Genomic DNA, 43028 nt, shown 5'->3' on the forward strand with positions numbered 1-43028 from the left:
GGGCGGTGCGCTGTCCGGGGTCGGCGCGGTCCGTTCGCGCTCGTCCCGGCGTCCGGCATAATCCCCGGTAGTCGGTACGATTCGGGCGATTTCCGAGGTGCGCGACCGCCGTGTCCGGAGGCGCGCCAGCGACTCGGCGCGACACGCTCAGCGGCGGGGGAGAATTCTCGCGCAGCCTTCCTGGTTGTGAGCGTGTGTTCCGCTATCGTTCATCGCACTGTTCGATGCTGCTACTGGCGCGCCAAGGCTGATTCGTCGATTCCGGAGCACTCGACCGGTCCGGCACTGCCCAAAAGCGAGCCCCCGACCGTCTCCGAAAGATCGAGGGAACGTGCCTGTACCCCTTACTCTCGCCGGCCGTCTGGTACGGCTGGAACCCCTTGCGCCACAGCATGCTTCGGGTCTTGCGGAGGCGGCAGCAGGGAACCGCGACGATTACGCCTTCACCCCCGTGCCGCACGGGGTCGACGAGGCGCTCGAATATGTCTCGGCCGCGCTGGCCGGACACGCGGCCGGCACCTCGCTGGCCTTCGCCATCATCGCCGTCGCGAGCGGCAGAGTGCTGGGCTCCACCAGATTCAGTCGCTTCGACTACTGGCAGGGGCCGGTGGTCTGGCCGCTGGTGCACGGACTGCCGCACGGCGACCCGCTGCTGGCCATGCCGGACGCCGCCGAGATCGGCAACACCTTGCTCTCCCGCGAGGCGCGCGGGACGGGCATCAATCTCGAATCCAAGCTGCTGCTGTTGCAGCACGCCTTCGACACCTGGCGGGTCCGGCGCATCGCGCTGCGCGCCGATATGCGGAATCTGCGCTCCCGCATGGCCATCGAGCGCATCGGGGCGACCAGCGACGGCGTCCGCCGCGCGCACTCGCGCGGGCTGGACGGCGAGGTGCGCAGCACCGCGTTCTACTCGATCCTGGACGAGGAATGGCCGCACGTGCGAGACACCATCGCCGGGCAGCTCCGCACGATTCCGGCAGCTCACGACAGACTGATCGACGCGTAGTTTCGCGACTATACTTCCGGGTGTTGCACTGGTCGGTCGCCGAGGAGAGATCAGTCCGAGTCGGGTGACTCGGCGGCCGGCGGAACCCTCGGATCACATAGTCAGCAACCGGGCGCGGGGTCGCGCGCCACGACGCTCGTTCTCCGGCGTCACGGGCACGGCGGCCCCCTCTTCCTCGTGAAGGAGACGCGCATGCCCGACCCCATGTCCACCAAGGTCTACCTCGCGGACACCCGCTCCGGCGCCGCGGCGCTCACCCTCTTCCTGGTACCCGAACCGCGCGTGCGCGGCGGCGCCATGCTGCACCTGCTGGAACAGACCCCGCTGCTGGGCGATCGACTGCCCCGCAGCGATCGCACCCTCGTCGACTGGTTGCAGGTGCACTCGACCCCGGCGGTGCACACCCGTTTCCGGGCCTTCGCACCCGGACGGCACGACCCGCCCCGCGCACGCGCGGTGCTGCACGATCACTTCATCGCCGATCCGGCCCCGATGGGCCTGGACCTCGACGACCAGGCCGAGATGGCCAGGCTCGCGCTGCTGCCCGAACACGCCCTGGGCGCGCGGCGCATCGACGACTTCCACGATCACGCGGTGCGCGAGGCCATGCTCGCGGTCTACCTGCACTTCGGGGTGGATCGGTGCATACCGCTCATGTACCACGGCTTCGCCGCACCGGAGGACGGCTGGTTCGAGGTGCCCGCGGCGGACGCCTGAGGGCGGCTAGTCGATCGGCATGACCGAGAGCAGGGCCCACGGTCTGCGCGGGAAGCTGAACTGGAAGGTCTGCACGTGCATGCGGCGGTCCGAGTCGGACTCGGGATTGCGCATCAGCATGGTGCGCTCGCTCGGCTCACCCGCATCGGTGACATTGCGCCACATGCGATCCCATTCCGGGGTGCGCCGGCACAGGGTGATGATCTCCTCGCGCCGCTCGGGGCGGATCAAGCCCGCGGGCAGGTCGCGGAAGGCCGAAACCATCAGCTGCGCTTCGGCTTCCCAATCGCTCAGGCGCAGCCGCGACATGGGTTCGAGCATGATGGCCGTCAGCAGATTCGCGCCCGGTCCGGTGCCGGGGAACAGCTCGCTGAACGCGGGATTCGTCTCCACCACGTCGTAGGCGCCGTCGTGCAGGCAGGCCGGGTGCGGAAGGCTGTGCAGCAGCGCGAGATCGGCGGGCGGCGGGCGGGAGGGGTCGAACACCTTGGCAGTGTGCGGCACAACTCTTCGTTTCTTCTTCGCGCCGGGTTAAGTCCGATCACAAGACTGGGTGTTGCCGCAGAATTTCTGTCATATTGAAGATCCTGTTTGGTTTGTTCTGTAGTGGGTATCGGGGGGTGGTTCGGCGATGACGACCACGCGAATCGGTGTGCTGGGTCCCCTGCACATCAGCATCGACGGCAGGCGGGTGCCGCCGGGGGCGCCCATGCAGTGCGCGGTGCTGGGCAGGCTGGTGGCGGCCGGTGGGCGGGTGGTGCCCACCGATCGGCTGATCGACGATCTGTGGAGCGGTGATCCGCCGACCAAAGCCGTTGCCGCGCTCCAGGTTTACATCCACAATCTGCGCCGCGTGTTTGAGCCCGACCGGCCGCGGCGGGCGCGCTCGCGCGTCATCGTCTCCGAATCACACGGCTACGCGCTCAATCTCGAGCCCGACCAGGTCGACTCGTGGCACTTCGAACAGCTGCTGCACGGGCACGAATCGGCCATGCGCGATCCCGCCGGGCGGCCCGAACCGCTCGAACAGATCCGGGTGCTGGACGCCGCGCTGGCCTGCTGGCACGGGAACGCCTTCGAATCCTTCGCCGGAACCGCTTGGGCGGCACAGGAAATCGCCAGGCTGGCCGCGCTGCGGCTGACCGCGGCCGAACTGCGCGCACAGGCGGCGCTGGAACTGAACAGGCCCGCCGAAGTGGTGCTGGCACTGCGGCCCGTCTTCGAGGAGCACCCCGGGCGCGAGGAATGCGCCCGGCTGCTGGCGCTGGCGCAGTACCGGCTGGGGCAGTCGCTGGACGCGCTGGCCACGGTGCGGCGCAGTCGCGAATTCCTGACCCTGGAATTCGGGGTGGATCCCGGGCCCGGGCTGCGGGATCTGGAGACCGCCATTCTCACGCATTCGGTCGAGGCCGAACCCTCGAGCGCGGCGGTCATGGCGCGCGTGCCCGACGCCGCCGCGGGGCCGGAACCGGTGCCGGACAGCGGATACGGGGAACAGCGGGCCGCGGTGCTGGCCGCGGCGGGCGCGGCGGCCGCGGGAGAGGTCCGCCTGGTGTGGCTGGCCGGTGAGGCGGGGGCGGGCAAGACCACCCTGGCCGCGACCGTGCTCGCGCGCCTGGCCGAACAATCCTGGGCCACCGTCGTCGCCCGCTGCCCCGAGGTCGACGGCGCGCCGCCGGCCTGGGCCTGGTCCGAGGTGCTCACCGGGCTGGACGCCGCGGATCCCGAAACATACACCGCCACCGATGCTTTCACGCTGGCGCGCCGGGTCGTGCGATCCTGCCGGGAACGCACCGCGCACACGCCGGTCGCCATCGTGCTGGAGGACGTGCACGGGGCCGACGCCGCCACCCTGCAGGTGCTGCGCCAGGTGGTCAACTGGCTGCGCGACCGGCCCATACTCATCGTGGCCACCCTGCGCGGTACCGAAGCCGGGCCCGGGGTGCGCGATACCGCCGCCGCCCTCGCGCTTTTCACCGCCGGCCGCGTCGAACTCGACGGACTCGATCTGGCCGGCACCCGCCAGGCGGCGCTGGCCGCCGGGCTCACCGCGGTCGACGACCGCACGGTGGCGCTGCTGCGCCGCCGGACCGGGGGCAATCCGCTGTTCGTGCGCGAACTCGCGAAACTCCTGGTGGGCCAAGGTGATACCGACGCGCTGCCGGGGACCGTGCGCGACCTGCTCGGTCGCCGGATCGCCCAGCTGCCCGACGAGGTCGTGGAATTGCTGCGGCACCTCTCGGTGTGGGGCGAGCACAGCGACGTGCGCACGCTCGCCGCCTCGACCGGTCACTCCGCCGACAGCGTGATCGACCTGATCGCCGGGGCCGAGGCCGCGCGGCTGCTGCGCACCGACCGCAGCGGGCGCGTCACCTTCGACCATGCCCTGGTCCGCGAGACCGTGTACTACGACATTCCGGTGCTGCGCCGCGCCCGCATGCACTGGGCCGCCTTCGACCTGCTGCGGTCGAATCCGGACCTGCCGCGCTGCGGGGAGATCGACGCGCTCGCCCATCACGCGGCCCTGGGCGCGGGTGCGGACACCGCCGAACTGGCCCTGGAGTTCGTACGCGCCGCCGCCCGCCGCTGCGGTGAACGCCGGATGCGCGCCGACGCCGTCCGCCGCTGGCGCTCGGTGCTGGCCCTGCACGAGCTCGCCGGACACAATGCGCCCCAGGGCATCCGCCCGCCCGACCACCCGGCCTCCGCCCCGCACCAGACCCTCGCGGACTGGCCCGCCCTCACGAGCCGCGAGTCAGGCCCCCACCGCGCGACCTTCACCGACCACCTCACCCTCGCCGAACTCGCCGCCGAGGCCAGTGCCGCCGCGAGCATCGAACGCGCCGCAGCTGCCGAAATAACTTGGGCAGCAGGAGATACGCGCGAGACCGATCCGGCGGGGACCGATGCCCCGAGAGTTACGGGACCTGACGCGCCGCCCGTCGAGGGCGCGGCGGACACCACCGTAGACGGCCCGGCCGGGCATTTCGGCCCGAATCCCAGCGTCGGCACATCCGGCGCCGCGACATCCGAATCGCGAGCCGGTGCACCCGAAAAGCTTGTTGCCCAACGGGATTCGGATGGGTTCGAGTCTGCTGCGACTTCAGGAGTTGACGCCGAGCCACGATTCGGGGGTATGCGCCCGGGGGGCGGCGATGGGCAGCGCCCGACCGCTACCGGGCCGGGGAATACGGATGTTGCCGGGCCGGGGATCGTCCGGGAGCGCCCGGTTGTTGGCGACGGCGAGCCGGGTGACAGCATCTTCGTTCTCGCGGATCGGGTCGCACCCGGTGACGAGGTCCGGGCGGAAGATGAAGTGGCGCGGGCGGATCGGGTCGCGCTGTTGCGGGCGCGGTGCGAACTGGTCATCGCGCTGGCCTATGACGGGCAGCACATCGCGGCGCGGGCGGTGCGGGAGCAGGCCCTGGAACTGGCCGAAAACCTCGGGGACACCGCGCTGCTCGCGCACGCGGCCACCTGCTGGCCGACGCCGCTGATCTGGTCGGTGCACGACTGGCACACGCCCGACCCGCGGATTCGCGGACCCCTGCGCACCGCCATGGCCGACACCGCGCTGCCGGTCGCGACCCAGGTGCGGTTGCAGGTCACCACCGTATTCGAGCTGGCGCTGGAGGATTTCGAGGCCAGCGCGCGCGCCGCGGCGGCCGCCACCGCGCTGGCCGAGCCGGCGAGCGACCCGGAACTGCTCTGCACCGCCATCAACGCCCAGGCGTTCGCTGCCTTCGGCGACGGCGGATTCTTGCGTGCGACAGAGCTGAAACGCCATGCGACACGGCTGCTTCAGGTGTCCACCGCGGCGCGGCTCACCGAATTCCGCGCGCTGGCACACTATTTGCTCTTCCGTGCGGAACTCGCCGACGCCAACCTGCTCGCGGCGGCCGAACATGCCCGCAGTGCCGGGGAATACGCCTCCGACGGGCAGCTGCGGCATCTGCTCGACGCCCTCGCCCCGTTCGACATGATGCTGGAACTGCTGCGCGGGGACACCGACGAGGTCCACTACCTGCTGGCCGTGGGCTTCGCACCCGCCGAGCGCATCGTCGCGCTCTCGGAGGAGGGCGCGGCCGAACCGTCCCGCGATCCCAACACCCTGCACATCGGCATCGCCATCTCGCTGGCCTGGCTGGCCGACGACATGTCCGACTACGTCGACGAACTGCGCGACCGCGTCGCGATCAAGCCCGAACTCTTCGTCTCCGGGTACGCGCTGGCGCTGGTGCACGCGGGGCGAGACGCCGAGGCGCGGCGTGTATTGGCCGAAGCGCCCCCGCTGGGCCCGCAATTCTGGTCCACCTTCAGTGCTGTCCGCGCCCGCGCGGCCATCGCCCTCGGCGACCTCGACGCGGCCCGCGTCCACTACGACCAACTGCTGCCCTACGCGGGCACCATCGCGGGCCTGGAGACCGGCGCGGTCGTCCTGAGCCCGATCGACCTGGTGCTGGCCGACCTCGCGACCGTGCTCGGCGACCCCGATACCGCCGCCGCCCACCGCGCCGCCGCCGACGCCCTGGAGAAGCGCCTCCAACTGGACCTGGAGATCCTGGCCGCCCGCGCCTCGGCGGGCCGGGTCCTGGTGCGCCCCAGGGAACTCCGCACCCCCGGCCCCTCCGGGCACGATGCCACGACCCCGCGACCACCCGCCTGATCCGGCCGCTCGTATCGCGGCCCCGGCACCCGGGCTGGCGCGGGTGAAAGTCGTTCACCCGCGCCGGAATCGGGGTGGAGACGTGGGGTTTGTGGGGGAAGCGTGGAGATTCGGCGGGGGTTTCGGGTCACCGCCGAACCGTGTTAGCGATCGGTGGGGCATCCTCGATAACGAGGGAGCGCCGGGGCGTCGCGGCGGCGGAGAGCGGGAGGTAGTCGGTGACGAAGCAGGACGTGCGGGAGCCGCGGAGCAAGGGGCGGACCGGGGTCGCGGTCGTGGCGGGGGTGCTCGCCGTATTGGTCCTGGTCGGGGTGGGCGGGGCCGCGGGATTCAAGTGGTGGCAGGAGCGGACCGGGGGATTCGCCCTCGCGGGGGAGCGGCTGCGGGAGTTCCCGGAGATCGACCGCACGGGGCTGAGCGAGACGCAGGGGCGGATTCTCACCGTGGCCGAGCGCGAATTCGAGGCGCAGAACCCGGGCACCAAATACTCCGAGGGCATCGACGAGGCCTGGTGCGCGGACTTCGTCAGCTGGGTGATGCGCGAATCCGGACGGCCGCTGGCCAATCCGAATTCCGGGTCGTGGCGGATTCCGGGTGTGTACACCCTCGAGGAGTACTACCGGGGGGAGAGCCGATTCGAGGATCTCGGATATCAGCCGCGCATCGGCGACGTCGTCATGTACACCGCCGCCAGCGTGTTCAACCAGCACACCAATATCGTCATCGATGTCGCGGGCGACACGATTACCACGTTGGGCGGCAACGAATTCGACGAAATCACCATCCACCGCTATCGCCCCGCCGACGTTTCGGGACTGGTCGGTTTCGGCAGGTTGTGAACGCGAGGGTTCCACATTCTGGAAATGCCGGGATGCGAGGGTGGGCACCGGCCACCGTTCCGCCTACGATGGTTGCGGCGGTGCCCGGCAGCATCGCCGACCGATCCCTGTCCTGCTGCCCCCTCATCGGCAGGACAGGGGTCCCCGCCCGAGGAAAGTAGCTGGATGACCCCGTCCGAACCGACCTGGATCGATTACGCCGAATTCGGCGAACGTTTCGTAGCGGCGGCGGTAACCGAATCCAGAATCGAAGCGGCCGTATCCGGTATGGCCGGGCGCGGTATGACCATCGGCCCCTTCAGCATCGGCCCCGCCGGACTGGCCCGATTCGTCGCCGAGGGCAGTGTCGGCAAGCCCACCATCATTCGCCGCGGCCCGCACGTGCACTTCGATGTAGCCCTGCCGGTCAAGCTCCGCGTGGACGTCACCCTGGGCGGACAGCGCCTCGGTCTGGAAGCGATCGTCGACATCGACCTGAAGCTGCACGCGCGCACCGCCGAACCGCTGCTGATCGTCATCGACATCCCGCCGGTGACCAATCGCGACGTGAGTTTCGTCATGCGCGCCCAGGCCATCGGCAGCGCGTGGGAGCTGCTGCTGGATCCCATCGCCAAATTGGTGCAGCGCGAGGTCGCCAATCGCATCAACGCCATTCTCGCGGACCCGGATGCCCGGCGCGGGCGCACCTTCGACGTGGAAGCCATTCTGGACGGGAAGAAATCGGGCTATCGCGGGCCGGTGGATCACCGCTGGATCGGCTACGACGAATTCGGGCACCGCTTCTTCGAACGCGTGGTGACCGCCGACCGGGTGCGCGAGGCCGTGGAATCCATGGCGGGCAAGCCCATCGAGGTGGGTCCGCTCAAGACCGGTCCGGGCAAGAAGGCCCAGGTCTCGGTGCAGGGACAGGTGCGACTGCCGCGCGTGGTCGGCGCGGGTGAACAGCCCGAGCGGCCCGAGCCCGAATCCCGACCCCGCATCGCCGAACTGCCCCCGGTGGCCCCGGCCGCGCCCGCCGCCGCGGTGGCGGACGCGCCGCCCGCGGACGCCGGGGACATCGCGCTGGTGGCCTTCGACATGACCATTCCGGTCTCCCTCGACATCACCGTGGACGTGCTCAAATCCAATCGCTACCGGGCGGAGCTGCAGGTCCCGGTGGCCCTGGTCGCGCGCGCGGCCGATCCGCTGCTCATCGTGATCGAGGCCGAGCCGCCGCGAGCCGAGGACATCACCCTGGAATTCGAGGCCGAGGGCCTGCGCGCCGCCACGCTCGGCCGCGTGGCCGGCATCCGCAAGCAGGTCGTCGCCCAGGTGGCGGCGGTCGTGCGCAAGGAAGTCGCCGATCCGTCGCGGCGCACCATCGATGTCGCCGCCCGGCTGAACGGCACGCGCGTCTGACACGGTCGTGTCCGTTCCGACCGTCGTGAAACTATTGGGACTCATGATGCTCGTGTGTCCTGTGCGCCTGGCGATCCCCTTGTGATTATGGTGAAATGAGGGCACGTTCAGGGCTCCCGGCGCGCAGATGACCGCAGGTCATCGGGGAAGGTGCGCCGGGTCCGCCGCCCGCTAGTCAAGCTCCACCGGATCGTGTTCGACCGGCATGTGAAAGACCTGGCGAGTGTGCGAAGGAGTCCCTGCATGCGTTCCGTCTCGATGAATCGCCGTTCCCTTTTCGCCGGTGCCGCGGCGTTGGCCGCCGGACTCTCGGCGGGATTCGCGATACCCGCGCCCGCCGCCGCGCGCCGGCAGGAGATCGGCACCCTGCTCGACTACGCGGGCGGGGTGCCCGCCGCGCACGCCATCGGCGCGGCCGGGCACATGGGCGTCATCCGCTACGTGTCGGACCGGCGGCCCGGCGCGGAATGGATGGCGGGCAAACCGCTGCTGGCGGGCGAGGTCGACGCGCTCGCGGCCGCCGGACTCTCCGTGGTGTCCTGCTACCAATTCGGCAAGGGCCCCACCGCCGACTGGCGCGGGGGCTACGAGGCGGGCGTCGAGCACGCCACCCGCGGGCTACTGCTGCACAAGGCCGCGGGCGGCCCCGACACCGCGCCCATCTACGCCTCGATCGACGACAACCCCGACGACGAGGAATTCGAAACCCAGATCGAGCCGTATCTGCGCGGCTGGGAGACCGTCATCGGGCACGAGCGCACCGGCGTCTACGCCAACTCCCCGACCATCGACAACATTCTCGGCGCGGGCCTGTGTTCGCTGTTCTGGCAACACAATTGGGGCACACCGCGGGGTTACGTGCACCCCGGGGCGCACCTGCACCAGTTCGAGATCGACAAGCGCGCGGTCGACGGCATCGGGGTGGACGTGAACTCGGTCCTGCACCAGTCCTACGGGCAGTGGTGGTAACTCCGCCGCTTCGGATTCTCGTGTGCCGCCGCAGTGGTCGGTAACGCCGCGGGTCAGGTCTGGCAGTGGCAGGTGGGGTCGGCGCGCAGGTCGGGTTCGTCGGCGACCACGCGCAGGGTCGGTCGGGGGTCGTGCTCGTCGCGGCTCTCGCCGAACGCCTGACGGTCGCCCAGCCACGAGAACATCGACCAGCGGGACAGACCGGAGAAGGCGGATCCGAGACTGCCGAACGAGCCCGTCGAAATGATCGAGCCGAACGAGCCCGCGGATCCGATCGACAGCACCGATCCGACGCTGCCGATGGAGAGCACCGAATAGGCCGATCCGATCGACAGGATCGAGCCTTCGGAGCGGATGGACAGGATGGAGCGGCGCGAATGCAGTCCCCGCGCGCGGGATTTCACAGCGGCCATAGATAGCGGTCTACCACAGAATCGCCGCCCGGAACGCGTTTCGCCCCCGTATCGGGCCGCTCGTGGCGGGCCGGGACGGGGGCGAAAGAGTCTGGCTGTCGGCCGATCCCGATGCCGAGCGGGTCGAATGACCCGGCGGATCGAGCCGGCCGGACCGGCCTACGCGACGGTGAAGAACCCGACGGTCGGCAGGAAGGAGCAGGTGATGGGCTGCGACTCGGCGTCGGCCTGGGTGGTCAGCGAACCCGAGACCACGGCGACGACGCGGCCGGAGCCGGTGTTCGCGATGGCGGACAGGGTGGCCGGGCCATCCGGGTTGATCTTGGCCTCATCGGTCAGGTTCTGGACGCCGCTCTGGCGGGTGTCCAGGTTGATCCACTGCACGGTCATCGGCGGCGTCTGGATCTCGGTGGGCTTCTTGGTGCCCAGCGCGGTGAAGACGAAGCCGGTCTGGCCGTTCGCCGGTCCCGGCGGGGGCAGCGTGGCGGGTCCCGCCACGGCGAGCGCGGTGCCGACGGAGTCGCCGCTGGCGCTGATGCAGCCCTTGCCGAGGGTGGGCCACAGGAACTGGGAGATGACGGGACCATCCTGCGGAATGTCGACGCCGCCGCCGCCACTGCCGTCCAGGAAGGTGATGATGCGTTCCAGCGTCGACTTGATCTGCGGGGGCAGATTCAGCGTCGCCAGGATTGCCCGGGCCTGCGCCAGAATGGCGGCCTGGGGGCCCGGTGCGGCGATATCGGCCGGTCCCGCTGCCGCGCCGATAATGGCGGGCACCAGGGAGGCCAGCGCCTCGACCGGCACGCCTTCCGGGATCATGGGGACAAACGCGGTGGTTTGCGGGGCAGGAGCCGGTGCGGCGGAAGCGGTCGGCACGACAATAGTGGCGCAGGCCGCAAGGGCCAGCGCGGACATTGTGAACCGCGATCCTCGGGTGCGAAGCACTGGTGTAGCCGTCCTTACCTCGGGGTACATCAAGCAGCGATGCAGCGATATGGACATCGCTCCGCGCCACTCTAGGTACCTGGTCGCCCTGTTGTACAGCCAAGGTGTGATCTTGCTGTCCGCGATTGCTTCACGCTATCGAACACTCGACCAGATTGTGTGTTACCAGAGTGTCCGATGATACGAATGTTACAGCAGTGAGTCCGAGTTTCCCGGCTGTTTCCCCCGTACGACTATTCTGTCGGGGCCGAACGCCCGCCGGGATTCTCCGGCGCCCCCGCCGCCCGAACGGAAAGTCCGCGCCGTGAATCGACCTGTCCGACTGGCTGCCGCGGCCCTCGGTATTTCGGTACTGGCCCGCCTGGCCTGGGTTCTACTCCTGCCCAACGGCATGAATTTCGTGGATCTCCATGTGTACGTGGACGGTTCGGCCGCGCTGGGGTCGGGTCACCTCTACGAGTTCACCGATAACAGTCGCACACCGGACTTCGCGCTGCCGTTCACCTATCCGCCGTTCGCGGCGCTGGTTTTCTATCCGCTGCACCTGTTCCCGTTCACGTTCGTCGCAATTGTCTGGCTACTGGCGACCATGGCGGCGCTTTTCAGCGTGGTGTGGTTCGCGCTGGAATTCCTGGTCGGCAAAACCGCTCTGCGCGAACCACATTGGCTGACGATCGCGCTGGCGTGGACGGCTGTCGGTATCTGGCTCGAACCGATGCGCATGACCCTGGACTACGGCCAGGTGAACGTCTTCCTGGTGTTGCTCGCGCTGCTCGCGGTGCGCAGTACGAAGTGGTGGATTTCAGGCACGCTCGTCGGCGTGGCGGCCGGGGTGAAACTGACGCCCGCGATCACCGGGGTGTACTTCGCGGCGAGTCGGCGCTGGCTCGCCGCGGTGTGGTCGGGTGTCGTCTTCTTCGGCACCATCGGCCTGACCTACGCGATCAGCCCGGACGAGACCCGTACCTATTTCGGCGAGTTGCTCGGCGACGCGTCGCGGATCGGCCCGGTCGGCTCGGCGTCGAATCAATCCCTGCGCGGGGCGTTGAGCCGGCTGCTCGGCCACGACGTGGTGAGCGGCCCGGTCTGGCTGGCCGCGGTGCTGGCGGCGGCGGTGCTCGCGGTGCTGGCGTGGCGCGCGCTGGCGGCGGACGACGTGCTGGGCCGGCTGCTGATCGTGCAGCTGTACGGGTTGCTGGTGTCGCCGATCTCCTGGTCGCACCACTGGATCTGGTTGATCCCGGTGATGCTGTGGCTGGTCTACGGTCCACTGCGGGCGGCGGCGGGCGCGCGGGTGCTCGCCGGATTCTGGCTGCTCGTCACCGCGGTCGGGGTGCCGTGGGTGCTGTTGAACTTCCAGACGTCCATCTGGACGATCTCCCGGCCGGGCCCGATGGCGTGGCTGGGCACCGTCTACGCGGCGGGCGCGCTGGCGTTCTATCTGTGGGTGATCCGGGCGGGCCGGGCTAGCTCTGCGCTTGCAGCCGATCTATCTCGTGAGCCAGCGCCACATCCAGCCGGGTGAGTCCGGCGGCGTCGTGGGTGGATAGCGTGAAAGTCACCCGGCGCCATCGGATATCGATGTCGGGGTGGTGATTGGCGGCTTCGGCGGCCACCGCCACGCGGCGGACCAGTTCGATCCCGGCCAGGAAGGACGCGGCCGAGACGGTGCGGGCGATGCTGTCGCCGGTGCGGGTCCACTCCGGCAGTTCCGCGAGGGCCCGGGCGATGTCCTGTTCGGAGAGCGGTTGGGGGGTCATGCTTCCGGTGTACCCCGCACTCAGGCGGCGCGGGCGGCTTTGAGCCCCTTCTTGAGCTCCTTGCCGTGGCAGCCCGCGGCCTCGAGCTTCTTCATTCGCATGATGACCACGGGGCACTTCAAGCACCGCGTCTTCTTGCGGCAGCACTTCTTCTTGGGCTTCAGACTGGAAACGTCTTTAGCCTTCACCTTGCCCATGTTGGTTAGCTTAACCTAACTCGGGTGCGTTAAACCTGTGACTTAGGCCGGACGGTAGTGTGTAGCTCGCCGCATGCCCGGTGGAATCTCTCTTCTTCCCCAAGCATGACCCGCCGGGTCGGGCCAACCCCTTTTCACCAGGAGGAATCTAACGTGTCGTCTGTCGAGTTCCGTAACGTCGCCATCGTGGCGCACGTCGACCACGGCAAGACAACACTGGTCGATGCCATGCTGCGGCAGTCCGGCGCATTCGCCGAGCGTGCCGAGATGGTCGACCGGGTGATGGACTCCGGGGATCTGGAGCGCGAGAAGGGCATCACCATTCTCGCAAAGAACACCGCGGTCCATCGGCACAATGCCGATGGTTCGGTCACCGTCATCAACGTGATCGACACCCCGGGCCACGCCGACTTCGGTGGCGAGGTCGAGCGCGGCCTGTCCATGGTCGACGGTGTCGTGCTGCTGGTCGACGCGTCCGAGGGCCCGCTGCCCCAGACCCGCTTCGTGCTGCGCAAGGCGCTGTCCGCCTCGCTGCCGGTGATCCTGGTGGTCAACAAGACCGACCGTCCCGACGCGCGCATCGAAGAGGTCGTCGAGGAGTCGCACGACCTGCTGCTGGACCTGGCCTCCGATCTGGACGACGAAGCGTCCGAGGCCGCCGAGCTCGCCCTGGACCTGCCGGTGCTGTACGCCTCCGGCCGTGAGGGCAAGGCCAGCACCGTGCGCCCGGAGAACGGCGAAGCCCCCGGCGCGGAGAACCTCGACGAGCTGTTCGAGGTCCTGATGAAGTACGTGCCCGCCCCGAAGGGCGACAAGTCCGCCCCGTTGCAGGCGCACGTCACCAACCTCGACGCCTCCCCGTTCCTCGGCCGTATCGGCCTGGTGCGCATCCACAACGGCACCCTGCGCAAGGGCCAGAACGTCGCGTGGATGACCCCGGACGGCACCAAGAACGTCAAGATCACCGAGCTGCTGCAGACCATCGGCGTCGAGCGCAAGCCGGGCGAAGAGGCTATCGCCGGTGACATCGTCGCCGTCGCGGGCATCCCGGAGATCATGATCGGCGACACGCTCGCCGACGTGGAGAACCCGGTTGCCCTGCCGCGCATCACCGTTGATCAGCCCGCCATCTCGGTGACCATCGGCACCAACACCTCGCCGCTGGTCGGCCGCGTGTCGGGCCACAAGCTGACCGCGCGCATGGTCAAGGACCGCCTCGACAAGGAACTCATCGGCAACGTGTCGCTGCGCGTGCTCGACATCGGCCGCCCGGACGCCTGGGAGGTGCAGGGTCGTGGTGAGCTCGCGCTCGCCATCCTGGTCGAGCAGATGCGCCGCGAGGGCTTCGAGCTGACCGTCGGCAAGCCGCAGGTCGTCACCCAGAACGTCGACGGCAAGGTGCACGAGCCCTACGAGGAGCTCACCATCGACTGCCCCGACGAGTACCTGGGCGCGGTCACCCAGCTGCTGGCCGCCCGCAAGGGCAAGATGGTCCAGATGAGCAACCACTCCGCCGGGTGGGTGCGCATGGAGTTCATCGTCCCCTCGCGCGGTCTGATCGGTTTCCGCACCGACTTCCTCACCGAGACCCGCGGCACCGGCATCGCCAACGCCATCTTCGACGGCTACGCGCCGTGGGCCGGCGAGATCCGCGCCCGCCACACCGGTTCGCTGGTGTCGGACCGCGCCGGTTCGGTCACCCCGTTCGCCATGATCCAGCTGTCCGATCGCGGCCAGTTCTTCGTGGAGCCGGGCGCCGACACCTACGAGGGCCACGTCGTCGGCATCAACCCGCGTGCCGAGGATCTGGACATCAACGTCACCCGTGAGAAGAAGCTGACCAACATGCGGTCCGCCACGGCCGACGTGTTCGAGACCCTGGCCAAGCCGCTGCAGCTGGATCTGGAAGCGGCCATGGAGTTCTGCACCGACGACGAGTGCGTCGAGGTCACCCCCGAGGTCGTGCGCGTGCGCAAGCTGATCCTGGGCGCGACCGAGCGCGGCCGTGAACTCTCGCGCAAGAAGGCACGCGACCGCGCCGCGCAGTAATATTGGCCTCCGCTCCGCTCCGGCGGGTTCGCGGCCCTTGAAGTCTCGTTCTTCCCTCCCTCCGCTCCTCCGCTTCGCTCCCCCGCTCCACTCAGTCCAGAACGAGACGGGCCGCGAACTTGGGGCGGAGGGAGTTGTTTGTTTGTGCCACGCTGCGGGGCAGGCCTTCGCTGTGCGGGGCGAGGCCCACGCTGCGCGAGCTAGGCCCACGCTGCGGGAGCTAGGCCCACGCTGCGGGAGCTAGGCCCACGCTGCGGGAGCTAGGCCCACGCTGCGGGAGCTAGGCCCACGCTGCGGGAGGCAGAACCTTCGCTGTGTGGGGCGAGGCGTTTGCTGTGGGGCTAGGTCTTTCGTGGGATTTGTTTGTCCAGGGGCCTTTTTGAGGCGGGGGTGTCTCGCTGATTTCCGGCAATCGTTGGTGACCGGGTGCGGAAAGGGCGTTCAAGTAGAGTGCCGAACGTGAAGAGTGGGGCCCCTCGCAGGCGCGGGAAATGGCGTGTGGCGCTGGCCGCGGTGGCGACCGTGCTGACGGTCGCGACCGGCTGTACCGCCAATCCGCCGCCGCCCATCGAGAGCACGGACAGTCCGAAGACGACACCGGCCAAGCCGGGCAAGAATTCGGTCGTGGTGGCGGTGGACGACATCGGCATCGGGTTCAATCCGCATTTGCGGGCGCAGCAGTCGCCGGCGGCCGCGGCGGTCTCGTCGATGGTGCTGCCGAGCCCATTCCGGCCCGCGCCGACGCCCGGAATCCCCGGCGGTTCGGATTGGGTGCTCGACCCCTCGCTGATGGTTTCCGCGGAGGTGTCCGCGCTGGAGCCGTTCACCATTACCTATCAGATTCGCAACGAGGCGTCCTGGTCCGACGGCGCGCCCATCGCGGCCGAGGATTTCCGCTACCTCTGGCAGCAGATGATCACCCAGCCGGGCGTGGTGGATCCCGCGGGCTACCGGCTGATCTCCGATGTCAGCTCGTCCTCGGGCGGTAAGACCGTCACGGTCACCATGACCCAGGAGTACCCGGCCTGGCGGCAGCTGTTCACCGATCTGCTGCCGCAGCACCTGGTGAAGGACTCGGGCTTCGAACAGGGCCTGGTCGACACCATCCGGATCTCCGGCGCGCAGTTCCGGATCAAGCTGGTCGATCGCGGCCGCGAGGAGATCCTGCTCGAGCGCAACGACCGGTACTGGGGCAAACCCGCTGTGCCGGACGAGATTCTGCTGCGGCGCGGTGGAACTCCGGCGCAGGTGGCCGAGTCGCTGCGCGTCGGCGACGCGCAGATGGCGCTCGTGCACGGCGGCGTCGCGCTGCAGGCGCAGCTGGCCGCGATTCCCTCGGTGCGCACGGCCATCATGGCGCAGTCCCGCGAGATGCAGCTCGTATTGAACGGGCGCAGTGGCGATCTCGGCGATGTGCGGGTCCGCCGGGCGGTGCTGTCGCTGCTGGATCCGGTGCTGCTGGCGACGGTGGGCGCGCAGACCGGCAGCTGGGTGGAACCGGCCCGGGCGCAGGTGCTCACCCCCTCGGATCCGGGATACGCCCCGACCACGCCGCCGCGAATCAGCGCCGAGGAGGCGTTCACGCTGCTGGCCGAGGCCGGATTCGGCCGCGCCCCCGAGGCTCCGGCCGCGCTGTCGCCGACTTCGCCCGCGCCGCAACCGCGTCCGATCGCGAAGAACGGCAAGACGCTGACCATCCGGATCGGCGCGGTCGAGGGCGACGACTACACGCTGTCGGTGGCCAATACCGCCGCGGACCAATTGCGCAGTGCCGGAATCGATGTCATGGTGCGCAGCATCGCGGCCGCCGAGCTGTACGGCAAGGACGTGACCGAGGCCGGGGTGGACGCCATCGTGGGCTGGGAGCGGGCCGGTTCGGATCCGGCGACGGTGCTGGCCTCGCGCTACGGCTGCGCGCCGACCGCTGCCGCCGACTCCGGCGGCGACGGCGACTCGGACGTGGTGCAGGCCGCGAAGAAAGCGCCCTCGAACCTGTCCGGCGTCTGCGACCCCACGCTCCAGCCCGCGATCGCGACCGCGCTGCGCGGCATCGACACCGGCAAGATCATCGCCGAGGCCGAACCCAAGCTCTGGGACCTGTGGACGGTGCTGCCGATCGTGCAGGACACCCAGGTCGCGGCGGCGGGTCCGCGGGTCGACGGCGCGTCGCTGAGCGGGGCCATCCAGGTCGGTGTCTTCGCCGACGCGGCGAATTGGCGGCGGCTGCCGTGAGCGCGGCGGGCGGAACCGGGGGCCTGCTGCTGGTGCACGCGCACCCGGACGACGAGACCATCACCACCGGCGGCACCATCGCGCACTATCGGCGGCTCGGTATCCCGGTGACCGTGGTGACCTGCACACTCGGCGAGGAAGGCGAGGTCATCGGACAGCGGTGGGCCCACCTGGTGGCCGGCGAGGCCGATCAGCTGGGCGGTTACCGCATCCTCGAATTGACCACGGCCCTGGCCGAATTGGGGGCCGCGCCGCCGCGATTCCTGGGCGGCGCCGGCCGCTGGCGGGATTCGGGGATGGCGGGCACCCCGGCCGCGCGCAATCCACGCGCGTTCGTGAACTCGGGAGAACGGGCGGTGCACGAGCTGACCCGGATCCTGCTGGAGCTGCGCCCGCGCGTGGTGGTCGGTTACGACCCGCGCGGCGGATACGGGCACCCGGATCACATTCGCGCGCACGAGATCACCACGGCGGCGGTGCGATCCGCGGCCGAGCAGGGCTGGGACACCCCCAAGACGTACTGGACCGTCACCGACGGCGCGGTGCTGGCCATGCACACCGAAGCACTCAAGCGGCGTACCGTCGATCAGCTGCCCGGCGCGCTGCCGCGGGGCTGGCGACTGCCGCACGACGGTGAATTGGCTTGTGTGCCACACGAATCGGTCACCACCGTGGTGGACGTGGCCGACGCGCTACCCGCCAAGCGGGCCGCGTTGCGCGCGCACGCCACCCAGGTGACCCTCGCGCCGTCCGGTCGCGAGTTCGCGCTGTCGAACGACATCGCGCAGCCGGTGCTGCCGGAGGAGCACTACGTGCTGGTGCGGGGCGAGCGCGGCCCGGCCGGGGCGGACGGTCTCGAACACGATCTGTTCGCGGGATTGGCGGACACTCCGGGGCCCGCCGCGGCGGAGATGAGACACTGACCCCATGTACAACTGGGATCTGCAGAACGCGATCGCCGCGTTCGTCGAGAGCCAGCGCCCCAACTTCCAGGCGCAGCACGACCTGTACCTGACCGTGTTGTACGCGTTCGTCGATATGCAGAGCCACCTGTTGACCCTGCTCGGCTTCCCGCCGGTGCCGTGACCTCGGCCCTGAGCGCCCGTATCGGGCGCACCGCGCGCGAGGGCGTGTTCCCCGGCCTGGACCTGATGGGCGCGGCCATCGCCGGCCTGCTGGTGCTCGACGCGCTCATCACCCTGGTGCTCGAGGTGTTGTTCCTGCCGCTGTACGTCGGTCAGGGCACGTTGCCCGCGGCCGCGCCGGCGGTCAGCGAGGCCGCCGGGCAGGTCGCCTCCGGCGTATCGACGGGTGCGATCGCCCTGCCGCTGTCGGCGCTGGCGGCGGCGGTCATCAACGTGCTGCTGGTGCACGGCATGGGTACGGTCTCGTCGAGTTTCGCGGCCATGTCGCTGCCGCTGAGCGCCTGGACGGTCGGCTTCGCGTTGATGATCTTCTCCGGTCCGGGCGGGGACATCATGCTGCTGCAGGATTGGCCGACGCTGGCGCTGTTGGTCGGCGGGCTGCTGCCGGCCGGACTGTATCTGTACTGGCGCGCGACCACGCGCTACGCCGGCGAGGGCGGGTACTGACCGGGCGCGGCCGAAGACCCACCGGCCGCGGATCCGGCACTGCCGATCGGCCGAAGCTGGTTACTGATCAGCGAATGCACTGACCGCCAAGTTGATTCGGTTCTGTAGTCGATTCGGGATGTTTCCGTTACTCTCCTCGGGACGAGGAAGCGTGACGAAAAGCTCATTTCGGGCGGATCGAAACGAGTTTAAAGGCGCGTCACGCGTTCGGGATCGGAAAGATTTTCAGTGGGCAGCTGGCACAACCTGCGCAAAACGCTTGGTACTACGTCCGATTCGGTGGGCAAGGGTCTGCAGGGCTGGCTCGGCGTCAGGGTCCGGCTGCTGTCCATCGTGGTCATCTCCAGCGTCACCCTGCTGGCTATCGGCGGCGGTGCGGCCGTATACCTGGTGAACTCGGCGCGCGAGGCCAAGGACTGGTCCGAATTGGCCAGCAGCACCACCGCGCCCGCCATTCTCATGGTCTCGGCCTTCCAGGAGGAGCGCAGGCTCTCGCTGCTGCGGGTGGTGGGCGATCCGGACGCCGCGCAGGCGCTCGTCGCCGCCCGGCAGCGTTCGGACGAAGCGCTGGCGGCGGTGAAGGAGAAGGGCGACGTCGCGTCCGAACTCAACCCCGACGGCGCGGTCAACGACGTCGAAGCGTTCTTCAAACTCTTCTCCGCGATCCCCACCGTGCGCGCTGGAGTAGACAGCCAGCAAACGCCGCCGGCGGATCTCTTCGCCTTCTACACCTCGGTCATCGGCACCATCGTCGGCGCCTCGCTGCTGGCCGCGCGTGTCGCTCCGGACGCCAAGCTGAGCATGGAACTGAATCACGGCATCGAGGCGCTGCGCGCGGCCGAGGCGCAGTCGCAGGCCGACACCATGGGTGCGGTCGCCGTGATCACGGGCGAATTCCCCGACATCGCGCTGCTGGAGTTCAGCCATCGGGTCGGCGAATTCCGCAGCGAGGTCGCCTATTCCGCGGTGGTGCTGCAGGGTAAGCGACTGGCGCAGTTGCAGGCGATCACGGCGAGCCCGGCGTGGCAACAGGTCGTGGCCATGCAGGACGCGCTGCTGTTGCGCGGGGCCTTCTCCGCCGCTGCCGCCGCCGAGAGCGCGGCGGCCAAGCCCGACAGCCGGACCCAGGACGCGGCCAAAGCCCAGGACAAGACCAAAGTCGAAGAACCCGAACCGCTTCCGCTCACCGTGGCCGCCTGGCAGGAGGCGTCCGGTCAGGTCAACGCCGGTTTGCAGAAGCTGTGGGAGGACCAGAGCCGCGACGCGCACGCCACCGCGCATCAGCAGAGCAACGACGCCACCCGGGACACGCTGCTCGGCAGCGCCGGCGTGCTGCTGGTCGCGATCCTGGCCTTCCTGGCCGCGCTCGTGCTGGCCAATCGCTTCATCGCCCGCATGCGCCGATTGCGCGACGACACACTGGAATTGGCGACCGAGAAGATGCCGGAGCTGATGCAGCGGCTCGGCGCGGGCGAGGAACTCGATCCCGCCGCCGAGGTGGTGCGCCTGGACTTCGGCACCGACGAGCTGGGCGACGTCGCCGACGCCTTCAACCGCGCGCACGTGGTGGCCGTCGGCGCGGCGGTCGCCGAGGCCAAGACCCGCGCGGGCATCAACGCGGTGTTCCTGAACATCGCCCATCGCAGCCAGGTGGTGGTGCACCGCCAGCTCGCGCTGCTGGACCGGGCCGAGCGCGAGGAGCAGAACGCCGATCAGCTCGAATTGCTGTTCCAGCTCGACCATCTCGCGACCCGTGCGCGCCGCAACGCCGAGAACCTGATCATTCTCGGTGGCGAGCAGCCGGGCCGGCGCTGGCGAAATCCGGTGGCGCTGCTGGATCTGGTGCGCGGCGCGGTCGCGGAGAGCCTGGACTACACCAGGATCGAGACCGGGCGCATGCCCGAGGTGCGGGTCGCCAGTCACGCCGTCGCCGACATCATCCACCTGCTGGCCGAGCTGACCGACAACGCGACCGCGTGCTCGCCGCCCGAATCCATGGTGACCGTCACCGGTTTGGTGGTCGGGCGGGGCGTGGTCGTGGAGATCACCGATCAGGGCCTGGGCATGTCCGAGGCCGAATACGCCGATCGCAACGCGATGCTGGCGAATCCGCCGGACTTCAGTGTGGCGACGCTGTCCGGCAACACCCGGCTCGGGCTCTTCGTGGTCGCGAAGCTGGCTGCCCGGCACGGTGTCTCGGTGCGGCTGGTGGAATCGGTGTACAGCGGGTGCCGGGCCATCGTGCTGATTCCGCAGGTGCTCGTCGAGGGCGGCAGGCATCATCCGCCGGTGCAGGCGCCGCCGGGGACCGGGCGCAACGGGGTCACCGAACTGCGTGATCCCGGACTGAACAGCCTGACCTCGCTGGCCGCGCTGGCGGACGCGGTCACCACCGGGTCGCTGCCGGTGCTGCAGCAGCCGCCGGTGTCGCGACCGCCGCTGTGGGAGAACGGGACCGACGTCATCGTGCCCGTCGCGCCGGTCGCCGAGCCGCCGGCCGCCCCGGCCGAGGGCGGACGCCCGGAGCTGCCCCGGCGCAATCGCCAGGCGCATCGCAGTCCGGTGGCGCACGCCGGGCCCGTCGTGCCCGCCACCGCGCAGGCGACCGCGCCCGGCGGGACCGCGCCCGCCGGATCGGTCCCGCAGGTCGTCGATATCGCTGCCGCGCAACCGTTCCCGCCCGCGACCCCGACTTTCGTTCCGCCGCGCAAGCGCACCGCGGAGGAGGCGCGCAATCTCATGAGTGCGATCGCCAAGGGCACTCGTCAAGGCCGACAGCCACGCGTCGAACCAGAGAAAGGGCCACAATGACCACTTCCCAGCGAATCGATCTCGGCTGGCTGCTAGATGAATTGGTCAACGGCCTGACCGACGCGCAGTGCGCGGTGCTGCTGTCCACGGACGGGCTGCTGCTGGGTTCCTCGGTCGGGCAGGAGCGCGCGGACGCGGAGCGCTTCGGGGCCATGGCCTCGGCTCTGCACAGCCTGGCCCGCAGCGCCGGACAGCACTTCAACGCGGGCGGTGTGTGCCAGACGGTCGTGGAACTGGATCAGGCGGTGCTGTTCATCACCGCGGCGGGGGAGAACGCCTGTATGGCGCTCCTGGCCTCCGAGACAGCCGATATGGGGTTGGTGGCCTACGAGATGAATCAGACCGTGCAACGAGTCGGCAGTCATCTGTCGGTCGATCCGCGTAGCAACGCGGGCGGCGCCCAGCATCCATGAACGAGCCGCGCGAGCACTGGTACGAGGACGAGGCCGGGCCTCTGGTCCGCCTCTACGCCCTGACGCGCGGCCGGAGCACGGCCGAGCGTCCCGAACTCAGCGTCACCACGCTGGTGGTCGACGTGGAGCGCGGAAAGCCGATGCGGCGCAACGAACCCGAGTACGCGGCCATCGTGCGGCTGTGCCGCACCGCGCTGTCCGTCGCGGAGGTCTCGGCCCATCTGAACCTGCCGCTGACGGTGACCAAGCTGCTCATCGGCGATCTCATCGACGACGGCAGGCTGCTGTTCCGGTCACCGCCGACGCCCACGGGCAGCAGCGCCGACATGGGGCTGCTGCACGCGGTGCTGGAGGGCATACGGGCCATGTGAGGGCTCACGCCAGCCGTGCGGCGAGGCGGACGGCGTTCATGTAGGCGATGGCCTCGATGCTCACCATGGGGTTGACGCCGGGCGCGGTCGGGAAGCTCGAACCGTCCGCGACGACGATGTTGGACACGTCCCAGGTCGCGCCGTCCGGATCGGTGGCCGAGATGTCCGGGGAGCCGCCCATGCGCGCCGAGCCCATGATGTGCAGCGCGCCCATGGCGCACTGGCCGGGACCGTAGCCCGCCGCCTTGGCGGCGGCGTCGAATTCGGCGTGCGAGCCGCGCACGCCGGGCTCGTAGGACACCCCGGCCTGATGCCCGGAGACGATGCGCGTGGCCCCCGCGGCCTCGAGAATCTCTGCCGCGCCGACGATTCCGGTGTGCAGGTGCGCCGCGTCGTAGTCCGAGATCTGGTACTTCACGATCGGTTCGCCCGCCTTGTCCACGGTCACCGTGCCCGAGTCGCGGTCGCGGGTGATGACGCCGATGGCGTTGGAGCGGGCGAAGTCCGCCATGGCGGCGCGATGCCGCGCCGCGCCGCGCCAGCTCATGAAGCCGGTCGCCAGGCCCGGGTGCAGCGGGCCGGTCTCGTAGATGACGCCGTAGCCCTTGCCGTCCAGGTCGGCGTGCCTGCGGCTGATCCGGGTCTGCAGGCCGCCCTCCCAGGCGCGCAGTTCCTCGTCGAAGACGCCGAAGACCGCGGCCGCGGGGTGCAGGCGCAGGTGTTTGCCGATGTTCTTGTTCTTCAGGCCGGAGCGCTTCAGCAGGGCGGGGGTTTGAATCGCACCCGCCGCCACGACGACCGCGCGGGCCTTGACGGTGATCTCGGCGCCGCCGGAGGTGACGGCCGAGACCGCTTCGGCCTTACCGTTCTTCACTACGACGCGGCGCACGTTCGCGTCGACCACCAGGCGTGCGCCGGCCGCCGCGGCGTCCGAGAGCCAGGTCTTGGTCACCGACTGCTTCGCGCCCAGGCGGCAGCCGTAACCGCAACGGCCGCACTCCGTTCCGGCGTCACACGCGTCGGAGACGTTGCGGGGCAACGCGTCGACGTCCCAGCCCAGGGCCGTCGCGCCGCGTTCGAGGACGCCGTCGCGTGCGGACAGCGGGGATCGATCGGTGGTCACGCCGATGCGCTTGGACACCACCTCCATGGCGTCACCGTATTCGGCTTCGGCGAACTGCTTCGCGCCCAGCTCGGCCCATTCCGCGCGCACGCCGTCCGGGGTCGGCAGCGAGGTGCTCCAGTTGACGACGGTGCCGCCGCCGAGGCAGGTGCCCGCGACCAGGGTGATCTGCCCCTCGGCGGAGGCGGACGGGCCGGGCGCGTACAGGTTGGTGATCGCGGACAGCTCACCCGCGCCGAAATCCCGGTCGTCGTAATAGTTTCCGCGCTCGAGCACGATGACGTCGAGCCCGGCCTCGGCCAGCACCGCGGCGGCCGTGCCGCCGCCCGCGCCGGAGCCGACGATCACCACATCGCAGGTGAGAGTGGTGGATTCGGTGAAGCGCAGGGGCGTCAGCGCGGGCTGCGGCGCGGTCGGCAGCGGACCGGTGGGGGCCGGGTAGCCGATCTCCGTCCACAGCGGGTTCACGCCGGTGGCGCCGGGAGTCACGTTGTAGGACAACAGGGCCGCGCCCTTGAGCGCCTGGAAGATCGCGCGCACGGGGGCCAGCTTGGAGTCGCCGAGCCGCAGCAGTGCGGCTTCGCGCTGTTCCTGCGACAGGGTGGAGTACTTGCGCGGGCCGCTGCCGGTCAGCAGGCCCGTCAGGCGTGAATCCCAGAGGCCGAGCAGCGTCGCGAGCTGCTTCTTCTCGGCCTCGCGGGGGTTGCGACCCAGGATCTGGAAGATCGTGTCGACCGCGCCCAGTTCCGAGGCCGGCGGCAGGGCCGACCCGTCGCCCGGCAGGAACGTATCGCAGATCATGCCCAGTGCCGCCCGCTGCCCGGCCGTTGGTTCCATGACGAAATCCACCCTTCGTAAAGCTCGGTGATTTCTACCACAGCGTACTGAATGTCCGCTCACTAACAGGCGGTTCGAGCTGGCGGAATCCTGTGAATCGAGAGTGAATTGCCGATTACATCAGGCGCGATTTGAAACGCCGATGCACCGCTGTGTCCGGCGTCACATCACACCCTATGTCACACCCCGTGCCGCCGCGTCGTCCCCTTCACATAACCGACGAACAACCCTCCAGAGAAGAGCAGACGATGACCCGCTTCGCCCTGTACGCCAACGAGATCGCCGCCAAGTTCAACAAGCGCCTGGTGACCGCCGCCCGGGTGATCGACGAGTCGCCGCTGCCCAAGCCCACCCAGGAGCTGGTGAAGATCCGGGCCTCGCAGATCAACAGCTGCGGGATGTGCCTGGACATGCACACCAAGGACGCCGCGCACGCCGGTGAGACGCCGGTCCGCCTGGCCCTGATCGCGGCGTGGCGCGAGTCGACCGTCTTCACCGACGCCGAACGCGCCGCCCTGGCCCTGACCGAGGAGGGCACCCGCCTGGCCGACACCTCGCGCGGCATCACCGAGGACACCTGGTCGCAGGTGCGCAAGCACTACGACGACGATCAGATCGGCGCGCTGATCTCCCTCATCGCCACGATCAACGCCTGGAACCGGCTGAACGTGATCGCCGGGATGGCGGGCGGGGAGTACGTGCCCGGCCAGTGGTGAGCCCCGCGTCGTTCCGCGAATCAGGGCCCCGGTGGGGGATCTTTCGATCCGTTGCCGGGCCTCGTTCGTCACGACGTCCGGTGCGAGGGCTGCCCGTTGTCTCGCGCCCGCGCCGACGCGGTGTCGAGAGACGATCGGAATCGAGCGCGATCGGCCGTGCACCGCTCGTCGAGATCGGGGCGCGCACCCCGAGCCACCACCGTGGTGGGCCCGTGAATCGCAGTGCTGCGCGGTCTTTCGCTGCCGCCGTCGACCTCGGGGGAGTCGAAGTGGGTCGGCGCGGTCCTAGCGGCTTCCCAGTTGGCCCGGTGTCACCGCCTCGATGAGCGGCCACGCCTCGGCCAGGGGGATGTCGATGATGTGATATCGCTTCTTGCCCGCCGCCGAGGCCGCGGTGACGGTCGCGAGCCCCACCCGGCGCTGGAACCAGCTCTGGCGCACGGTCCAGCCGATGATGCCGGGCGCTTCGAGGCAGTCGCGGTCGCGGTCCAGCGAGCCGCTGCGGGTGATCAGCCAGGTCGGTTTGCCGTGCGCGGCCGGCACGACCGCGTGCCCGAGCCCCCGATACCGGTCCCAGGCCAGAGCGATGGCGATCGGCACGGCCAGCACGGTCAATGCCCAGAGCCACGCCGGAATGTGCACGCCCGCAAGTGATAGCACGAGCAGTACGCCCGCCGCCGTGCCCACCGGCGACAGCGCCCGCGTGTAGCGCCGCCGCTGCGCGGCCGGTCCGTGGGGCGTGAGTTCGGCTGTCACCGGCGCGGGCGCGGCCAACTCGCCCCACTCGCGGGCCGGCCCGCAGGCCGGTGTTGCGTGGCTTCCGGAACTCGTTCCGGCGGAAGCGCTTCCACCGGTTTCCTGGGTGCCGAAGGTGCCGTGGGCAGGGTCGGCCACGGGGCTCCCGGCCGTCGTTTCCGCGGCGTGCGCGGGCGCGGTCCCGCCGGGCGGGAGCGCGCCGCCCGCCGCGGACCGATCACCTGGTCCGGGCGCGCCGAGGTTCGAGTCGTGCTCGGGCGCAGCCGATTTGCTGAGTGGCGCGGCGGTGGAGCCGGTGTGGCTCTGGACGGTCGTTCCCACGGGCGCGCGGGCGGACCGGGTGGCGTCGACGCGTGTTGTGTCGTCCAGGAGGTGGGCCAGGGTGTGGTCCACGGCGGCCCGGGGCGCCTGGGGGAGGAGTTTCTGGCGGGGGTCGGCGCCGGTCATGATGGCTTCGAGTTCGGCCGCGCCCGCCCAGCGCAGCAGCAGCGGTTCGTTCACCGTCGCGCCGCGCAGGCGGGCCAGGTCGAGGGTGATCTGTCGGGTGGTGAACAGGCCGTGGCGGATGTGCAGGGTCGCGCCGTCGTCGACCACGCGCAGGTCGTGGTAGGTGGCCAGGTAGCGGGCGCAGGCGGCGAGGCTGACGATCAGCACCAGCGCGATGATCAGGGCGGTCACCGCGAGCGCGATGATCTGCACGCCACCGTCTTCCACGCCCTGCACCGCGTCGGAGTCGAAGATGACGCCCGCGATCCCGTACTGGAACGCCAAGCCGACGATGGGCGCGATGATGGCGAAACCGGTGAGCGAGAGCGGTGCGTAGCGCACCCATTCGCGTTGCCAGTGCGCGATTTCCACCGGTGCGCGGGTGGGCTGCGCGGGGGTCTCGGGGGCGGTCGACGGTGCCGGCGCGCCCGCGTCCGCGCTCGGAAGCTGTTCGGCCGCCGGGTTTTCCGCAGCCCCCCGGGTGTGCGCCAGCAGCGCGGTGCGCAGTTGCGGCACGATTTTCGCGTCCAGCGAGTCGAGTTTGAACTGGTCCCCGCGCTCGGCCTGCTGCCCTGTTCCGATGGACAGCACCGCCAGCCCCAGCGCGCGATGCAGCAGGTCTGCTTCCACGTCCACCGATCGCACCCGGTTGCGCGGCACCGAAAGCCGTTTGCGCTGAATCAATCCCGTGCGCAGTTCGACATTGTCCGGCGTGATCCGGTACGTGGTGGTGAACCACCGCGTCACCGCCAGCACGACGATCGCCCCGACGACCATGAGGCTCCACACCGGGCTGTCGGCCCGCGCCCCCGCGATCATCGAGGCCAGCAGCACCGGAATGAACCGGATCAACTCGGTGACCGGATGCACCAGCAGCATTCGCCGATCCAGCCGCTCCCAGCTCTCCGCTCCCACCCCGCCCGCGATGCCGCCCCCGGCGAAGCCATCGGGCCGCACCGAATCACCCTGTCCGCCGGAGTTGCCCGGCGCGGCAGGGCCTCCCGGCACAGCCGCGCCGGCGGGCCCGAGGTGATCCCACGGCGCGGCCGCATCGCCGGGCTTGCCGAGGCCCGGAGCGGATACCCGGCCGGGCGTGCCCGCTTCCGGGGTCGAGCCGCGGGCGCCGGGATGGTCACCGGGCGCGGCACCGGGGAGGTCGGCGGCCGTCGTGCCGCTCGGTGCGGGTGCGGGATCCGGCAGTCCCGCGGCGGCGGGGGGCTCCGCCGAGCCGGGGTGGTCGGCGGGGCCGGGGGTGCCGGTCATGTCGCGTCGCCCCGGTGGCGAGCGGCGATCTCGGTCAGCCGGGTGACCGTGTTGCGGGCGTCGGCCAGTTCCAGGGCGCTGATGTGGACCGCGCCGGCGGAGGAGGCCGTGGTGACGGTGACGGTGGCCAGGCCCAGCAGGCGTTCGAGCGGGCCGCGGTAGGTGTCGACCGTCTGCACGCGGGTGATGGGCGCGACCCGGCTTTCCTGGGTGAACCAGCCGGTGCGGGTGTAGACGGCCTCGTCGGTGATCTCCCACCGATGCACCGCGTAGCGCCACCAGGGCACGACGGCGATGTTGAATATCGTTGCCGCGACCATGATTCCGAGCAGGATGAGCTGGATCGTGCGTCTGTGCGGATCCAGCAGCATCCACACCAGGACGGCCAGGATGGGGAACACCCACGACAGGGTCGCGCTCAGCGCCCACAGCAGTTTGGCGCGGGGACTGGGCCGCCAGGCGGGGTCCACCAGAATGCCGCCTGGGGCGGTCGACATGCCGCCGGGGGCGGTGGGCTCGGGCATGCCTGCCATGCTTGCACGATTCGCGCCCTGAGCGCGGTAGATACCGGCCGCTCGGTCCTCCGCCCCCGGCCCGGGCCGCCCTACCCGGTCGTGGCCCGCACGGGTTCGCCCTGTTCACCGCGAGAGTCGGCGGTCCGCGTCGCGATCAGCGCGGCCGCGAGGGCGATGAGGCCGCCGAGCAGCAGCGCCAGCCGGAAGCCGGAGGTCATGGCGGCGGCGGCCGATTCACCGGCCGCGATCCGGTCGGCGGTGCGGGCGGTGGCGACCGCGGTCAGGATCGCGATGCCCAGCGCGCCGCCGATCTGCTGCGCGGTGTTGAGCAGGGCGGCGGCGAGCCCGGCCTGCTCCGGGGGCACGCCCGCGTTGGCGGCGGCGGTCGTGGCCACGAACACCGCGCCCGCGCCGAAGGCCATGATCAGCATGCCGGGCAGGACGTCGGCGGCGAAGGATCCGTCGACCGGGATGCGGGACAGCCAGATCAGGCCCGCGCCCATCAGCACCGAGCCGCCGACGATCAGCGGCCGGGTTCCGGTGCGGGCGAGCAGTTTCTGGGTGACCCCGGCCGCCGCGGCCAGGCAGAGGCTGAACGGGAGGTAGGCGACGCCGGTCTCGAGTTCGGTGTAGCCGAGCACCGACTGCAGGTACAGGGTCAGCACGAAGAACATCGCGAGCATGCCGGCGGCGATGGTCAGGTAGGTGAGGTTCGCCGCCGCCAGCCCCCGGATGCGGAAGATCGACAGCGGGACCAGCGGGTCGCGGGTGCGAGACTCGTTGACCACGAAGGCGATCAGCAGCACGAGGGCCGCGCCGAGCAGGGCGAGGGTGCGCGCGTCGTCCCAGCCGTATTCGGGCGCCTGGACCAGGCCGTAGACCAGCAGCATGAGACCGGAGGTCGCCAGCGCGGTGCCGAGCACATCGAAGCCGCCGCGGGGGCCGTCGCGGCGGTCGTCGGGCAGCAGGGCGGGCACCGCGATCAGCACCAGCAGGCATACCGGGGTATTGACGTAGAACACCCAGCGCCAGCCGGGCCCCTGGGTGAGCGCGCCGCCGAGCAGAACCCCCGCGGCCGAGGCCAATCCGGCCGCGCCGCCCCAGACGCTGAGCGCGATGTCGCGGTCCGGTCCCTCGCGAAACGTGGTGGTGAGCGTCGAGAGCGCGGCCGGGAGCATGAGCGCCGCGCCGACGCCCTGCGCGAGCCGCGCCCCGATCAGCAGTTCGCTGCCGTGCGCGAGTCCGCCCACGGCGGCCGAGACGCCGAGCAGGACGGTGCCGGCCAGCAGGACGCGGCGGCGGCCCAGCAGGTCGGCGAGCCGCCCGCCCAGCAGCATGAGCCCGCCGTAGGTGAGCATGTATCCGCTGGTGACCCATTGCAGCGTGGACACGTCCAGGCCGAGGTCGCGTTGCATGGCGGGCAGGGCGACGTTGACGATCGACCCGTCGACGAAGTCGAGGAAGGCGATCGTGCACAGCAGCGCGAGTACGAGTTTGCCGCGGCGCGTGGCCAGCAGCGCGGGTGATTCGGCAGGTGAGCGCACCGGCGGTGTCCTCTCGGGTTGCGGCGGACGCCTTTTCGTCCACTCACCAACCCCGAGCGACCCGGACCCGCGGTTGTGATGCGGAGAGACGCAGATCACATCCGCGCCCGGTGGCTCGCGGTCGTGAACGCGCGCACCGGCCCACGGCCCACAGACCACGGACCGGGGACCACCATCACGCTCCGGCCCGGCGCGGCTCGGTGCGGTGCCGACCCGGATCGACGTTGCGCCGGCCGGGCCGGCGATCTTGCCGACCCGGGACCAGCCGCGCCACAACGGCTTCGGCCTGCGGGGGTGATCACCATCGGGCACGGGTGGTCGCCGGATCGGCTGTGGTCCGGTCCGGACCGCGGTGGCCGGCCGGACGACGTGGTCGGCGTCCGCCCGCGGCGGCGGGGCAGACTGGGCTCGCCGCAGTAGAGGAGTGCACCATGACCGCCCGCGCCGACGACGCCGCGACCGCGACCTTCGCCGAGCATCGGCGGCTGCTGTTCTCGCTGGTCTACAACATGCTGGGCAGTGTCGCGGACACCGAGGACGCGCTGCAGGACATCTGGCTCGCCTGGGTCGGGCGCACCCGGCCCGGCGCCCCGCCGATCACCAGTCCCCGCGCCTACCTGGTGCGGGTCGCGGCGAACAACGCCCTGGCGCGGCGGCAGGCCGCCTCGCGCCGCCGCGAAACCTACGTCGGCCCTTGGCTACCCGAGCCCCTGGTCACCGACACCCCGGAAGTCCGGGACAGCGCCGACGCCGCCGACGCCGCGCTGCGCGCCGAATCGGTGTCCACCGCAATGCTCGTGCTACTCGAATCCCTGACCCCGCTCGAGCGCGCGGTCTTCGTGTTGCACGAGGTGTTCGGCTATCCGCACACCGAGATCGCCGAGATCCTCGGCCGCGACAGCGCCGCGGTCCGCCAGACCGCGCACCGCGCCCGGGTGCACGTGCACGACCGCCGCCCGCGCTACCGCGCCGACCCCGGCACGCAGCGCGCGGTGACCGAGCGGTTCCTGGCCGCCCAGCTCGGCGGCGACCTGACCGCCCTGCTGTCCCTGCTCGCCCCCGACGCGACCCTCTGGTCCGACGGCGGCGGCAAGGTCAGTGCCGCCCGCCACCCCATCCACGGCGCGCAGCACATCGTCCGGGTGATCACCGGCGCGGCGATGTCCGGCATCGCCAACTCCCACGCGATCGAATTCCACTGGGTAGGAACCGATCCCGCCGTCATCCTGCTGGAGGACGGCATTCCCCACTCGGTCGTCGTCCTCGACATCGACCCCGCCACCGCCCGGATCCACGGCGTCTACGCGGTCCGCAACCCCGACAAACTCCGCCACCTGGGCGTCCCGAGCTAGCCCGCGGGCCGGCGTCCGGATCCCCGGCCGGCATCCCGCGATCGGATCGGCGCCGGGTGTGCCTCGGCCCGTCGTGGCCGCGCTGCCCGGTTCACCGCCGCCCGTCCCGGGGACCTGCCGCGCCGCAACGCCACTGGGCGATCTCGACCCGGTCGCCGCGAACGGCGGGTTCGGGCCGGCCTGTTCACCGGTACGGCTGTGTCCCGGGGGTGAACGTGCCGGACGTTCGCTCACGCAGACCGGGTGATCTGCCGTGGCGCAACGCCGCTGGGTGACTTCGACTCGATCGCCGCGAACGGCGGGTTCGGGCCGGCCTGTTCACCGGTACGGCCGTGCCCCGGCGGTGAACATGCCGACGCCCGCCCAGCCGCACGGGACCGCGGTGGCCGCCCGCCCATCGATCCGGGCCGCGCCGGAGCGATGTTCGCCCCGGGGCGGCGACCTTCGGGCTCAGCGGGCGGTGATCCGGAAGAACCCGCTCAGGGTGCCCTGGTACTGCACCTGTCCCGGGGCGATCGTGCCGACCATCTGCAGGGTGTCGTGAATGATGCTCGCGCCCACCCGCTGTTCGGTGTCGACCTTGCCGGTCGCGGCGTCGATCACCGTGTACGCGTAGGAGTCGGTCACCGCGCCCGCGCTGCCGGAACCGCCGCCGCTGCCGGTGCCGGTGCTGCCGGAGCCGCCGCCGCTGCCGGTGCCGGTGCTGCCGGAGCCGCCGCTGCCCGAGCCGAACGGGCCGCGCCGGGCGATCGTGTAGATCTTGCCGTCGGCGACCGAGAGACGGGGGACCGCGGCGGAGGGCACGTCGATCGTCCACACCACCGAGCAGCCCGAGCCGGTGACGTCGATGCGGGTCATGCCACCGGTGAAGGCCGCGCTCTCGGGCTGACTCGGCCCGGCGTTGGCGGGCAGCTGCGGGTACGGGTAGCCGTAGGTGCTCGCGACGAAGACGCTGTTGCCCGTCGCGACGGGGGAGTTCTCGGTGCCGTTGATGGCCGGGACCGAGCACACGGTCGCGCCGGTGACCGTGTCGAAGACGAGCAGGTTCTCCTTGTTCGCGGCGTTGTCGGTGATCGCCAGATACTCGGTGCCGCTGCCGGGCCCGAAGAAGGTCGGGGTCGCGCCGGAGCCCCAGCTGAGCTGGCCGGGCTTGCGCGCCGGACCGCGGTCGTAGGCCTGCCGCCACAGCACCCGCGGGTTGCCGGCGGCGTCGGCGTCCACCAGGTACAGCGCGTGCGAGGTGGCGATGGCCACGCCCTCGGGCGCGCTGGAGATGCTGTTGGCCACCGATTCACCCGGTCCGAGCAGGATGGCCTTGGCCGCGCCGGTGGCCGGATCCACGAATCCGGCGGCGGCGTTGTCGGTCGCGAACCAGACGCGCCCGTCGTAGTCCGGCATCACCGAACTCACCGCGTCGCAGGATCCGCCGCCGCAGTGCGCGGTAACCGCCTGGGACACATTGCTTCTGGAATCGATCGAGAGCTTCCACTTGCCGTCGGCCCCGCGCTGGTGCCCGATGCGCAGCAGATCCCCGCTGCCGTCGACGGTGACCATGCGGTCCCGCTCGTCCAGGTAGGCGTAGACGCCGCCGAGCAGGCTGCCCTTGGCGAGATCGAGCGAGGCCAGGGTGTCGCCGTTGGCGGGATCGAGCAGGAACACCGTCGGCGCGCGGTCGATCATCTTGGTGCACAGCGCCTGTGGGATGCCGTCCGCGCCCTGCAGGATGGTCGGGCAGGCGGCGGCGAGTTCGTGGAAGTCCGCGCGCACGGTCACCGCGCCCGGCCCGGGGAACGGCGTGGCGTCCGAGGATGCGGCGTCGCCGTGCATGGTCGCGGTGCCCAGCGGGCCCAGATAAGGATTGGCCGGGGGTAGCGGCCCGAATGCCGCTCCGGCCGAACCGGTGGCGATGGTCAGTGCCAGCGTCGCGCCGGCCGCCATGATCGCCGTCGCGCGGCCAAGTCTCTCGAACACGGATTCCCCGTTTCGTCGTCCCCGGGCGACACTGCCCGAGCCCTGCGTATGAGCCTGAATGCGAATATTCGCATCGATAGATACGATTAATCGTGCCGGACACCATAGAAGAGCAGGTCAAGCCTGGCAAGGTTTTGTACCGTTCGGCTCGTCACGCCGCGCCGTTCGGTACCGGGTGGGTCAGAATATCGCCGGGCTCGCGACGGAATAGCGTGCCGGTACCACCGGTTGCCAGCTTCTATGGCACCCGAGTCGGATCAGTCGGATGGATGGCGCATGATCGAAGACGTGACGGATCTACCGAACCCGAATCTGCCCGCACCGGCGCCCAGCCCCGCGGGCATGCGCCGGGCACTGCGGCGTGCCCGTGACGGGGCCACCCTCAACCTCGACGAGGCGGTGGTGCTGCTGCAGGCGCGCGACGCCGACCTGGTGGATCTGTGTACCTCGGCGGCGCGGGTGCGCGACGCCGGCCTGCGCGAGACCGGCTACGCGGGGGAGACCCTCCCGATCACGTACTCGCGCAAGGTTTTCATCCCGCTCACCCATCTGTGCCGGGACAAGTGCCACTACTGCACCTTCGTCACCGTGCCCGGAAAGCTGCGCGCCCAGGGCCGCGGCATGTACCTCGAACCCGACGAGGTGCTCGAGATCGCCCGCCAGGGCGCCGAACTCGGTTGCAAGGAAGCGCTTTTCACCCTCGGTGACCGCCCGGAGGAACGCTGGCCGGAGGCGCGCCAGTGGCTCGACGAGCGCGGGTACGACTCCACCCTGGACTACGTGCGCGCCATGTCCATCCGGGTGCTCGAGGAGACCGGCCTACTGCCGCACCTCAATCCGGGCGTGATGACGTGGGCCGAACTGTCCCGCCTCAAGCCGGTAGCCCCGTCCATGGGCATGATGCTCGAGACCACCTCCACCCGCCTGTTCACCGAACCCGGTCAGGCGCACTACGGCAGCCCCGACAAGGATCCGGCGGTGCGCCTGCGCGCGCTGACCGACGCCGGTCGGCTCTCGGTCCCCTTCACCACCGGCATTCTGATCGGCATCGGCGAGAACCTGGTCGAGCGCGCCGAATCGATCATGACGATTCGCAAGTCGCACAAGGCTTTCGGTCACGTGCAGGAGGTGATCGTGCAGAACTTCCTGGCCAAACACGACACCGCCATGCGCAACACCCCCGACGCCGATCTCGAGGAATTCCGCGCCGCCATCGCGGTGTCCCGGCTGCTGCTCGGCCCGAAGATGCGCATCCAGGCCCCGCCGAACCTGGTCGCGCTCGACGAATGCCGCGCCCTGCTGGACGCGGGCATCGACGACTGGGGCGGGGTCTCCCCGCTCACCCCCGATCACGTGAATCCCGAACGCCCCTGGCCGAATCTGGACACCCTGGCCCAGGTCACCGCGGACGCCGGCTTCGTGCTCACCGAACGTCTCACCGCGCACCCGAAATACGTGCTGGCGGGCCACCCGTGGATCGATCCGCGGGTCTCGCGGCACGTGGCGGCGCTGGCCGATCCGGTGACCGGCCTGGCGCGCACCGTCAATCCCACCGGCCTGCCCTGGCAGGAGCCGGACCACGACTGGGAGTCGGTGGGCCGGGTCGATCTCAATACCGCCATCGACTCCGAGGGCCGCAACACCGAGTCCCGCAGCGATTCCGCGCTCGGCAACGACGGGCTCGGCGCGTTCGGCGACTGGGAGACCATTCGCGAACAGGTCAGGGAGCTCGCGGTCGCCGCCCCCGAGCGCTTCGACTCGGACGTGCTGGCCGCATTGCACGCCGCGGAGAAGGATCCGGCCGGGCTCACCGACGATCAGTACCTGGCCCTGGCCACCGCGGACGGCCCGGCGCTGGAGGCGATCACCGCGCTCGCCGATCAGCTGCGCCGCGACACCGTGGGCGACGACGTCACCTACATCGTGAACCGCAATATCAACTTCACCAACATCTGCTACACCGGCTGCCGGTTCTGCGCGTTCGCCCAGCGCAAGGGTGACGCCGACGCCTTCACCCTGAGCGCGTCCGAGGTCGCGGACCGGGCCTGGGAGGCGCACGTCGAGGGCGCGACCGAGATCTGCATGCAGGGCGGCATCGATCCGGAGCTGCCGGTCACCGGGTACGCGGACCTGGTGCGGGCCATCAAGGCGCGGGTGCCGGACATGCACGTGCACGCCTTCAGCCCCATGGAGGTTGTCAACGGGGCTTCGCGCGGCGGGCAGAGCATTCACGACTGGCTCTCGGCGCTGAAAGAGGCCGGGCTGGACACCATCCCGGGCACCGCGGCGGAGATCCTCGACGACGAGGTGCGCTGGGTGCTGACCAAGGGCAAGCTGCCCACCTCGGCCTGGATCGAGGTCATCACCACCGCGCACAAACTCGGCATCCGGTCGAGCTCGACCATGATGTACGGGCACGTCGACAATCCCAAGCATTGGGTCGGGCACCTGCGGGTGCTGCGCGGAATCCAGGACGAGACGGGCGGTTTCACCGAATTCGTGCTGCTGCCCTTCGTGCACCAGAGTGCGCCGTTGTACCTGGCGGGAGCCTCGCGCCCGGGTCCGACCGTGCGCGACAACCGGGCCGCGCACGCGCTGGCGCGCATCATGCTGCACGGGCGGATCCACAACATTCAGACCAGCTGGGTGAAACTCGGCACGGCGGGCACCCGGTTGATGCTGAACGGCGGCGCCAACGACCTGGGCGGAACGCTCATGGAGGAGACCATCTCCCGCATGGCCGGTTCCGAACACGGTTCCGCCAAAACGGTCGAGGAATTGACCGACATCGCCACCGGCATCGGCCGCCCGGTCCGCCAGCGCACCACCACCTACGGTGTGCCGCAGCACACTTCGGTGAAATCCTCGCTGGCGCTAGGCTGAGGGGAGACCCGCCCGGCGCCCGTGGACGACGGTGAACAGCCGTTTTCCCGCACCGCGCCGGGTTCGGGGCTCCCGCCGGGCCCGGGCGCGGCGGTGCGGGACGGCGAGGTCCCGGGTCGTGAGCGCCACGAACCATCCGCAGCGTCGCGGAGGGTGAAGTTAGGGTTGGCTGACCAGGAGTATTGTTACAGCGCCGGGATACTGTTTCGCGGGGCGGACTATCCCGCAGGGTGTGAGGACAGACTAGGAGAGCGGCAGTGCCGTACATCATCGCTGAACCGTGCGTTGACGTGAAGGACAAGGCGTGCATCGAGGAATGCCCCGTGGATTGCATCTACGAGGGTGGTCGCATGCTGTACATCCAACCGGACGAGTGCGTGGACTGTGGTGCGTGTGAGCCGGTCTGTCCGGTGGAGGCGATCTTCTACGAGGACGACACCCCGGATCAGTGGAGCGGTTACGTCAACGCCAACGTCGAGTTCTTCGACGATCTGGGGTCGCCCGGCGGCGCGACCAAGGTCGGCAAGGTCGACTACGACCCGCCGTTCATCGCCGCGCTACCGCCCATGGCCGCGGAGTAGGCAAAACGTTGAGCACGCGTGGCCGGGTCAGTGCGCTACTACCCGATTTCCCCTGGGACACCATCGCTTCGGTGAAGGCGAAGGCCGCTTCGCACCCGGACGGCATCGTGGATCTGTCCGTCGGCACCCCCGTCGATCCGGTCGATCCGCTGATCCAGCGGGCGCTGACCTCGGTCGCGGCGGTACCGGGCTATCCGACCACGCACGGCACCCCGGAATTGCGGGAAGCCGTTGTGGCGGCGCTGAAACGGCGTTTCGGCATCACGGGCATCGGCGCGGACGCGGTGCTGCCGGTGATCGGCACCAAGGAGCTGATCGCCGGTCTGCCGCGCACGCTCGGCCTGGGTGCCGGCGATCTGGTGGTGATCCCGGAGGTCGCGTACCCGACCTACGAGGTGGGTGCGCTGCTGTCCGGTTCGCGGATCCTGCGCGCGGACGGTGTCACCCAGCTCGGCCCCGAGTCCCCGGCGCTGATCTTCCTGAACTCGCCGTCGAATCCGACCGGCAAGGTGCTCGGGGTCGAGCACCTGCGCAAGGTGGTCGAGTTCGCGCGCGAGCGCGGCGCGATCCTGGCCTCGGACGAGTGCTACCTCGGGCTGCCCTGGGAGGGCCGCGCGATCTCGATCCTGGATCCGGAGGTGAGCGACGGTGATCACACCGGGCTGCTGGCGATCCATTCCCTTTCCAAGACTTCGAATCTCGCGAGTTACCGCGCGGGCTTCGTGACCGGTGATCCGGCGCTGGTGGCCGAGCTGCTCGAGGTGCGCAAGCACTCGGGCCTGATGCTGCCGTTCCCGATCCAGGCGGCGATGACCGCCGCCCTGAGCGACGACAATCACGAGGCGATTCAGCGCGAGCGCTACCGGGTCCGCCGCGACGTGCTGCGAAAGGCGTTGCAGGACGCCGGTTTCCGGATCGACGATTCCGAGGCCGGGCTGTACCTGTGGTCGACTCGCGGCGAGCCGGGCCGCACCACGCTGGACTGGCTGGCCGAACGCGGCATCCTGGCCGCTCCGGGTGAGTTCTACGGACCCCGTGGGGCACAGCATGTCCGGATCGCGCTGACCGCCACGGACGAGCGCATCGCCACCGCCGCCGATCGATTGCTGAGCTAGTTCACTCGCTTGACCAGCTGATTTCATGTCGGCGTCCGGTGCGTGATACTGTTTGCGACGTCGCCGGGCCGGATGGCCCGCTTCGAGTAAGGCCCTGTGGCGCAGTTGGTTAGCGCGCCGCCCTGTCACGGCGGAGGTCGCGGGTTCGAGTCCCGTCAGGGTCGCAGTACATGAAAGGCCGCGAGCACAGCTCGCGGCCTTTTCTGTTGTCGCACACCGGAATCGCCGTGTTCCGCGGTCTGCTCGCCGGCGGTCGTGCCGAGATTTCGCACGCGATGTTCCGGGATTTCGCACTCGAGATGACGAGATTTCGTATGCAAGGCTCGTTTTGTTAGCCACCGTCATGAACGACACGCTTTGGCGACTCGCCGATAGATATGTTCAGTTTTCTCGAAAAGTGACACGGCGGTACTTCGCAATCCCTATAACAGGTTCTCATCTGAGTCTCGATGAGGAGCCGGTTCATGCGTGGTTTTGTTTATGAGAACACTGGTAGCAGCCAATATGGCAGCGGTGGCGGTATGGGCCGCCGCCGATTCCTAGCTGCAACAGGTGTCATTCTTGGGGCCGCGTCGGCCGGGATGCTGGCGGCCAAGACGCCCGCGCGGGCGCTGCCCACCAAGCCGCTCACTGACGGCGACAAGGTGCCCGCGCTGGTGATCGGCTCCGGGTACGGCGGCGCGGTCGCCGCCCTGCGGCTCGCGCAGGCCGGGATCGATGTCGCCATCGTGGAGATGGGCATGTCGTGGACGCAGCCCGGGTCCGACGGCAAGGTCTTCTGCACCCTGCTCAAGCCGGACGGGCGGTCGTCCTGGCTGCGCGACAAGACCGATCAGCCGGTCAGCCACATCATGGGCGCGTCGATCAACAAGTCGATCAGCCGCTACACCGGCATTCTGGATTCGGAGCGCTTCAGCGGGATTCGGGTGTACCAGGGCCGCGGCGTCGGCGGCGGCTCGCTCGTCAACGGCGGCATGGCCGTGACGCCCAAGCAGGAGTACTTCGGGAGCATCCTGCCCTCGGTGGACGCCGGGGAGATGTACGGCACCTACTACCCGCGCGCCAACGCGGCGCTGGGGGTCAACAACATCGACCAGTCCTGGTTCGACAGCACCGACTGGTACAAGTACGCCCGCATCGGCCGCAAGCAGGCCGACCGCTCCGGGTTCGCGACCACCTTCGTGCCCAACGTCTACGACTTCAACTACATGAAGCAGGAGGAGTCCGGGTCCGTCACCAAGTCCGCGCTCGGCGGCGAGGTCATCTACGGCAACAACTACGGCAAGAAGTCGCTCGACAAGACCTACCTGGCGCAGGCCGTCGGCACCGGCAAGGTGGGCATCACCCCCATGCACGTGGTCACCGCCGTCTCCCCGGCCGAGGGCGGCTACAAGGTCGAGATGAAGCAGATCGACACGAGTGGCAATACCGTGGCGACCAAATCCGTTGTGGCGCAGAAGGTGTTCTTCGCGGCCGGCAGCGTCGGCACCAGCAAGCTGCTGGTGGCCATGAAGGCGACCGGCAAGCTGGGGAACCTGCCCGATTCCGTCGGGTCGGGCTGGGGCCACAACGGCAACGTCATGGTCGCGCGGCAGAACCACGCCTGGGACGCCACCGGCTCGAATCAGGCCACCATTCCCACGCTCGGCATCGACAACTGGGCCGACAGCGGCGGCCCGGCGTTCGCCGAGGTGTCGCCGTTCCCGGCGGGGCTCGAGACCTTCGCGAGTCTCTACCTCGCGATCACCAAGAACACCAACCGCGGCAGGTTCACCTACAACTCCGGCTCCGGCGGGGTGGACCTGAACTGGCAGACGTCGTGGAATCAGCCGAGCATCGACGCGGCCAAGCGGATCTTCGACAAGATCAACAAGAAGGAGGGGACGATCTACCGCACCGACCTGTTCGGCCCCACCAAGACCTGGGGCGACGACATCACGTACCACCCGCTCGGCGGCTGCGTGCTCAACCAGAGCACCGACAACTACGGGCGGCTCACCCAGTATCAGGGGCTGTACGTCATCGACGGATCGCTGATTCCGGGCATGACCACGGTCAACCCGTTCGTCACCATTACCGCGCTCGCGGAACGGAATATCGAGAACATCATCGCTAACGATCTGGGTTAGCCGGAAGAATTTCGGTGCGTGTCCGGCGCGTCGGTGGTCTTGCCCGCGTTAGCCTGGGATATGGACGCTGTCACGGTTGTCCCTGCTCCCGCAAACGAACCGGTGCACACCTACGCGCCGGGTAGTCGTGAACGTGAACTGCTGACGGGCAGGCTCGCCGAAATCTCCGCAGGATCAGTCGATGTGCCGCTGGTGATCGGTGGCAAACATCAACCCGGAACCGGTGCGCCGGCCGAGATAGTCATGCCGCATCGACACCGGCATGTGCTCGGCACGTACACCGAGACCACCCACGACGAGGCCCGCTCGGCCGTGGACGCGGCCCTCGCCGCGGCCCCGGCCTGGCGGGCCCTCCCGTTCGACGAACGCGCCGCGGTGCTGCTGCGCGCGGCCGATCTGCTGGCCGGGCCGTGGCGCGAGACGATCGCCGCGGCCACCATGCTCGGGCAGTCGAAAACGGTGCAGCAGGCCGAGATCGACGCACCGTGCGAGCTGGTGGACTTCTGGCGGTTCAACGTCGCGTTCGCGCGCGAGATCATGGCCGAGCAGCCCGTCTCCTCGGCCGGGGTGTGGAACCGGATGGACTACCGGCCCCTGGAGGGGTTCGTGTACGCCATCACGCCCTTCAACTTCACCGCCATCGCCGGCAACCTGCCCACCGCACCGGCGCTGATGGGTAACACCGTGGTGTGGAAACCTTCTCCCACCCAGACGCTTTCGGCCTACTACACCCTGCAACTGCTCGAAGCGGCCGGACTGCCGCCCGGCGTCATCAACCTGGTCACCGGTAGCGGGTTCAAGGTCTCCGATGTCGCGCTGGCCGATCCGCGCCTGGCCGGAATCCATTTCACCGGCTCCACCACGACCTTCCAGCACCTGTGGCAGCAGGTGGGCGCGAATATCGGCCGCTATCACGGCTACCCGCGCATCGTGGGGGAGACGGGCGGCAAGGACTTCATCGTCGCGCACTCCTCCGCCGATCCGGATGCCCTGCGCACGGCCATGATTCGTGGCGCGTTCGAATACCAGGGGCAGAAGTGCTCGGCCGCCTCGCGCGCCTACATCGCCCGGTCGGTGTGGCGGCAGATGGGGCAGGATTTCCTTACCCAGGTCGACGAGCTCACCTACGGCGATGTCGCGGACCTGTCGAATTTCGGTGGGGCGGTGATCGATCGGCGGTCCTACGACAAGTGCGCCGCCGCCATCGAACGGGCGCGCGGCGCCGGGGTCGAGATCGCGGCGGGCGGTGCGCACGACGCCTCCGACGGCTTCTTCGTCCGCCCGACGGTGCTGCTCAGCGACGATCCGGGTGACGAGTCCTTCGCCACGGAGTACTTCGGGCCGATCCTGTCGGTGTACGTGTACGACGACAGCACGCCCGACGGCTTCACCGACGTGCTCGACATGGTGGACGGCACCTCGCCCTACGCGCTGACCGGCGCGATCTTCGCCCGCGATCGGTCTGCGGTCGAACAGGCCTCGGCCGCACTGCGATTCGCCGCGGGCAACTTCTACGTCAACGACAAGCCCACCGGCGCGGTGGTCGGGCAGCAGCCGTTCGGCGGCGCCCGCGCCTCCGGCACCGACGACAAGGCCGGCTCCCCGCTCAACCTGCTGCGCTGGGTCGCTCCGCGCACGATCAAGGAAACCTTCGTCCCACCCACCGATTACCGGTACCCGCACATGGAGGCGTGATGAATTGCAGCCGTTCGCAACGCCTAGATGGGCCGCACCTGATGCGCGCCGGGAGCACCGGCCGGCGGCGGCCGGTGCACCGCGGTTGCGCGCAGCCACCGCCGGAGGCGCCGCCCGCGCTCGCCGAGCGGGAGCGGCCGGGGGATCTGCTGGAACCCGTCCGTTCGCGACGCCGTAACGAGGCCGGGTTCGGTCTCGGCGATGTCACGTGGGCGGAACCGCCGACGAATCCCGGACGCTCGCAACGGCGTAGCGCTCTGTGCCCCGTGGTCCCCGGCGGCCGGGTGCCGGGGTCGCCGCGGGATCGTGTTCGCTCGCACCGGCACCGGGCGAGGTGTGTTCCGCACTCGGCGACCGGGCTGGACGGGGGCGTGCGATGAACCCGCTGCGTCCGGCGATCCTGGCCGCGGCCAACTCGGCCCGGCTGAAGAAGGCGGTGACCACGACACCCGCGACCGCGGCCGTGGTGCGGCGTTTCGTGGCGGGGGAGACGCGGGCCGAGCTCGCGCCCGTGGTGCGCGAGCTGCTCGCGAGCGGGCGGTCGGTCAGCGTGGACTTCCTCGGGGAGTACACCGAGGACCGGTCGGTCGCCGATGCGGCCGTGGCGGAATACGTTTCGCTCATCGACCTGCTCGCCGAGCTGGATCGGGAAGTGCCCGTCGCGGCGGGCGGGCCGACCACCTCGCCCCCGGTACGCGCGCGTCCGGCGGGGTCCGGTGCGGAATCGGCCGGTTCGGACGTGGGTGCGCCGGGTTCGGGTGCGCGGAGTTCGGGTGCGGGAGCGCGGGGTTCGGAGTCGTCGTGCTCGGACGTGAGCGCGAAGCGTTCGGCGACCGGCGAGCGTGATGACCCCGGCGCGCGGCGGGGGGACGCGGTGCCGCGGGTGGAGGTGTCGCTCAAGCTCTCCGCGCTGGGTCAGGCGCTGGCGGCCGACGGGCCCGCCATCGCGGCGGAGAACCTGCACAAGTTGTGCGCCAAGGCCGTCGAATCGCGGGTGTGGGTGACCGTGGACGCGGAGGACCACACCACCACCGAGGACACCCTGGCCGCGGTGCGGCTGGCGCGGTCCGAGTTCCCGTGGCTGGCGGTGGCGATGCAGTCGTATCTGCGCACCGCCGAACGCGATTGCCGGGACGCGGCGAGCACGGGCACCCGAATCCGCCTGTGTAAGGGTGCGTATCAGGAGCCCGAGACGGTGGCCTACCGGCGCCGGGGCGAGGTGGACGCCTCGTATCAGCGCTGCCTGGAGGTGCTCATGACCGGTGGCTGGTACCCCATGGTCGCCTCGCACGATCCGGCGATGGTCGAGGCCGCACTGCGCTTGGCGGCCGAGAACCACCGCGGTCCGGGCAGTTTCGAGTTCCAGATGCTCTACGGGATTCGCGACGCCGAGCAACGCCGTCTCACCGCCGAAGGCCACGCGCTGCGCGTGTACATCCCCTACGGCACCCAGTGGTACGGCTACCTCATGCGCCGCTTGGCCGAACGCCCCGCCAACCTGGGCTTCTTCCTGCGCGCCCTGGCCTCTCGCGGCTGAGTCCGGGCGCGGGAACCACGCCGCCACCGGCCCGCGAGGCCGGTGGCGGAGGCGTTGATGACGGTGGTTGTGCGGCAACGGGTTCGGTGGCGGTGGGCGGGCCGCACAGCGCCCGGGTGGCACCCGCCACCGAACCCGTTGCCG

The 43028-nt window shown here is 69.9% G+C and carries 33 protein-coding genes and 1 tRNA gene; 24 read left to right on the forward strand and 10 right to left on the reverse strand.

Annotation, left to right across the window (positions count from 1 at the left end):
* The first annotated feature begins 331 nt into the window (after window positions 1-331).
* Entirely contained in the window at window positions 332-1009 is a 678-nt protein-coding gene (locus ABZ319_RS26710) for a GNAT family protein (RefSeq protein WP_354989237.1), read from the forward strand.
* Window positions 1010-1201: 192 nt separating this feature from the next.
* Window positions 1202-1726 carry a hypothetical protein gene (locus ABZ319_RS26715; protein ID WP_354989238.1) on the forward strand — a complete coding sequence of 175 codons (525 nt, stop codon included), beginning with the start codon at window positions 1202-1204 and terminating at the stop codon, window positions 1724-1726.
* A gap of 6 nt (window positions 1727-1732) precedes the next feature.
* Here ABZ319_RS26715 and ABZ319_RS26720 read toward each other — a convergent pair whose 3' ends face one another.
* A complete protein-coding gene (locus ABZ319_RS26720; RefSeq protein WP_354989239.1) occupies window positions 1733-2212 on the reverse strand; it encodes a hypothetical protein in 480 nt (159 codons plus the stop codon).
* Between the two features lie 145 nt (window positions 2213-2357).
* Between ABZ319_RS26720 and ABZ319_RS26725 the strand changes: the two genes are divergently transcribed.
* From ABZ319_RS26725 to ABZ319_RS26740, 4 genes are all read left to right on the forward strand, one after another.
* Window positions 2358-6392, forward strand: a complete 4035-nt coding sequence (locus ABZ319_RS26725; RefSeq protein WP_354989240.1) for a BTAD domain-containing putative transcriptional regulator — start codon at window positions 2358-2360, stop codon at window positions 6390-6392.
* Window positions 6393-6610: 218 nt separating this feature from the next.
* Window positions 6611-7231 carry a CHAP domain-containing protein gene (locus ABZ319_RS26730; protein ID WP_354989241.1) on the forward strand — a complete coding sequence of 207 codons (621 nt, stop codon included), beginning with the start codon at window positions 6611-6613 and terminating at the stop codon, window positions 7229-7231.
* Window positions 7232-7396: 165 nt separating this feature from the next.
* Entirely contained in the window at window positions 7397-8629 is a 1233-nt protein-coding gene (locus tag ABZ319_RS26735; protein WP_354989242.1) for a hypothetical protein, read from the forward strand.
* 243 nt (window positions 8630-8872) lie between these two features.
* The gene (locus ABZ319_RS26740) at window positions 8873-9598 is read left to right on the forward strand and encodes a DUF1906 domain-containing protein (protein ID WP_354989243.1); all 726 of its coding nucleotides are present in this window, start codon (window positions 8873-8875) and stop codon (window positions 9596-9598) included.
* Window positions 9599-9651: 53 nt separating this feature from the next.
* Here the strand turns inward: ABZ319_RS26740 and ABZ319_RS26745 are convergent, their stop codons facing one another.
* Together ABZ319_RS26745 and ABZ319_RS26750 are read right to left on the reverse strand one after the other, a co-directional pair.
* On the reverse strand, window positions 9652-10011 hold the full coding sequence (locus ABZ319_RS26745; RefSeq protein ID WP_354989244.1) for a hypothetical protein: 360 nt from the start codon (window positions 10009-10011) through the stop codon (window positions 9652-9654).
* Window positions 10012-10170: 159 nt separating this feature from the next.
* Window positions 10171-10926: a hypothetical protein gene (locus ABZ319_RS26750; RefSeq protein WP_354989245.1), complete on the reverse strand. Its 756-nt coding sequence runs from the start codon at window positions 10924-10926 to the stop codon at window positions 10171-10173.
* Between the two features lie 334 nt (window positions 10927-11260).
* Here ABZ319_RS26750 and ABZ319_RS26755 point away from each other — a divergent pair, with 334 nt between their 5' ends.
* The gene (locus tag ABZ319_RS26755; protein WP_354989246.1) at window positions 11261-12481 is read left to right on the forward strand and encodes a mannosyltransferase; all 1221 of its coding nucleotides are present in this window, start codon (window positions 11261-11263) and stop codon (window positions 12479-12481) included.
* Here the strand turns inward: ABZ319_RS26755 and ABZ319_RS26760 are convergent.
* Window positions 12423-12716 carry a 4a-hydroxytetrahydrobiopterin dehydratase gene (locus ABZ319_RS26760; RefSeq protein WP_354989247.1) on the reverse strand — a complete coding sequence of 98 codons (294 nt, stop codon included), beginning with the start codon at window positions 12714-12716 and terminating at the stop codon, window positions 12423-12425. The genes ABZ319_RS26755 and ABZ319_RS26760 overlap by 59 nt on opposite strands.
* A gap of 20 nt (window positions 12717-12736) precedes the next feature.
* A complete protein-coding gene (locus ABZ319_RS26765; RefSeq protein ID WP_354989248.1) occupies window positions 12737-12913 on the reverse strand; it encodes a hypothetical protein in 177 nt (58 codons plus the stop codon).
* Between the two features lie 153 nt (window positions 12914-13066).
* Between ABZ319_RS26765 and typA the strand changes: the two genes are divergently transcribed.
* The 8 genes from typA to ABZ319_RS26805 all read left to right on the forward strand — a co-directional run bounded on the left by typA (window position 13067) and on the right by ABZ319_RS26805 (window position 22381).
* Window positions 13067-14962 (forward strand): translational GTPase TypA, encoded by a 1896-nt coding sequence (typA, locus tag ABZ319_RS26770; RefSeq protein WP_354989249.1) that lies wholly within the window; start codon window positions 13067-13069, stop codon window positions 14960-14962.
* A gap of 450 nt (window positions 14963-15412) precedes the next feature.
* Window positions 15413-17194 carry an ABC transporter family substrate-binding protein gene (locus ABZ319_RS26775; protein WP_354989250.1) on the forward strand — a complete coding sequence of 594 codons (1782 nt, stop codon included), beginning with the start codon at window positions 15413-15415 and terminating at the stop codon, window positions 17192-17194.
* A complete protein-coding gene (gene mshB, locus ABZ319_RS26780; RefSeq protein WP_354989251.1) occupies window positions 17191-18117 on the forward strand; it encodes an N-acetyl-1-D-myo-inositol-2-amino-2-deoxy-alpha-D-glucopyranoside deacetylase in 927 nt (308 codons plus the stop codon). Before ABZ319_RS26775 ends, mshB begins: the two co-directional genes overlap by 4 nt.
* A 4-nt stretch (window positions 18118-18121) precedes the next feature.
* A complete protein-coding gene (locus ABZ319_RS26785; RefSeq protein WP_354989252.1) occupies window positions 18122-18280 on the forward strand; it encodes a hypothetical protein in 159 nt (52 codons plus the stop codon).
* Window positions 18277-18786, forward strand: a complete 510-nt coding sequence (locus ABZ319_RS26790) for a hypothetical protein (RefSeq protein ID WP_354989253.1) — start codon at window positions 18277-18279, stop codon at window positions 18784-18786. The genes ABZ319_RS26785 and ABZ319_RS26790 overlap by 4 nt, the downstream gene beginning before the upstream one ends.
* A 228-nt stretch (window positions 18787-19014) precedes the next feature.
* Window positions 19015-21597: a nitrate- and nitrite sensing domain-containing protein gene (locus tag ABZ319_RS26795; protein ID WP_354989254.1), complete on the forward strand. Its 2583-nt coding sequence runs from the start codon at window positions 19015-19017 to the stop codon at window positions 21595-21597.
* Window positions 21594-22010: a roadblock/LC7 domain-containing protein gene (locus ABZ319_RS26800; protein WP_354989255.1), complete on the forward strand. Its 417-nt coding sequence runs from the start codon at window positions 21594-21596 to the stop codon at window positions 22008-22010. The genes ABZ319_RS26795 and ABZ319_RS26800 overlap by 4 nt, the downstream gene beginning before the upstream one ends.
* Window positions 22007-22381 carry a DUF742 domain-containing protein gene (locus ABZ319_RS26805; RefSeq protein WP_354989256.1) on the forward strand — a complete coding sequence of 125 codons (375 nt, stop codon included), beginning with the start codon at window positions 22007-22009 and terminating at the stop codon, window positions 22379-22381. Before ABZ319_RS26800 ends, ABZ319_RS26805 begins: the two co-directional genes overlap by 4 nt.
* 4 nt (window positions 22382-22385) lie before the next feature.
* Here ABZ319_RS26805 and ABZ319_RS26810 read toward each other — a convergent pair whose 3' ends face one another.
* A complete protein-coding gene (locus tag ABZ319_RS26810) occupies window positions 22386-24341 on the reverse strand; it encodes a GMC family oxidoreductase (protein WP_354989257.1) in 1956 nt (651 codons plus the stop codon).
* A gap of 248 nt (window positions 24342-24589) precedes the next feature.
* On the opposite strand from ABZ319_RS26810, the gene ABZ319_RS26815 reads away from it, so the two are divergent.
* Window positions 24590-25057 (forward strand): carboxymuconolactone decarboxylase family protein, encoded by a 468-nt coding sequence (locus ABZ319_RS26815; protein ID WP_354989258.1) that lies wholly within the window; start codon window positions 24590-24592, stop codon window positions 25055-25057.
* A 285-nt stretch (window positions 25058-25342) separates the two neighbouring features.
* Here ABZ319_RS26815 and ABZ319_RS26820 read toward each other — a convergent pair whose 3' ends face one another.
* The 3 genes from ABZ319_RS26820 to ABZ319_RS26830 form a co-directional block, all read right to left on the reverse strand.
* On the reverse strand, window positions 25343-27562 hold the full coding sequence (locus ABZ319_RS26820) for a PH domain-containing protein (protein WP_354989259.1): 2220 nt from the start codon (window positions 27560-27562) through the stop codon (window positions 25343-25345).
* Entirely contained in the window at window positions 27559-28095 is a 537-nt protein-coding gene (locus ABZ319_RS26825) for a PH domain-containing protein (protein WP_354989260.1), read from the reverse strand. Before ABZ319_RS26825 ends, ABZ319_RS26820 begins: the two co-directional genes overlap by 4 nt.
* A 71-nt stretch (window positions 28096-28166) precedes the next feature.
* Window positions 28167-29621 (reverse strand): MFS transporter, encoded by a 1455-nt coding sequence (locus ABZ319_RS26830; RefSeq protein WP_354989261.1) that lies wholly within the window; start codon window positions 29619-29621, stop codon window positions 28167-28169.
* A 431-nt stretch (window positions 29622-30052) separates the two neighbouring features.
* Here ABZ319_RS26830 and sigJ point away from each other — a divergent pair, with 431 nt between their 5' ends.
* Window positions 30053-30973: an RNA polymerase sigma factor SigJ gene (gene sigJ / locus ABZ319_RS26835; protein ID WP_354989262.1), complete on the forward strand. Its 921-nt coding sequence runs from the start codon at window positions 30053-30055 to the stop codon at window positions 30971-30973.
* Between the two features lie 450 nt (window positions 30974-31423).
* On the opposite strand, the gene ABZ319_RS26840 is transcribed toward sigJ, so the two are convergent.
* Complete coding sequence (locus ABZ319_RS26840) at window positions 31424-32944, reverse strand: hypothetical protein (protein ID WP_354989263.1); 1521 nt, start codon at window positions 32942-32944, stop codon at window positions 31424-31426.
* 276 nt (window positions 32945-33220) lie between these two features.
* Here ABZ319_RS26840 and ABZ319_RS26845 point away from each other — a divergent pair, with 276 nt between their 5' ends.
* The 7 genes from ABZ319_RS26845 (at window position 33221) to ABZ319_RS26875 (ending at window position 42884) form a co-directional block, all read left to right on the forward strand.
* On the forward strand, window positions 33221-35827 hold the full coding sequence (locus ABZ319_RS26845; protein WP_354989264.1) for a bifunctional FO biosynthesis protein CofGH: 2607 nt from the start codon (window positions 33221-33223) through the stop codon (window positions 35825-35827).
* Between the two features lie 257 nt (window positions 35828-36084).
* Window positions 36085-36408 carry a ferredoxin gene (fdxA, locus tag ABZ319_RS26850; RefSeq protein ID WP_067572375.1) on the forward strand — a complete coding sequence of 108 codons (324 nt, stop codon included), beginning with the start codon at window positions 36085-36087 and terminating at the stop codon, window positions 36406-36408.
* An 8-nt stretch (window positions 36409-36416) separates the two neighbouring features.
* Entirely contained in the window at window positions 36417-37523 is a 1107-nt protein-coding gene (gene dapC, locus ABZ319_RS26855) for a succinyldiaminopimelate transaminase (protein ID WP_354989265.1), read from the forward strand.
* A 90-nt stretch (window positions 37524-37613) separates the two neighbouring features.
* Window positions 37614-37687, forward strand: a tRNA-Asp gene (locus ABZ319_RS26860).
* 417 nt (window positions 37688-38104) lie between these two features.
* Window positions 38105-39652 carry a GMC oxidoreductase gene (locus tag ABZ319_RS26865; RefSeq protein WP_354989266.1) on the forward strand — a complete coding sequence of 516 codons (1548 nt, stop codon included), beginning with the start codon at window positions 38105-38107 and terminating at the stop codon, window positions 39650-39652.
* A gap of 60 nt (window positions 39653-39712) precedes the next feature.
* Window positions 39713-41347 (forward strand): L-glutamate gamma-semialdehyde dehydrogenase, encoded by a 1635-nt coding sequence (gene pruA / locus ABZ319_RS26870; RefSeq protein ID WP_354989267.1) that lies wholly within the window; start codon window positions 39713-39715, stop codon window positions 41345-41347.
* 376 nt (window positions 41348-41723) lie between these two features.
* Entirely contained in the window at window positions 41724-42884 is a 1161-nt protein-coding gene (locus ABZ319_RS26875; RefSeq protein WP_354989268.1) for a proline dehydrogenase family protein, read from the forward strand.
* The last annotated feature ends 144 nt before the right edge of the window (window positions 42885-43028 follow it).

This window comes from Nocardia sp. NPDC005978 (assembly GCF_040614455.1).
In the GTDB taxonomy this organism is placed as follows: domain Bacteria; phylum Actinomycetota; class Actinomycetes; order Mycobacteriales; family Mycobacteriaceae; genus Nocardia.

What these genes read in the sequence shown, in the direction of transcription:
- ABZ319_RS26715 (WP_354989238.1), top strand. Translation starts at nt 1,202, where the DNA reads ATGCCCGACCCCATGTCCACCAAGGTCTACCTCGCGGACACCCGCTCC.
- ABZ319_RS26725 (WP_354989240.1), top strand. Translation starts at nt 2,358, where the DNA reads ATGACGACCACGCGAATCGGTGTGCTGGGTCCCCTGCACATCAGCATC.
- ABZ319_RS26735 (WP_354989242.1), top strand. Translation starts at nt 7,397, where the DNA reads ATGACCCCGTCCGAACCGACCTGGATCGATTACGCCGAATTCGGCGAA.
- ABZ319_RS26740 (WP_354989243.1), top strand. Translation starts at nt 8,873, where the DNA reads ATGCGTTCCGTCTCGATGAATCGCCGTTCCCTTTTCGCCGGTGCCGCG.
- ABZ319_RS26745 (WP_354989244.1), bottom strand. Translation starts at nt 10,011, where the DNA reads ATGGCCGCTGTGAAATCCCGCGCGCGGGGACTGCATTCGCGCCGCTCC.
- ABZ319_RS26750 (WP_354989245.1), bottom strand. Translation starts at nt 10,926, where the DNA reads ATGTCCGCGCTGGCCCTTGCGGCCTGCGCCACTATTGTCGTGCCGACC.
- ABZ319_RS26760 (WP_354989247.1), bottom strand. Translation starts at nt 12,716, where the DNA reads ATGACCCCCCAACCGCTCTCCGAACAGGACATCGCCCGGGCCCTCGCG.
- ABZ319_RS26765 (WP_354989248.1), bottom strand. Translation starts at nt 12,913, where the DNA reads ATGGGCAAGGTGAAGGCTAAAGACGTTTCCAGTCTGAAGCCCAAGAAG.
- ABZ319_RS26785 (WP_354989252.1), top strand. Translation starts at nt 18,122, where the DNA reads ATGTACAACTGGGATCTGCAGAACGCGATCGCCGCGTTCGTCGAGAGC.
- ABZ319_RS26800 (WP_354989255.1), top strand. Translation starts at nt 21,594, where the DNA reads ATGACCACTTCCCAGCGAATCGATCTCGGCTGGCTGCTAGATGAATTG.
- ABZ319_RS26805 (WP_354989256.1), top strand. Translation starts at nt 22,007, where the DNA reads ATGAACGAGCCGCGCGAGCACTGGTACGAGGACGAGGCCGGGCCTCTG.
- ABZ319_RS26810 (WP_354989257.1), bottom strand. Translation starts at nt 24,341, where the DNA reads ATGGAACCAACGGCCGGGCAGCGGGCGGCACTGGGCATGATCTGCGAT.
- ABZ319_RS26815 (WP_354989258.1), top strand. Translation starts at nt 24,590, where the DNA reads ATGACCCGCTTCGCCCTGTACGCCAACGAGATCGCCGCCAAGTTCAAC.
- ABZ319_RS26820 (WP_354989259.1), bottom strand. Translation starts at nt 27,562, where the DNA reads ATGACCGGCACCCCCGGCCCCGCCGACCACCCCGGCTCGGCGGAGCCC.
- ABZ319_RS26825 (WP_354989260.1), bottom strand. Translation starts at nt 28,095, where the DNA reads ATGGCAGGCATGCCCGAGCCCACCGCCCCCGGCGGCATGTCGACCGCC.
- sigJ (WP_354989262.1), top strand. Translation starts at nt 30,053, where the DNA reads ATGACCGCCCGCGCCGACGACGCCGCGACCGCGACCTTCGCCGAGCAT.
- ABZ319_RS26845 (WP_354989264.1), top strand. Translation starts at nt 33,221, where the DNA reads ATGATCGAAGACGTGACGGATCTACCGAACCCGAATCTGCCCGCACCG.
- ABZ319_RS26865 (WP_354989266.1), top strand. Translation starts at nt 38,105, where the DNA reads ATGCTGGCGGCCAAGACGCCCGCGCGGGCGCTGCCCACCAAGCCGCTC.
- pruA (WP_354989267.1), top strand. Translation starts at nt 39,713, where the DNA reads ATGGACGCTGTCACGGTTGTCCCTGCTCCCGCAAACGAACCGGTGCAC.
- ABZ319_RS26875 (WP_354989268.1), top strand. Translation starts at nt 41,724, where the DNA reads ATGAACCCGCTGCGTCCGGCGATCCTGGCCGCGGCCAACTCGGCCCGG.